General features: G+C 68.6%; 33 protein-coding genes, 1 tRNA gene and 3 pseudogenes. 15 read left to right on the top strand and 22 right to left on the bottom strand.

The genetic code is table 11. From position 1 onward, the window contains the following. Positions 1 to 879: 879 nt before the first annotated feature. Positions 880 to 1098 (bottom strand): annotated as a pseudogene (locus tag CRP56_RS49500) (hypothetical protein); the annotation flags it as partial. Beyond that, the gene (locus tag CRP56_RS46430; RefSeq protein ID WP_097276322.1) at positions 1095 to 2603 is read right to left on the bottom strand and encodes a hypothetical protein; all 1509 of its coding nucleotides are present in this window, start codon (positions 2601 to 2603) and stop codon (positions 1095 to 1097) included. The gene CRP56_RS46430 and the pseudogene CRP56_RS49500, both read right to left, overlap by 4 nt. 355 nt (positions 2604 to 2958) lie before the next feature. Here CRP56_RS46430 and CRP56_RS46425 point away from each other — a divergent pair, with 355 nt between their 5' ends. The 6 genes from CRP56_RS46425 (at position 2959) to CRP56_RS46400 (ending at position 11691) form a co-directional block, all read left to right on the top strand. Further along, on the top strand, positions 2959 to 3396 hold the full coding sequence (locus CRP56_RS46425; protein ID WP_097276326.1) for a hypothetical protein: 438 nt from the start codon (positions 2959 to 2961) through the stop codon (positions 3394 to 3396). A 148-nt stretch (positions 3397 to 3544) separates the two neighbouring features. Next, the gene (locus tag CRP56_RS46420) at positions 3545 to 4882 is read left to right on the top strand and encodes a hypothetical protein (protein ID WP_097276319.1); all 1338 of its coding nucleotides are present in this window, start codon (positions 3545 to 3547) and stop codon (positions 4880 to 4882) included. Positions 4883 to 5212: 330 nt separating this feature from the next. Next, a complete protein-coding gene (locus CRP56_RS46415; RefSeq protein ID WP_097276317.1) occupies positions 5213 to 5527 on the top strand; it encodes a CU044_2847 family protein in 315 nt (104 codons plus the stop codon). 31 nt (positions 5528 to 5558) lie between these two features. Beyond that, positions 5559 to 9992, top strand: coding sequence for an nSTAND1 domain-containing NTPase (locus CRP56_RS46410; RefSeq protein WP_179851432.1), 4434 nt, complete (start codon positions 5559 to 5561; stop codon positions 9990 to 9992). A gap of 393 nt (positions 9993 to 10385) precedes the next feature. After that, complete coding sequence (locus CRP56_RS46405; protein ID WP_306459490.1) at positions 10386 to 11342, top strand: ATP-dependent DNA ligase; 957 nt, start codon at positions 10386 to 10388, stop codon at positions 11340 to 11342. Positions 11343 to 11487: 145 nt separating this feature from the next. After that, positions 11488 to 11691 carry a cold-shock protein gene (locus CRP56_RS46400; RefSeq protein WP_097276311.1) on the top strand — a complete coding sequence of 68 codons (204 nt, stop codon included), beginning with the start codon at positions 11488 to 11490 and terminating at the stop codon, positions 11689 to 11691. Positions 11692 to 12124: 433 nt separating this feature from the next. Here CRP56_RS46400 and ku read toward each other — a convergent pair whose 3' ends face one another. Further along, positions 12125 to 13027 carry a non-homologous end joining protein Ku gene (ku, locus tag CRP56_RS46395; RefSeq protein ID WP_097276309.1) on the bottom strand — a complete coding sequence of 301 codons (903 nt, stop codon included), beginning with the start codon at positions 13025 to 13027 and terminating at the stop codon, positions 12125 to 12127. 277 nt (positions 13028 to 13304) lie between these two features. On the opposite strand from ku, the gene CRP56_RS46390 reads away from it, so the two are divergent. The 4 genes from CRP56_RS46390 (at position 13305) to CRP56_RS46375 (ending at position 20146) form a co-directional block, all read left to right on the top strand. Further along, the gene (locus CRP56_RS46390; protein WP_143665043.1) at positions 13305 to 14009 is read left to right on the top strand and encodes a hypothetical protein; all 705 of its coding nucleotides are present in this window, start codon (positions 13305 to 13307) and stop codon (positions 14007 to 14009) included. A gap of 126 nt (positions 14010 to 14135) precedes the next feature. After that, positions 14136 to 17588 (top strand): DNA polymerase III subunit alpha, encoded by a 3453-nt coding sequence (locus tag CRP56_RS46385; protein WP_097276303.1) that lies wholly within the window; start codon positions 14136 to 14138, stop codon positions 17586 to 17588. Positions 17589 to 17593: 5 nt separating this feature from the next. Next, complete coding sequence (locus tag CRP56_RS46380; protein ID WP_097276301.1) at positions 17594 to 18652, top strand: DNA polymerase Y family protein; 1059 nt, start codon at positions 17594 to 17596, stop codon at positions 18650 to 18652. Between the two features lie 84 nt (positions 18653 to 18736). Then, the gene (locus CRP56_RS46375) at positions 18737 to 20146 is read left to right on the top strand and encodes a hypothetical protein (protein ID WP_097276324.1); all 1410 of its coding nucleotides are present in this window, start codon (positions 18737 to 18739) and stop codon (positions 20144 to 20146) included. 22 nt (positions 20147 to 20168) lie between these two features. Here CRP56_RS46375 and CRP56_RS46370 read toward each other — a convergent pair whose 3' ends face one another. Continuing rightward, complete coding sequence (locus CRP56_RS46370) at positions 20169 to 20528, bottom strand: hypothetical protein (protein ID WP_143665042.1); 360 nt, start codon at positions 20526 to 20528, stop codon at positions 20169 to 20171. Between the two features lie 41 nt (positions 20529 to 20569). Here CRP56_RS46370 and CRP56_RS49210 point away from each other — a divergent pair. Next, positions 20570 to 20716: pseudogene (locus CRP56_RS49210) on the top strand (DUF6207 family protein); the annotation flags it as partial. 279 nt (positions 20717 to 20995) lie between these two features. On the opposite strand, the gene CRP56_RS46360 reads toward CRP56_RS49210, so the two are convergent. From CRP56_RS46360 to lexA, 5 genes are all read right to left on the bottom strand, one after another. Beyond that, positions 20996 to 21739, bottom strand: a complete 744-nt coding sequence (locus tag CRP56_RS46360) for an SOS response-associated peptidase (RefSeq protein ID WP_097276297.1) — start codon at positions 21737 to 21739, stop codon at positions 20996 to 20998. 174 nt (positions 21740 to 21913) lie between these two features. Continuing rightward, positions 21914 to 22477 carry a hypothetical protein gene (locus tag CRP56_RS46355; RefSeq protein WP_097276294.1) on the bottom strand — a complete coding sequence of 188 codons (564 nt, stop codon included), beginning with the start codon at positions 22475 to 22477 and terminating at the stop codon, positions 21914 to 21916. A gap of 122 nt (positions 22478 to 22599) precedes the next feature. After that, positions 22600 to 22785: a hypothetical protein gene (locus CRP56_RS46350; RefSeq protein WP_097276292.1), complete on the bottom strand. Its 186-nt coding sequence runs from the start codon at positions 22783 to 22785 to the stop codon at positions 22600 to 22602. A gap of 122 nt (positions 22786 to 22907) precedes the next feature. Continuing rightward, positions 22908 to 22984: transfer RNA gene (locus CRP56_RS46345), tRNA-Trp, on the bottom strand. 54 nt (positions 22985 to 23038) lie between these two features. Next, positions 23039 to 23704: a transcriptional repressor LexA gene (lexA, locus tag CRP56_RS46340; protein WP_179851431.1), complete on the bottom strand. Its 666-nt coding sequence runs from the start codon at positions 23702 to 23704 to the stop codon at positions 23039 to 23041. A gap of 626 nt (positions 23705 to 24330) precedes the next feature. On the opposite strand from lexA, the gene CRP56_RS46335 reads away from it, so the two are divergent. Then, a complete protein-coding gene (locus CRP56_RS46335) occupies positions 24331 to 25620 on the top strand; it encodes an MFS transporter (protein WP_097276288.1) in 1290 nt (429 codons plus the stop codon). Here CRP56_RS46335 and istB read toward each other — a convergent pair whose 3' ends face one another. After that, the gene (istB, locus tag CRP56_RS46330) at positions 25621 to 26418 is read right to left on the bottom strand and encodes an IS21-like element helper ATPase IstB (RefSeq protein ID WP_097276286.1); all 798 of its coding nucleotides are present in this window, start codon (positions 26416 to 26418) and stop codon (positions 25621 to 25623) included. It abuts the gene before it with no gap. After that, positions 26415 to 28053 (bottom strand): annotated as a pseudogene (gene istA / locus CRP56_RS46325) (IS21 family transposase). Before istA ends, istB begins: the two are co-directional and overlap by 4 nt. Before the next feature lie 198 nt (positions 28054 to 28251). On the opposite strand from istA, the gene CRP56_RS46320 reads away from it, so the two are divergent. Together CRP56_RS46320 and CRP56_RS46315 are read left to right on the top strand one after the other, a co-directional pair. Beyond that, on the top strand, positions 28252 to 28488 hold the full coding sequence (locus CRP56_RS46320; RefSeq protein WP_097276284.1) for a hypothetical protein: 237 nt from the start codon (positions 28252 to 28254) through the stop codon (positions 28486 to 28488). Positions 28489 to 28590: 102 nt separating this feature from the next. Beyond that, complete coding sequence (locus CRP56_RS46315; protein ID WP_257042474.1) at positions 28591 to 28902, top strand: hypothetical protein; 312 nt, start codon at positions 28591 to 28593, stop codon at positions 28900 to 28902. A 130-nt stretch (positions 28903 to 29032) separates the two neighbouring features. Here the strand turns inward: CRP56_RS46315 and CRP56_RS46310 are convergent, their stop codons facing one another. From CRP56_RS46310 to CRP56_RS46300, 3 genes are all read right to left on the bottom strand, one after another. Next, the gene (locus CRP56_RS46310) at positions 29033 to 29302 is read right to left on the bottom strand and encodes a hypothetical protein (protein ID WP_097276283.1); all 270 of its coding nucleotides are present in this window, start codon (positions 29300 to 29302) and stop codon (positions 29033 to 29035) included. Continuing rightward, positions 29289 to 36353, bottom strand: coding sequence for a polymorphic toxin-type HINT domain-containing protein (locus tag CRP56_RS46305; RefSeq protein ID WP_097276281.1), 7065 nt, complete (start codon positions 36351 to 36353; stop codon positions 29289 to 29291). Before CRP56_RS46305 ends, CRP56_RS46310 begins: the two co-directional genes overlap by 14 nt. A 520-nt stretch (positions 36354 to 36873) precedes the next feature. Next, complete coding sequence (locus CRP56_RS46300) at positions 36874 to 37617, bottom strand: hypothetical protein (protein WP_143665040.1); 744 nt, start codon at positions 37615 to 37617, stop codon at positions 36874 to 36876. Between the two features lie 289 nt (positions 37618 to 37906). Here CRP56_RS46300 and CRP56_RS46295 point away from each other — a divergent pair, with 289 nt between their 5' ends. Next, entirely contained in the window at positions 37907 to 38896 is a 990-nt protein-coding gene (locus tag CRP56_RS46295) for a helicase associated domain-containing protein (protein WP_097276277.1), read from the top strand. A 29-nt stretch (positions 38897 to 38925) separates the two neighbouring features. On the opposite strand, the gene fxsT is transcribed toward CRP56_RS46295, so the two are convergent. From fxsT to CRP56_RS48115, 8 genes are all read right to left on the bottom strand, one after another. Beyond that, positions 38926 to 41259, bottom strand: a complete 2334-nt coding sequence (gene fxsT / locus CRP56_RS46290; RefSeq protein ID WP_097276274.1) for an FxSxx-COOH system tetratricopeptide repeat protein — start codon at positions 41257 to 41259, stop codon at positions 38926 to 38928. A gap of 214 nt (positions 41260 to 41473) precedes the next feature. Next, the gene (locus CRP56_RS46285) at positions 41474 to 41989 is read right to left on the bottom strand and encodes a hypothetical protein (protein WP_097276272.1); all 516 of its coding nucleotides are present in this window, start codon (positions 41987 to 41989) and stop codon (positions 41474 to 41476) included. Between the two features lie 148 nt (positions 41990 to 42137). Further along, positions 42138 to 42878, bottom strand: a complete 741-nt coding sequence (locus tag CRP56_RS46280) for a Crp/Fnr family transcriptional regulator (RefSeq protein WP_097276270.1) — start codon at positions 42876 to 42878, stop codon at positions 42138 to 42140. Beyond that, positions 42875 to 43021, bottom strand: coding sequence for a hypothetical protein (locus CRP56_RS47975; RefSeq protein ID WP_179851429.1), 147 nt, complete (start codon positions 43019 to 43021; stop codon positions 42875 to 42877). Before CRP56_RS47975 ends, CRP56_RS46280 begins: the two co-directional genes overlap by 4 nt. 1419 nt (positions 43022 to 44440) lie before the next feature. Beyond that, a complete protein-coding gene (locus CRP56_RS46275) occupies positions 44441 to 45472 on the bottom strand; it encodes a tetratricopeptide repeat protein (RefSeq protein WP_373559798.1) in 1032 nt (343 codons plus the stop codon). A 1-nt stretch (position 45473) separates the two neighbouring features. Further along, positions 45474 to 46238: a tetratricopeptide repeat protein gene (locus CRP56_RS46270; RefSeq protein WP_097276266.1), complete on the bottom strand. Its 765-nt coding sequence runs from the start codon at positions 46236 to 46238 to the stop codon at positions 45474 to 45476. Positions 46239 to 46436: 198 nt separating this feature from the next. Continuing rightward, a complete protein-coding gene (locus CRP56_RS46265; RefSeq protein ID WP_097276265.1) occupies positions 46437 to 46763 on the bottom strand; it encodes a hypothetical protein in 327 nt (108 codons plus the stop codon). A gap of 99 nt (positions 46764 to 46862) precedes the next feature. Further along, on the bottom strand, positions 46863 to 47105 hold a 243-nt coding region (locus CRP56_RS48115), incomplete at its 5' end, for a hypothetical protein (RefSeq protein WP_218878166.1).

Here is a 47105-nt window from a genome sequence, read left to right as displayed (position 1 = left end):
TTCTGGCGCCAATTTAGGCTAGCATCTGACTGGCTCGCCCACTTTTGCTAACCGAAAGATGAGGCTTGCAGTGCCCGGTTGCGGCATGTCAGTGAACTGGATCGGCCACATATTCGATTCGGCGTGAAGGTTGATCTTGGCTCGGCCGAGTTCATCGCGGAGGCCGAACGGTCCCCCGGCAGAGAAGTAGCCGCCTGCTGGCAGGGCTAGTCGAGCACGGACACCCCGACGCCCGGGGGCGCGCATCCGATGGATGCGCGGCCCCGGGCGTTTTCTGCGTTGTGTGTGGCGAGGACTTCGTCGGCGCGATCGAACTGCAGCCGTGCTTCGCGCTCAGCATGTCTCGTGAAACATACTGAGCGAGCCTTCTGTAGAGATTGCCAGCCCGTTTCAGCGAGGCCCGCCTCCACCAGGGCGGAAAAGGCCCCCCAGATCTTCGACGGTGACGGGCCGACAGTCGTTCGGGGTCTGGGGGATGTGACGTCGCCACAGGAGATGAACCGAGTCCTGGGAGAGGTAGCCCACGGCCTCGTCAGGTCCAGATGCTGCGCGGAGCCACCCGGAGGGATTCGTACGTCATCGGTCCGTCTCCTCGGTGGTGTGGGGTCGTCTGTCGTCGAGGCCGTGCTGATGGAGAAGCGCCGCCGTTCAGTCCAGGTGAGCTTGAGATAGCGCAGGCTGGGCGAGGCCGCATGGCTGATGGTAACGCCCGCCTGCCGGACGCCGAACGGCTCGTACCCGGGGACATCGGCCCGCTCGATGTCGGCGGTGGGCCACGGCACCGCGGCGTCGACGGGGATGAACCCGCCGAGCTCCTCGAACTCCCTGCTCCAGTCGGTGGCCGGGACGCAGACGGGGGAGAGCAGTTGCACCGTCGTGCCGCCAACGAAGCGGCTGGCCGGCGAGCTTGTCGTGGGCGCGCAGCCAGTCCTCGGCGGCCGCGTACCGGAAGGTGGGGCTGGTCTCGGTTCCGCCGACCGGCTCCGGGAAGTCGGCGTGCTTCCTGCGCCAGGTGGCGACGCAGGCGCGGCCCACCCCGGCCATCCGCCCGATCGTGGAGAGGGTTACCTCGTAGTCGTTCATGGAGGCCCCCGTCATAGGAAGGAGACGCGGGCGACGACGGCCAGGAGCCCGCCCGCGTCTGCCGCGGCCCGAAGAGCTCCCGGGTCCTCGGGCTTCTTGACCGGCCCGGCGATCACCATGTGTTGGGCGCGGTCGATCAGGTCCCAGGCTGCTGGCGGCAGGCTGACGGTCTCGGCGGCTCGCCACAGCTCGATGTCGTCCTCGCGGTCCGGCCCGACGTGCACCAGGCCCTGCAAGGAGCGGTCAGCGATCCGGGCGCGCACCCGCCAGCGCGGGTCCGCGTCCGGCATCACATGCAGACCCCAGTGCTGCCAGTCGGTACGCCGCTCCAGGTCCTCGATCCCGGCGTCCTCGGTCTCCGGGTACAGCACGAGCATCGGCATCGGCATCGGCCGCCCGTCGGGCGTGTTCGTCTGCATCAGCGTGACGCCGTAGTTCGGGGCCAGGTGGTAGGGGTCAACGTCGTCGGGCAGGTCGAGGTCGTCGAGCGTGACGACCTCGATCCCGGCCTCACGGAAAGCGTTCATCGGGTCGGCAGGCCGCTGGCGCGGCGGTGCCTCCGGGAGGCTGCCGAGCCCGACACCGGCCGTCGCCGCCCCGGAGCTGGCCCAGACGCCGAGCGCCTCACCCAACAGGTCTGCGGCGGCTTCCTCGCTCAGCTCGCCGACGGCACGCAGGAGGGCCTCGGCTTCGCTGGTGAACGCCTTGCCGTGCGCCTGCTCGATCCACTCCCGGGCGGCCGGACCGGCGGCGGGTGTCTCCCGGAGGGGCGTGTGCGACGGAGTCAGGAAGACCGCGCCGGCGAGCCCGGCCAGGGTGGGCCGGTTGGCGACGACCGCGGGGGCGAGCCTGCTATGGCACGACTCGCACCCGGCCCACACCGCGCTGACCACCGTGGTGGCCACCTCGTAGTCGATCTCCCAGCCCGGCACGTACGGCAGCATCCCCTCCAGCAACCCCGTGTCGGGCTGGGGGTGGACGTGCGCGGACCCGGACGATCCCATGGCCTTGAGGACGTCGGCGACCTGCGACGGAGTGACTCCGCCCGCAGCCCAGTGGTTGAGCGCGTCGTCCAAGAGCTCGGCCGCCTGCATCTCGTCCATCTCCGCCACCGCCGCGAACGCCGCCGCGCCGTCGCCGGATTCGGCGGCCGCCCGGGCGAGCGGAGACCACGACCTGGTCGCGGCCAACACCTTGGACGAGTGCTGAGCACCGGCGTTCAGTGCCAGCCCGTAGACGGCGCCGGCGAGCGCCGCGAGGGTCGGCCGGTGCTGCTCCACGATTTTCCGCAAGAGCGAGGTCTGGCACGGCTCGCACCCGGCGCGGGCTGCGGCCACCAGGCGCCCGGCGAAGTCCAAGTTGAGCGTGCCTCCCGCCGCCTGCGGCAGGTCCTGAAGCATCGGCATGTCCGGGACGGGATCGTGCCGGTGGACGTTCCCCGTCGCGGCGGACGCCCGGGAGGCCCCGGTGTTCGCGGCGCGTGCCTTGTCCCGGCTCTTCTTGCGCTGGTTCCTGACCATCACAGTCCTCGACTGGCGTGCACGGACCCATGACCCGAACACGCGCATGAGAGATGACTGCGGTGATCGGTACTGCGCCAAACAGCGATGTATTCGCACTGATGCGCCCGGACCCGTTGATCCCGCGTACCTTCGCCCCAGGGCTCCCAGTCATGGGCAAGGGGCCAGCTTGGGCCGGTGCGCGGCCCGTGCTCAGTACGGTACAGCCCGCCACTGACACAGCGCGGACACTCGCGGAACCGCATCACCGGACGGACGTCCAAGCGACCGCGGATCACCGTGACCCGTTGGACGAGTGCGTCACAGAGACCTTGGGTGCGCCGTGTTGTCGGTGATTCGAACTAGCATCCAGGCCATGAGTACTCCCGCCCCAGCCGCTGAGGACCAGCCGTTCGATCCGAAGGCCTTCCCGAAGGACCTGATTGCCGCGCAGCTCAAGCTCGCTGAGCTGTACGCGGCGCTGAACGCCCACCAGGCGAAGCTTCCGTGGTCCCGGGACGCACACGCCGGATGGCTGGCAGAGCCGGAGCGGTGGTATCGCCCAGGGCGCCCCGAGACGGACGGATGGGAGGCGTCCGCCGCCGAGACGTATGACGGGCTGTGGAAAGCCCTCCGCAAGGCGGCCGCGGCCGTGCAGGGACACGACCACTGGAGCCGCTGCAAGCAGCACGGAGTCACGGGCGCCGACCTGGTCGCCACCCGGCAGGCCCTCAAGAACGCTGATGGCGCCGTCCCCGCGGGTAAGGAGGATGTGCCCGCCCTCGACCAAGAGGACGTCGAGCGGGCCGCCTGACAATCCCCGGAGCGATCGGGCTTGCCGGGCGCCGCGGGGCAGGCGGCGGGGTTGGGATTCGCACGCTCACCAAGTGCGGCAAAAGCACTGGCACGGGGCGAAATCGTCGTGCATTCTGCCAGGTTGCCCACCTAGGAGGTCGTATCCCGTGGCAGAGATCCTTTCGCTGGAAGAGCTGCAGACGCCGGACAGCACCGCGCTCATCTTCACCCCGCTCGGGCTGGGCGGCCCGATGCCTGCCGAGCGGTCGGCCGAGTTCTTACAGCGGCTGGTCGCGGACTGCGATCTTGCTTCGGACGTGGCGGAGGGAACGCGCCGGGAGTTCGATCGGCTTCAGCGCGTCTTCGCTTACGGTCTGCTCGAGTACGACATCTTCACGGTGGTCGACGACCGCGCCCTGCTGGTGATGGAGCAAGCGCTGCGAGAGCGGTTCGTCCAGTGGTGTGCCGGTACGGTCACCTTCGAAGACGCCAACGGCTGCGAGCCTGCGGTTACCGAGGAGGTGCGCGCCTACGATGACGTGCTCGTCGCGGTGAAGAAGGTGGGCAGGAGGAGACGGCGGAGCGCGCAGCGGCAGCCGTCGCCGCGGTGGCAGTTGAAGGTCGGCAGCACGCTGATCGACTTCAACGGGATGCTGGGCTGGCTGCGGGCCTGGGCGCGGGCGGCCGGTCTGCTGCGTGGCCAGCGTACGCGTGGCATCGAGCATGCGATGTCGAATCTGCGTAACGCTGTCGCGCACCCGACGGGATACCACGGCACGACGCCTGTGGAGGCGGCGCGGACGCTGCGCGACCTGACGGAGTTCATCAACCAGTTGTGGGGGCACCCGACGCCTGGCGGGCGCCTGTATCCCGCCCCGGTGGAACGCGACATCGTCGTCATGGCCTGGAACGACGAGGGAAGTGTCCACATGGCTCAGGCGGATGCCCTGCGCGAGGACACCGGTGCCGACGGATACCTCTACCTCCTGATCCGCAGCGCTTGCCGCCCCGGAAGCCGGTACGAGGACGCGTACTGGTCAGCGTTCGACGCCCGGTTCGAGACCACGCAGTTCCCCTCGGACTACCTCTGGGGGCCCGGAAGCCGCAGCGACGCCCTGGCCTGGCTGGATTCCCAGCAGCCGAAAGGAGACAGCGTCGACTACGTCGACCGCGTCTTCATGCTCCGCGAGCTCGACGGCCAGGTGTACGCGCCGATGCGCCCGGAAGTGGCCGCGGGCCTCACCGAAGAGGAGCAACGCGGCACTTGGCACACGGTGCAAGCCGACTTCCCCGAACACGCCTTCGCCCATGTACGGGGCCTCAACGGCGCCCCCGATGCGCACGCCCGGACCGGCGACTGCGCAAGCTGCGCTGCTCATCACCTCGCCAGCGGCAGCCACGACCAGGCCTTGCAGGCCGCCGAAGACGCCATCGGCCCCGTCACCCCCCGAAGGCCACCTGCCGTACGCATCCCAGGCTCGTTCTTCTGGCCACATCGATTCTGATCGCACGAAAGACGATGGGAGGGTTCATCGAGAGGCGCCTCGGCCAGGGTCGCCCATCCCCCCGCTGGTCAACAGCGCGGCGTTGCCCACAGCATGACGGAACTTCTGACAGCCACGGATGAGCATCACGCCATGAACAAGGGCGTGGCGGCCAAATGCAGATCAGTGCGGGGCCGCCCTCATGCAGATCTTGCTCAGAGCAGCAACGACGCGGTATCGCCACTGCTTCGCAACCGTCAGAATCCGGGACGTCGACAGATCCGGTCCGCTACTTTGGCGGCAGATGTCATGGATGCTGCGATGTGACGGGGTTCTAACGAGGAGGGGTTGATGCGTAGTTTCGCGCGTCTTCCTATGGAGGGCGGGGGCTCGATCCTCTTCGAGGCGCCGGAGCTCTCCGAGGGGCCGGTGAAGGCCGGGCGGATCGGCGAGGCCGTCCGTGAGCTGCCATCGAGTGTGCGGGAGGCACTCGGCCCGGTCACCGATCTGGCCCGGGAGGCCCTGGAGCAAGTGCGGCGTGCAGGCCCGGACGAGGTGGAGATCGAGTTCGGGGTCGATCTCGCCGTCGAGGCCGGCGCAGTGATCACCCGGACGGGGGCGGGCTGCCATCTGAAGGTCACCGTGAGGTGGAGCGGGACATCATGAAGCCGCCCCTATGCGGATCCGAAGAGATCCCATGATGCCGACAACCGGGGATGTCGCCGGTGACGACCGCGGTCCCGCGTTTCGGATCCAGGCAGCGGTAGCGCAGATCCTGTCAGCCGGCGGCGCGGTGGCCGGAGCGGGCTTCCTGATCGGTGCAGACGTCGTGATCACCTGTGCGCACGTGGTGCGGGCCGCCGGGTACGGCCCTGGATCGAACGTGAGCCTCACCTTTCCGCATGCAGCGGGGGTGTCTAGCGTCGAGGGTCAGGTGCTGGTCGAGCCGTGGCGGGCCCCAGATGCGAACGACGTGGCGGTGCTCCGTCTCCGTGCCCCGGTGGGGGTATCGCCACTGCCGCTGGGGTCGTCGGCCGGCTGCCGCGGGCACCGGGTGCGCTCCTTCGGGTTCCCGGATCAGGCTCCGCCGGGTGGTCACTTCGGCTACGGAATGGGCGGTGACCTGCTTCCGGCTCCTGGCGCGGACAACGGTGGCGGCGGGCTGTTGCAGCTGACCGAGGCCAACGACTTGACGCAAGGCTTCAGCGGCGGTCCGGTCGTCGACGAGGTCACCGGCCTGGCGGTCGGCATGGTCACGGCCATTACGGCACCGGACGGCTACCAGCGAGGCCAAGGCATCGCCTACGCCACGCCCGCCAACGTTTTACGCGAGGCGTGGCCGGCGTTGGTCGAGCACGATAGGAGCCCCTACAGGGGGCTGGAGCCTTTCACCGCCGAGCACGCCGCAGAGTTCCACGGCCGGGATAGGGCAGTGGAGGCGGTCCTGTCGGCTCTGGCTGGGCACGGGCGGGCCCTGTTGCTGCTCGGGCCCTCTGGGTCGGGCAAGTCCTCTCTGGTCCAGGCGGGGGTGCTGCCGGCCCTCAGCGGCGGCCGACTGCCAGGCAGCGACCGATGGACAACCGTGCTGGTGCCGCGCCCTGGGCAGGACCTGGGCGTGGAGTTGGAGCGGCACGGCCTACCCGGGGCAGCGACCGAGGGTTTCGTGGCCGCGGTGCGGCGACTGTCCACGGCCCGTCCGGGAGGCGGCAGCGAGCGCATCGTGCTGGTGATCGACCAGTTCGAGGAAGCGTTGACCCGGCCCTCGGCCTCGGCGCTGGACGAGGTCAGGGAACTGATCGACTGCGATGTGCCGGTCAGCGTGATGCTGGTGATGCGGGACGACTTCTACTCTCAGCTAGCCGCCCGGTCCCCTCAGCTGCTGGAGGTCCTGACCCCTGGCCTGGTCAACATCCCGGCTACCTTGAGCCCGCAGGACCTGCAGGCCATCGTTGTTCGCCCCGCCCATGAGGCCGGGGCAAGCTTCGAGGCGGGGCTGGCGGAGCGCATCATCGCCGATGTTCTGGCCGCCGACCCGCAGGGCACGGCCGCCCGACGAGCCTCCGTCACCCTTCTCGCGCCCCTGGAACTCGCCCTGGACCGGCTGTGGGAGCGCCGCGTAGACGGCCGCCTCACCCACACCGCGTATGAGCGGATCGGCGAGATCACCGGATCCCTGGCCACCTGGTGCAACGCCGCGATCACCCAGCTGCCCGAGAGCCACCGCGCCACCGCCCGGCGCATACTGACCGCACTCGTACGCCCTGCCGACCCCGACCGCCACATCCCCGCCACCCGCCAGCAGGTGCCCCTCAACGTCCTACGAGAGCTCGCGGCGGACACCTCCGGCACGGCCCCCGACATCCCGTCCGCGGAAGAAATCACCGACGCGGTGCTGGCATCCCTCACCCGCCACCGCATCGTCACCACCGCTGCCCGCGACCCCGGCCCGCCACCCACCGAAGTGGTCGCCGAACTCGTCCACGACACGCTCGCACGCGACTGGGCTGAATTGCGCGACTGGGTGGAACAGGACAGGCGCTTCCAGACCTGGCTGCACCGCGCCGAAGAACAGCGGACCCGATGGACGGACCGACAGCACTCCGACGACCTGCTCCACGGCACCGATCTGGCCGAGGGCCTGGACTGGTCCCGGCAGCGCCGCATTCCCAGCGCCACCGCGGCCTTCCTCGCCGCGAGCCGCCGCCGGCAACAGGCCGCCGTGCGCCGCACCCGGCGCCTGAACGCCGTCCTGGCCGGGCTGCTGGTGGCGGCCCTGGCTCTGACCGGGTTCGCATTCGTCCAGCGACGCTCGGCGCAGGTACAGCAAGAGGTCGCGACCGCCCGCCTGCTCGTGTCGCAGGCCGAGGCAGCACGCGCCAGCGATCCACGGCTCGCACTGCAACTCGGCATCGCCGCCGAGCGTATTCACTCCGATTCCCAGACACGGGCCAGTCTGGTCGAGACCCTGACCGGCACCCGGTATGCCGGAACCGCCTCTGGATTCAGCGACGATGTCGGCGCGGTGGCGTTCTCGAGGAACGGCATCCTGGCCACGGCCAGTTCGGTTCGGACGACGGAGACGGCGTCACCCCACGTATCGACGGGACCGAACAACAATCAGGGCAGCGATGGATCTTCCGGGAGGGATGAATCTTCCGAGACCCCTTCCGTTACGACCGTGACGACTACCGTGATCACGTTGTGGTCCTTGTCGGACACAGCACCGCCGCGTCGGCTGAGTTCGCGTGTGCACGTGGACAACATCAACTCCCATCTGATGGTCTTCTCGCCGGATGGACGTTTTCTGCTCACGGCCTACGACAATGGTTCGCAGGTCGCCGTGTGGGACGTGTCCGATCCGGCCAAGCCGACGCTTCACACATCGTGGGAGGCGATCAAGGGCGACGACGCCCGTTCGCTGGCCTACTCCCCCGACGGCAAGATCCTGGCAGTCGGTTCGGACTCCCACGACCGCATCGCCCTGTGGGACGTCTCCGATCCGGACCGGATCCGCCCGATCAGCGCGCCGTTCGGCGCTGGGACCCGCCAGATGGACTCCATGGCCTTCTCCTCCAACGGCGTTCTCGCCACGGGCAGTGACAACTCCGTGGTGCTCTGGGACGTCACCGCCCCCGCCCGGCCGCACCGTCTTGGCTCCCCCCTCACCGGGAGATCACCGGTCGTGTTTGCACCCGGCCGCCAGCTCCTGGCCACCCGCGACAAAGACCCCAAGTCCAAGAACCAGAACGCCTTCGTGCTGTGGGATGTCAGCCGCCCGGCCGCGCCCAAGCGGCTCGCGGAACGGATGACCGGAAACAATGCCGCGCTGGCGTTCTCCCCCAAGGGGGATCTCGCGGCCACCGCCAGGTTCGATGGCACTACGGTGCTGTGGGACCTCACCCACCCGGCTCGTCCCGTTACTTCGGGATCCCCGCTGACCGGGCACACCGACTTCGTGCTGTCGGTGGCGTTCTCCCCGGACGGGCGCACTCTGGCAACGGGCAGCACCGATCGCACCGCCATGCTGTGGAATCTCGCTGACCCAGGGCAGCCCCTCCCGCGCGGCAAGACCGTCGCCGGCGCGCAATCGCTGGCATTCCGCGCAGGGGCGAGGGCACTGGCCAGTGGCGCCGAGGACGGCTCCGTTGTCCTGTGGGACATGTCCGATCCAGCCCGGCCGGTCAAAGAGCGCACCAGCGTGCCCGGGCAGGCCAGCACACTCTCGCCGGACGGGCAGAGCCTCGCCGTCTACGACCACGGCACGACCACGGTGTGGGACATCTCGGACGCCGACCATCCCGTGCGACGCGGACCGGCTCTTCCAGGCAGCGGCAGCCCAGCCCTGTTCTCGCCGGACAGCCGAATGCTCATCACCGGAAACAAGGACAAATCGATGCTCTGGGATCTGTCCAAGCCGGCTCACCCGGCCCTGCGGAGCAAGGACCTGCCCGCCATCATCGTCCTTGTCGCGACGTTCAGCCCGGACAGTCACACCCTCGCGATCAGCAGCATCTACGACCCCGACGCCGAGGTGGCGCTCTGGAACGTCTCCGACCCCGCCCATCCCGCAGCGCGGCCACGACCCCTTCCGGCCGGTGACGCCGCCGACGTCACGGCGGCGGCATTCTCCCCGGACGGCCGCACACTGGCCGTCGGCCGCTCCGACGGCACGATCATCCTGGCGGACGTGTCCCAGCCGGACAAGCCGGTACGGGTCGGTCAACCAATGGCTGGTCCGAGCGACCCGAACGGCAACGCGGCTGCCCTGAGCGTGACGGTCGCGGTGATCGGCATGGCCTTCTCCGGCGACGGCCGCACCCTGGCGACCACGAACCTGACGAAGACACTCCTCCTCTGGGACGTAACCGACGCCTCCAATCCGCACCAACTCGCCGCTCCACTGCCGATGCCCGGCCAACAGGTCTCCGGGGTCGAGTTCTCCCCGGACGGAAAGGGCCTCGCCACCATCAGCTTCGAGGGGCGTGCCGCACTGTGGGACCTCACCGGCGGCACCGACCTCCTGGACCACGCGGCCGCACACGCCTGTGCGATCACTGGATCCGGCCTCGACCATGCAGCCTGGTCGCGCTATGTCCACGCCCTTTCCTATCGGCCAACCTGCGCGTCCTAACAGGTTCCTCAGCAACTGATCAATGGCTGCACCATGGACTGCGCACGGAACGGCGGGAGCCTGGAATGCCGGTCACGGCCCTGCGTCCCCATGACGGTGGGCGACCCGCCACCACCCTCCTCGCGGCGGTAGACCTGCGTCACCTGGAGCGCGCATTTCGTGGGCGCTCCGTGGACGACACGGACGTGCGCTCGCTCGCTGCTGACTGCCGAGGCCCTCCTCGCCTTCGGCCCCGATACCGAAGTCCGCACCCCCGACGACCTCCGCCAGAACACCTGCCCCCGTGAGCACTCACACCCACGCCCATCCGTGCTGTTCGTCTGCGCCATCGGTTTGCGGACGAACAGACCAGGTGGAAGGCATGGGGCTGTGCCGTGGACGTTGCCGGAACCCATGCTCGCAGCCCCTGTGTCCGACCCAGCTCTGCTGCCCGGGTGGGCGGCAGAGCCCAAATTCGACGGATTCCGGGCCCTGCTTTCCGTCGATGCGGGCAAGGTAGTGCTGCGCTCCAGACGCGGCACCGAGATGCTTCCGGCGTTTCCGGAGATCGGGGCCGGGGCCGTGCAGTTGCCAGACACCACCGCGCTGGACGGCGAGCTGGTCGCATGGGATGCCGCAGGACGGCTCGCCTTCGAGCAACTGCAGAACCGGCTTCGGCGGCGCGGTGCCGGGGCGGCCCGGGCGGCGGAGGAGTGGCCGGCCCACTTCGTCGCGTTCGATCTGCTGCGACTGTCCGGGACCGACACGACCAGATGGCCGTATCGGCGGCGCAGGGCCGCACTCGAGTCCGTGTTCGCCGCCCGTCACCTGTCCGCCCCGTGGGTGCTGTGCCCGTCGACCACCGATCCGGGCACGGTGCGCGAGTGGCTGACGTGGTCGTCGGTCGGGATGGAAGGTGTGATCTTCAAGCGGCTGGACGGCGTGTACGAGCCGTCGGTCAGAGGCTGGCAGAAATATAAGGTCCTCGAGACGGCCGAGGCGATCGTCGGCGCGGTCACCGGCTCCCTGGCCGCCCCCAGCAGCCTGCTGCTCGGCAGGTACGACGATGACGGCAGCCTGCAGTACACCGGCCGCACCACCACCCTCACCCGGGCGGCGAGCAGCATGGTCGCCGCCCTCCTCGCTCCGGGCCGGCGCCGCCACCCCTGGACAGGCTGGTCGTTCTCCGCCGGGTGGGGCAGCCGGGAAACGCTGAACGTCACGCTGGTGGAACCCGAGCTGGTGGTGGAAGTCGGGGTCGACGTCGCCCGCGACGCCTCCGGCCGGTGGCGCCACCCCGCACGCTGGCACCGCGCGCGCCCCGACCTCTCCCCCGCCGACGTCCCCCGCCCGACGTCACCGCCGCACTGACGGCGGCGCAGCGCGGAGGGGTCTGTGGTGTGGGTCGGATAAGCGGTGTGATCGGGGGTACAACGGGGGCAGGCTCGTGCGGTTGCACGGCCGGAGCATGCCCGGTTTGACGGCTGCTCCCAGGTATGAACGAAGGATCGACGGCATGGCCAGCGGCACCGTGAAGTGGTTCAACTCCGAGAAGGGCTTCGGCTTCATCGAGCAGGACGGCGGGGGCCCGGACGTCTTCGCGCACTACTCCGAGATCGCGGGCAACGGGTACCGCGAGCTGACCGAGGGCGAGCACGTGACCTTCGACATCGGCCAGGGGCAGAAGGGGCCGCAGGCGCAGAACATCGTCCGGGGCTGACCGGGTTCGCCAGCGCCTTACTCATGCAACGCCGTAAGGCGTGAGGCGATCCATCCCGGCACGTTGCCTTACAGGTGCCGTCTCTGCAGCCAATGTTCGGGCCGGGGCTGCCCAGCACGTCCGGACCCGCATCTTGCGCGCTGCCTTCAGCAGGCTGGTCTCGTGCCACAGCCCAGGGCACGCGCTTGGGGGCGTAGGCATATGGCTCTGACCAGAATTCCGGTCAGGGCCACAGTCGTACTTGTGGGGGTGAAGGGCGGTCGCCTACGCGGCGAAAGGCTCTGCAGGGCTTCAGCCGGACGATCGTCCCCGCAGGCTATAGGTGAGGCCCGGGGACACTATCCCCTTCACTCCCACGCTCTCCACAACAGCCTTGGCCAGGCGGACATTCCCTCTGCATCGGCTTCTCCTCTGCACGGCCGGACACGTGCAGTCAGGCGCTGCGTGAGCGGCGTGCTGGCGTCTTCTTCGTGGTTTTCTTCGCCGCCGTCTTCTTGGCTGACTGCTTCTTCGCGGTCTTCTTCTTCGGCATCTCGTGGACGTCGGCGTCCTCGCCGCGGGAGGCCTTGGCCTGCTGGACGGACTCGGTCAGGGCGGCCATGAGATCGAGGACCTTGCCCGGCTGCTCGGGCTCCGGGGCGTCGGGAAGCGGCTTGTCTTCCCGCTTCGACTCAATGATCTTCGCCAGGGCATCGGTGTAGGCGTCCTCGAACTCCGGCCCGTCGAGGTCGTCGCGGGACATCGACTCCATCAGGGCGAGTGCACCCTTGATCTCCTCCTCCGAGACCGTCTCGTGCGGCGGGTCGACGGCGGCCGGGTCACGGACTTCGTCAGGCCAGCGCATCGCGTGCAGCACGATCGCATCGTCACGCAGGCGCAGCAGGCCCAGGCGCTCCCGGCCCGACCAGGCGTATTTGGCGATCGCGACCTTCGACGACCGGTTAAGGGCCTGGCGCAGTAGCTTGTACGGCTTGGCCGCGACCTGCCCGTCGGGCACCAGGTAGTAGCCCTCCGCGATGCGGATCGGATCGATCGACTCCAGTGGCACGAAGGCCTGGATCTCAATCGCCTTCGCCGTGGGCAGCGGCAACTCCCGCAACTCCTCGTCCGAGATCGCCACCACTTGGTCCTTGGCGTACTCGTAGCCTTTGCCGATCTCGGACTGGGGGATCTCACGATCCTCCAAGTCGCAGATCTTTCGCACCCGCACACGACCCATGTCTTCCAGGTGGTACTGGTGGAACTGGATCGAGTGGTTCTCCGTTGCGGACGCAACGTGGATAGGGATGGTCACTAGGCCGAAGCTGATCGCACCTGACCAGATCGTTCGGGGCACGGCACACCTCCAGTACGCCCCGAGCCCTCTCAGCCTAAAAGCACCACTCTCCCCAGGCATCTGAGCAGCAAGTACTGGCCCACTGGGGCGCTCGACTGGCTCGGGCTGACCTGGGCTGGCGAGCTTCTGTCTGGCCGCGCATACGGAAGGCACTCCAAGCTGGTGTCCGAGGACCCCTGGCGTTGCCAGTCGCGGCCGCCGGGGCCCTCCGCCTGGGGGTGGAGGAATCCCCAGGTACGCCCACTCGGGGTCATGGGTGCACGGCATGATCCCCTTCATGGATCCAGCAGTCGCAGCCGCGCTCGTCGCCACCCCCAGCGCTCTCCTCGCCGCATTGGCCGCTTACACCGCTGGACGTGCGCAGGCGCGCAGCGCACAGCGTGCCCCGATCGACGCGGTGCGCCGTCAGCACCAGCGAGACGCGTACGCCGAACTCATCCGCGCCGCCTGGGCCTACGCGGGAAGAACTGAGAAGGTGGTGCACCTGGTTCATCAACTGCATGGTTGCCGCGTCTCCAACGACGGGGACGTCCTGTTCCGGATGGCTCAGATGATGCGGAACCTGTCTGGCCGGTGCCCTGGCAGAGCCGATCTGGCTGCCGTCTTCGCTCCCGCCGAGGTTCCGCGGTCCATCGAACGCACCTTGGACACACTCGAACGCCTCTCGCCGACATGGCACCAGGACATCAGCGACGCGGCAGAGCGCCGCCACCTCGACGGTCTGGCGCTCGCCGAAACCGTGGTGGCGCTCGAAGGCCCTGACCATCTCGCAGAGCTGGCTGAGCAGCTAAGCCGTCAAGCCGCCTCTGTTCAGCGCTGTTGGCGCCAGGTGACAGTGGCCCCTTTCTTCCGATTCGGGCCCCTCGACAGTGACAGGGTGGACCCGGAGCAGGAGATCACCCCAGCTGATCTGCACAGGCACCTGAAGGAAGCAGTCCAGGGGTTCACCCGGGCTGCCCGCCTCCATCTCAACGCGCATTAGTCACACGTCCCCGGGTGGCACAAGAGAGCGCCACACCACGACGACGTCGAACAAATTTTCGGTTTTCGGTTATGGTGGAGACCTGGAGGGACACCGGTCAGGGGAGGGGCGAACGAGAGGCAGGAGGTGCGCAGCGGTGGATTTACTCATCTGCACGTCGCCTCCGGCTATTCGGCCCGCTACGGCGCCTCGCTCCCCGGTGCTCTCATGCAACGTGCTGCCGAGCGCGGGATGACGACGCTCGCGCTGACGGACCGAGACACCGTCGCGGGCACGGTCCGCTTCGCCACCGCCGCTGCGGCCGCCGGTATCCGCCCCGTCTTCGGCGTGGACGTCGCTGTCGCTTCTCTCAGCTCGCCCGACCCGGCCGCCGCACGGTCGCCTACGCCGGTGCGCGGCGGCGCGCACGTGATCGAGCCGCCGCTGCGGATCACCCTGCTGGCGCAGAACGCGGCCGGGTGGGCCCGGTTGTGCCGCCTGGTGTCCGCCGCACACGCCGTGGCCGACGGAACGTCGCCGGTCGTGTCGTGGGCGACCTTGCGCGCCTACGCCGATGACGACCTGGCGGTGCTGCTCGGCCCGGCCTCCGAGCCGGTGCGGGCCCTGTCCGCCGGCCGCCCGGATGTGGCCGAGCAGCTGCTGGTGCCGTGGCGGGAGCTGGCCGGAGAGCGGCTGCGGCTGGAGGCCGTGTATCTGGGCCGGCAGGGCACGGGAGCGGGCTCCCTGCGGCTGGCCGCGCGCACCGTGGGTCTGGCCGACCAGATCGGCGTCCGCGCCGTCCTGTCGAATGCGGTCCGCTACGCCGATCCCGGCCAGCACCGGCTCGCGGACGTGCTCGACGCGGCCCGGCTGCTGCGGCCCGTCGACCGCCGGCACCTGGACAGCGGCGAACGCTGGCTGAAGGGTCCCGAGATCATGGCGGCGGCCGCCGAGCGGATCGCCCAGGCCGTCGGCGACGCCCCCGCGCGCGCCGTCCGTCTGCTGGCCGAGACCGAAGCCACCGGCCAGTCCTGCACCCTCACTCCGGCCGATCTCGGGCTCGGCCGTCCCCACTTCCCCGAACCGGCCGTGGTGGGAGCAGGCCCGGAGCCGGGTTCCGCGATGCGGCTGCTGCGGCAGCGCTGCGAGGCCGGCATGGTCGCCCGCGGCCTGGACCGCGACGAGCGCGCCGTACGGCAGCTCCGATACGAGCTGGACGTCATCGGCCGCTTGGGCTTTGAGGGGTACTTCCTCGCCGTCGCCCAGGTCGTCGCGGACACCAGGGCGCTGGGGATCCGGGTCGCCGCGCGCGGCTCCGGCGCCGGCTCCATGGTCAATCACGCGCTGTTCGTCGCCACCGCCAACCCTCTGGAGCATCGGCTCCTTTTCGAGCGCTTCCTCAGCGAGCGGCGTACGTCGTTGCCGGACATCGACCTCGACGTAGAGTCCGAGCGGCGCCTGGAGGTGTACGACGCGATCATCAAGCGGTTCGGGAAGGAGCGGACCGCGGTCACCGGCATGCCCGAGACCTACCGGGCCCGTCACGCCCTGCGGGACACCGGCCTCGCCCTCGGGATCCCGCCCCAGGTCATTGGCGAGATCGCCAAGAGCTTCCCGCACATCCGGGCCCGGGACATCCGCGGCGCCCTGGCCGAACTGCCGGAACTACGCCAACTTGCCTCTGAGGCGGGGAAGTTCGGGCCGCTGTGGGAGCTCGCCGAAGGCCTGGACGCGCTGCCGCGCGGCTACGCGATGCACCCGTGTGGAGTGATCCTTTCGAATGCGTCGCTGCTCGAGAGGCTTCCTGTGCAGCCGACCCCGGCCGGCTACCCGATGGTGCAAGCGGACAAGGAGGACGTGGAAGATCTCGGGCTCTTGAAACTCGACGTCCTGGGCGTGCGCATGCAGTCCGCGATGGCGTACGCGGTCTCCGAGATCCGCCGCACGACCGGACGCCTGCTCGATCTCGATAACCCCGACCACGTCGACCTGAACGACCAGAAGGCCTTCGAGATGATCCGGGCCTCTGACACCGTCGGCCTCTTCCAGCTCGAAAGCCCTGGCCAGCAGGACCTGGTGGGCCGACTGCAGCCGCGCCATATGCAGGACGTCATCGCGGACATCAGCCTGTTTCGGCCCGGACCTGTCAGCGGGGGCATGCCCGCTCTCTTCATCGCTGCCCGCCATGGCGCTGAACCGGTGTATGCGCACCGGGACCTTGAGCCGATCTTGTCCGATACGTACGGCGTGGTGATCTGGCATGAGCAGATCATCGCCATCCTGTCCCGGATGACCGGGTGCGACCGGGCCGCCGGCGATGTCGCCCGCCGCGCGCTGGCCGACCCTGACCGTCTCCCCCGGGTCGAGCAGTGGTTCCGCCGGACCGCGGGCGAGCTCGGCTACACCAAGGACGTGCTGGACGAGGTGTGGGAGACCGTCTCCTCCTTCGGCGCCTACGGCTTCTGCCGCGCGCACGCGGTCGCCTTCGCCGTCCCCGCCCTCCAGTCCGCCTATCTCAAGGCGCACTTCCCGGCGCATCTGTACGCGGGCCTGCTGGAGCACGATCCGGGCATGTGGCCGCGCCGGGTCATCGTCGCCGACGCCCGCCGCCACGGCATCCCCGTGCTGCCCGTCGACGTCAACCACTCCCGAGGGCAGCACAGCGTGGAGCAGACCGGACAGGGCTTCGGGGTGCGCCTGGCGTTCTCCACGGTCAAAGGGATCAGCGAGGCGGAGTCCGCCCGCCTGGTGGCCGGCCAGCCCTACACCGGGCTGCAGGATCTGTGGCTGCGTGCCCGCCCGTCCCTGCCGCTCGCCCAGCGCCTGATCCGTATCGGTGCCCTCGCTGCCCTCTCCCCCGGCCTGACCCGGCGCGATCTGTTGCTGCAGGCCACCGAACTGCACCGGCAGTCCCGCAACCGCACCGCCACCGACGGGCAGCTGCCGCTGGGCGGCGAGCTCGCGGCCGCGGCCCCGAGCGGCCTGCCGGAGATGACCAGCCGCGACCAGCTCGGCGCCGAACTCGAGGTCCTCTCCATCGATGTGAGCCGGCACCTGATGGAGCACCACCACCGGCTGCTGCGCGAGCTCGGCGCGACCGACGCCGCGCACCTGCGCGGCATGGTGCCCGGTCAGACGGTGCTGGTCGCCGGAGTGCGGGCCTCCACGCAGACGCCGCCCATCCCGTCCGGCAAGCGGGTCATCTTCTGCACCCTGGAGGACGGCTCCGGCCTGGTGGACATCGCCTTCTTCGAGGACTCCCACGAAGCCTGCGCGCACACCGTCTTCCACTCCGGGCTGCTGCTGGTCCGCGGCACGGTGGAGGCCCGCGGCCCGCGCCGCACCGTGGTCGGCGAGATGGCCTGGGATCTGGACGAGGTGGCCGCCGCACGCCGCGACCACGGGCCCCAGGCCGCCCTCGACCTTCTCGGCCGCACCGCCCCCTCCCCCACCCCCGCAGGCTCGGCCACCCCGCAGCGCACTCTCGCCGACGGCACCGCCGGGGCCCGCCTGCACCCGTACGCCGACCTCCAGCCCGCCGGCACCCGCTCCGCAGACCTGCGCCGGCTCGGCCACCGGAGCCAGGGAAGCGCGGGGTGATCACTATGGGCCGTCACATCCTCCACCTGCGTTTCGATCTCCCGGCCGAACCCGACGCCGAACTTGCCGAGCGGCTGCGACACCTGCTCGAAGGCATCACGCCCCGCGTGCAGATGATCGAGCCGGACATGGCCGTCCTCGACCTCACCGGCGCACTCCCCTACTGGCAGCGAGACGCCCGGGCCCTGATCGAAGTGGTCCAGCTGCGTGTCCTCGCCGTTTTCGGGCTGCCTAGTTTTGCGGGCTGTGCGGGCAACCGGATGCTCGCCGCCATGGCCTGCGCCCTCACCCCACCGGGCCGACGCACCATCATCGACGACCGTCCCGAGGCCATCGCCGCCTTCCTGCGGCCCCGGCCGGTACGGGAGCTGCCCGGCGTGGGCGCGAAGACAGCGGCAACGCTCGCCGAGTACGGCCTGCACACCGTCGGCGACGTCGCCGACGTCCCCCAGGGCACACTGCAGCGCCTGCTCGGCGCCCGCACCGGACGCGCCCTCCATGAGCACGCCCACGGCCGCGACACCACCATCGTCGACCCCACACCGGCCCCGGCGAGTCTCAGCGCGGAGCACCGCTTTACCCGCGATGAACTCGACCCGGCCGCCCACCGGCGCGTCCTGCTCGCCCTCGCCGACGACCTCGGGGCCCGCCTGCGCACCTCCAACCAGATCGCCACGGGCGTGACCGTGACGGTCCGCTACGCCGATCTCAGTGCCACCCGACGCAGCAGGACCCTGCCCGAAGCCACCCAGCACACCGTCCTCCTGGCCCGCGCGGCGTACGCCGTGTACGACTCCTTCGGTCTCCAGCGCGCCCGGGTCCGCAGCATCGCGCTGCGTGCCGATGCCCTTCAGCCCGCCGACCGGGCCACGCGGCAGCTCACCCTCGACGCCGGCGACGACAAACCCCTTGCGATCGAAGCCGTCGCCGATCGCGCCCGAGCCCGCTACGGGCACCAGGTGATCTACCCCGCCGCCCTCGCTATCAACTCCCATCCGCCGTCAGCCCGGCAGCAGGACACAGGCGGTCGTCCAGAGGTTACGCGTGGACGTCGTGCGACATAGATGCTCCACACACTTCAGGCGTGTCTCATGGACTGCGTCAGGGTGCCTCTGCCGGATCCTCGTGGTCTCTGCGACCATCTGGGCATGGCTGACAACCGGGATCGCTCAGCGCTTCGCTCACTGGTCGGCGAGGTTATCGGTGGCCTTGGAAGCCTGACGCACCGCGAGCTGAACCCGGCCTTCGAGCAGCTGGGAATGCCACCGGTCCCTGACGATGCCGGAAGCAAGCGCGACCGGATTGAGCTGAGTTTCAGCCAGGTGCCCGATGATGAGCTACCGCAGGTCACGCGGCGCATCCTGGAACAGAGCCAGGTCCACGTGAGTCCGTCGCTCCGCTACCGGCTCGAGGACCTGTTGTGGGAGGAGGACGCACCGCCGGAGATACCCAAGAAGGCCCGCCGTGAGCTTGCGCGCGCCTTGGACTTGTCGGAGTTGGCCCGGCACCATGATCGCTTCCTGCGGCTACTTGAACGACTCTGGATAGCCGAAGATTCGGGCCTCTCCTTCGAGGAGTTGGAGGGCCTGGTGTTGAACGGTATGCGTCCAGTGACGGTGAGAGACCGCATCGAACGGCACGTCTTCCGCAACTCTGGGGACTGGTCGGCAGAAGATCTCTTCGACAACCTCGGGGTGTTCGAGGCCGGGGACGCCAGGTGCGCCCGCTTCCTGGAGGGCCTGGTATCAGCGGACGTCCTTCTCGATGAGCAGCTCCAGGAGAAAACCGCTGACACGATCAACGGTCATCTCCGGGCTACCGGGGTCGAGTTGAGAGTGACCGGCAACGATGGCGGCTATCCCGTGTTCACCGTGGTGTCGACGCGACTGCCCGGCAGCCGGCGGCCGAAGAACATCATTTTTGCCTCGTCCACCAAGCCGGACATCCGCTTCCGGTCCTCGGTGGACAACGACATCGAGATCGTTGGAGGGAACCCGGACGACACCCTCGTCTATGACCGTGAGATCCCTATCGAGGGCCTGCGCTGGCGTGATCTGCATGCCTGGTGGCAGGACACCCGCGAGATCGAAAGTGAGACCGAGGCCAGAGGGGACCTCTACCAACGACTGCTCAAGAGCCTGCCGGACAACTCGGAGGGCCAGAAGAACCTCTTCGTCGCCTACCACCAGATCCTCGGGCCTTCCCCCGCCGATCCCGCTCTCCTGCCAGAAGTGTGGCTGCACTGGGACCACAGGACCGTTCGGGAACGCGGCCCTCAGGCGCTGCTGCGTTCCCGCATGGACTTCCTCCTGCTTCTGCCGCACGGACAGCGCGTCGTCCTGGAGGTCGACGGATCACAGCACTACACCCGCGACCGCGGTCGCACTCCGGATACAGGCAAGTACGCGGCCATGGTCGCCGCTGACCGAGATCTCAAGCTCAGGGGGTACGACGTATTCCGCTTCGGGCACGACGAACTTCAGCGTCTCGATGCCGCCCAGGCCCTTCTGCAGCAGTTCCTCCCGGACGTGTTCCGCCGCTTCAGAGTGAGCGGCTGACGCTCTCGGAGGCAGTGGAGGATCAGGCCATAGGTAACTGACCGAGCGGTCGCCCTTGGCCGGCTTGTGCTTCCAGCAGGGCGGCCACGTCCGGCCCCCTCGTGAGGACGGGGCCGTCCCAGAATTCCGGAACGGGCGCGGGTTCCAGACGCACCCGGGTGCCATGGGCGCTGGCAGCGTCAAGGAGGGCCTGCAACACGTTCAGACCCTCCAGATCGAGCGCGCCAAGGCGGGTCTGCCACGTCTTGGTGGTGTCGTCGAACGATGCGAGAGGGCGGAGCCGGTTCAGCTGCGCCTTCCATTGCAGATCGGCGGCCGGCGCCGCCCAGATGGTGACCTTCAACACCCACGCTTGGTCAGGGGAGTTCGGCGAACTGGTCATGCCCTGACGGTAGATGCCGCCACTGACAGTGCCCCGGTCGGGTGAATCCGCGGTTGGCGCAGAACCTGCGCCGTGCCGAGCACGTACTGACAGACGTGGACCCGATCCAAGAAACTCACCTGTCCGAACCGGGCCTGCTCGTCATCGACGTGGCAGGCATCGACGATGCCACCGTGCTCGCCTTCCATGCGGCGATCGCCCGCCTCTGGGCAACGACGCCCGCCGAGCCCACCACCCGGGATGCGGACAGCCAGGTGTGCGGCTACGGATGTATGCCGACCTGCGCCAGGTATCCGACGAACGCTTCGCAACGGAGCGGGCGCGCGGGAGCACAGAGTGAGGCTGGCTCCGTCGCTACGGGGGAAAGCGACGGAGCCAGCCTGAGTCCACCGTGCCACACCCGGCCCCAACGCGCTCGTTATCGACGCGAACTCGTCTGCACCGCGCAACGCAAGGACAGGCAGGCGTCAGGTGGCGAGTGCGTCGAGGAGGTGGGGACCGTTGTTGCGGACGTTGTTGACGGCGGTGGAGACGGGCCGGGCATGAAGGTGGCCTTCGGCCGGCTGGCCGAGCAGGGCCCGCAGCTCGTCGGGATCCTGGTGGCCGGGGTCGAGCCAGTCGTCGTAGTGGTCGGGCGTGAGAGCGAGCGGCATGCGGGGATGGACGCGGCCGGCCGCGTCGGTGGCCTCGGTGGTGATGATGGTGCAGGTCATCAGCCAGGCGGCCGGGTCGTCATCCTGCTGGACGGCCGGGTCGCGCCAGTACTCGTACAGCCCTGCGAGCGCCATCACCTGCTCGTCCTCGGGGTGAATGAAGTACGGCTGCTTGCGGGCCTTGCCGGTGGCCGGGTCCTTGATCTGCTCCCACTCGAAGAATCCGTCGGCAGGCAGCAGACAGCGGCGCCGGGTGAAGGCGCGGCGGTAGGCGGGCTTCTCGTGCACCGTCTCCACCCGCGCGTTGATCATCCGTGCGCCGACCTTCACGTCCTTCGCCCACGACGGCACCAGCCCCCAGCGCAGCGGCCGCAACTCCCGCCGCACCGCATCGGTGTCTTCTTCGCCGCGGGGTGCGCGCTCGAGGACCGCCCACACGTCGTTGGTCGGGGCGACATTCCAGTTCGGCGCGAGGGTCTCCTTCGCTGGGACGTCGGGCACCTGAAAGAGCGGGGCCAGCTCTTGTGGGCTGCGAGTGGAGGCGTATCGACCGCACATATCACCACTCTTGCACTAGCAGGGTGTGGTCTGGCGTCGAACGTGACCAAACAGGCTGCTGCCCTCAGACGTCATCGACGTCGTCCAGGCCCGCGAGACGCAAAGACGCCTCGATGTCCAGCTGTCCGACCATCAGCCCCACGAACCGATCGTCCAGCCGTATCGCGCCGAGGGTCAGACCCGCTTGCGCGAGACCAGGCCCTGGTGGCCGTCCTCGTCGTCGGCCAGTTCGCCGAAGTGGGCGGTGTCCCAGTGGAGCAGGCTGGAGCAGAGCTTCTGGAAGCGCTCGGCGAGCTCCCACACTTCGCTGCTGTCGGTGAAGGTGATCTCGGGACGCTGACTGTGGTGGGCTCCCTTCAAGGTGAGCCACTGGTAGGACTCGTCGTCGTAGATCCAGTAGCCGTGCAGGTAGCGGTTCCGTAGGCGGAACCCTTCCTCCGCAGCGTCCAGGTCTTTGGTGAGCGACGTCTTACACGAGTCGGCAAGGGTGGCCTCGCCCAGCTTCTTTCGGCATTGCCGGACGAGCGCGCCGCCAGTATCGACTGCCCGTTCGCTGTAGGCCTTCTCCGCCTTGACGAGGTGTACGTAGATCCCGTGCAGGATGTACTCAGCCTCCGAGGCCTTTCGGGCGACGAGTCCCAGCCCCAGGTTGATTGTGAGTTCCTCTTCGTCCGCGCCGTCTATGAGATGGGGGATGGGCGGCTCTATGCCGAGGGGGTGGGCGTTGCTTTCACTCATGCGGTCTCCGCGAGGTCTGAGGGTGCGGTCCGCCTTGTGGGAACCGCCTACCGATCATCCAGTCTGTGGTTGCTTTCGATCGGACGGCCGCCCAGGGAGCCGTGGGGGCGGCCAGTTGCATGTCATGCCTTGGGTTCGGGCAGTTCGCCGGGCTTGATCGGCAGGATCTCGATGTCGGTGGCGTGGGCCTTCTCGAGTTCGGATTTGCGGTGTTCGGCGGATTTCTGGTCGTAGGAGACGGCGGATGCGCGGGGTACGCCGTCGGCGTCGGTCCAGGTGAGGGCGTAGCTCTGCATGGTGATCGTCATGGGGCATCTTCGCTGCTAGGTCTGACAGTGGCCCGCGGCGGGAGCTGTCGATGAGTCGCTCGGCGCGGGGTCGGTGTGCCGCCGGCGTGTGGAGTCCTCGGCTCGTTCTAGCCGACGTCTTCTGGCAGGGGCGGCAGGACTCGAACCTGCGGCATCCGGTTTTGGAGACCGGCGCTCTGGCCAGCTGAGCTACGCCCCTTCGATGGGAGTCAGCGTGGCATGGTCGAACGGCTCTTATCCAAGGGTTTTCTGTTCAGAGCAGCCGCAGGACACCGACGACCTTGCCGAGGATGCGCGCAGTCTCGCCGGGGATCGGTGCGAAGGACGGGTTGCGGGGCATCAGCCAAACCCGTCCGTTCTGGCGCCTAAGGACCTTCACTGTGGCCTCGTCGTCTAGGAGTGCGGCGACGATGTCGCCGTGGTCGGCGCTGTCCTGACGCCGTACGGTCACGACGTCGCCGTCGCAGATCGCGGCATCGATCATGGAGTCGCCGGAGACGGTGAGTGCGAACAGATCGCCTTCGCCGACGACTTGGCGGGGCAGGGAGTAGACGTCCTCGACCATCTCGGCGGCGAGCAGGGGTGCGCCGGCGGCGATCCGGCCGACGAGCGGCACGTCGACGGGGGCTTCGCCCCGCCCTCCGAGGTCGGGTGCCCACGACGGTCGTACGCGGTAGGCACGGGGGCGGTGCGGGTCACGGTAGAGGACGCCCTTGCGTTCGAGAGCCATCAGTTGGTAGGCGACCGAGGAGGTGCTGGCGAGCTCCACGGCCTGCCCGATCTCTCGCATCGACGGTGGGTAGCCCTGCCGGAGGACAGCCTCGGTGATGCAACGGACGATTGCCGCCTGGCGGTCTGTCAACTCCCCCTCGGCAGTCCGAACGCCCGGGGGACGGCCTCGGCGTGCAGGGTTCTCCATCCGGGGCACCTCCGTACAAGATCTCTCAGAACGCGACGATATCCCGGCACCCTTCATAAATGGAACACTGTTTCGACTCTAGGGCGAACTCAGGGCATCTGTGTGTGATGCGTGTCCAGAGGTACAGGCTGCACGGCAAGCGGGCCCCGACGGGGGGATCGTCGGGGCCCGTCGCCAGCGGTCCGGGCCCTCGCCAGAGTCAGGTTCTGCGAGGGCAGGGCGGCCGCGGCGCTCTTGGGGCCCTTCTGCGCGTCACTGCGGGGCGTTGACCTGCCGGGTTCGCTCAGCTCCTGCCGACCAGGGGGCAGCTGAGTAGGTCCGGGTTCAGCGCCACGCGTTCGGCGGTCATGGGATGTGGGATGTCACGACGCGCCGGCAGTGGTGGTACGCAGGAGCTGGTTCATGTCGTTGCCCGAGTTCCAGAACTCGTACTTGGTCCTCTCGCCGAGGTTCTTTGGTTTTGTAAGCGAAGCTGGGCAACGTTTATCGCTGGTTTTGGGCAGCACTTAACGATCAGATCGCTCGGAAATGTCGATGAGAGCCGACAACGCTGGCGCATGTCTGCCGTCGTTGGGTGACTTGTTCCGCCGTCGTCCGGCGGTGATCTTCGCTGATACGGTCCGATCATGCCGCGCCTGGTGGAAGTCCCTGGGTACGTACGTTTCTTGACCGCCTCGGCTGTGTCTGCGTTCGGTTCTCAGGTCACGGGGCTGGCGTTGCAGATCCTTACGGCCGTCGTGCTGAGCGCGTCGGCCACGGAGGTGGGCATCGTCAATGCCGCCCGCTGGGTTCCGTATCTGCTGTTCGGGCTCATAGCCGGGGTCGTGGTGGACCGGTGGCGGCGCAAGCCGATGATGGTCGCCACGGACCTTGGCAGGGCAGTCCTGCTCGGTGCGATACCGGTGCTGTATGCGCTGGATCGGCTCAACGTCCCCGCGCTGTGCATGTTCGTCTTCGTGTTCGGGGTGTTGTCCTTGCTGTTCGAGGCGGCGAACCAGTCGTATGTGCCCCAGTTGGTACCAAAAGAGCTGCTCAATGCGGGATACGCGCGTGTGCAACAGGCCGACGCGGTGGCCGGCTCGACCGGCCCTTTGCTCGCCGGGGTACTGATCAAGATCATGGGAGCGCCGCTTGCCGTGCTGGTGGACGCCCTCACCTATCTGATGTCCGGCCTGCTGCTCGCCTCGGTGAAGGCACCCGACCCCGTCCCTGATCGAGGCGCGCGGCGCAGTCTGGGCAGCGAGTTGCGTGAGGGGGTGGCATGGGTCTACCGGCATCGCACGCTGGCGTCCATCGCCCTGACCTCGCACGCGATGCTCCTCTTCAACAGCATGGTGAGCACGGTCTTCGTGGTCTTCGCCCTGCACAGCCTCAAGATCGGGGAATTCGGTCTGGGGGTCACCTACGCCTTCGCGAGTGTCGGCGTGATACTCGGCGGTGCGCTCTCCGGTCGCGTGGTCAGAAGACTGGACGTCGGCGCCACTCTGGTCGCCTTCCGCCTGCTCGCCGCCGTCGGCTGGCTGCCTCTGGTCCTGGCCGAGCGTGGACCGTGGGCGCTCGCCTCCGTGTCGCTTGGCTTCTTCCTCGTGTCCCTGGCCATCGGCGTCGAAAGTCCGGTGGAGATGAGCTACCGCCAGGCGGTGACACCCGATCGGCTGCGCGGGCGGATGAACGCGACGATCCGCTCGATGAACTGGGGAATGGTAGCGGTGGGTGCACCACTTGGCGGAGTAATCGCCGACCAGGTCAGCTATCGCTTCGCCCTGTGGATCGGGCTGTCCGGAGCAGTCATCCAGGCACTTGTGCTGACGTTTTCTCCCACCCGGAGCGCCCGTACTGCCGACGAACTCGATCCCTCGACAGCTGACCTGACACGGCACGGCGAAGAAGCCGCTGCTGGAGAGAACAAGGACTGATCAGCTCGTGGTGGCTTTTGGGGCCTGGGCGGCCCTGGTGCTGGCGAGGCGGAAGGAGTCGCTGCCGGTCTCGATGATGTTCCCTCCGAAGGTCAAGCGGTCGACGATGGCCGCGCAGAGCCGCGGATCGGTGAAGGTCTTCGTCCACCCTCCGAACGACTCGTTCGAGGCGATGGCGACGCTGTTCTTCTCCTCCCGCTCGGTCAGCACCTGGAACAGCAGCTCAGCGCCGCGGCGGTCCAGTTCCATGTATCCGAGCTCGTCGATCGCGAGGAGGTCAACGCGCCCGTAGCGGGCGATCGTCTTGGTCAGCACCTTCTCGTCCGCGGCCTCGACCAGTTCGTTGACCAGTTTGGTGGCGAGTGTGTAGCGCACCCGGTAGCCGGCCATGGCGGCTTCGGTGCCAAGAGCGATGAGCAGGTGCGACTTGCCGGTGCCGGAGTCGCCGATCAGGCAGAGCGGCAGGCCCTTCTTGACCCAGTCGCAGGTGGCCAGGGTGTGGATGACAGCCGGGTCGATGTGCGGGTTGGCCTCGAAATCGAAGCCCCGCAGCGACTTCTCCCGCGGGAAGGCGGCGGCCTTGATCCGCCGTTCGGAGCGCCGACGGGCCCGGTCGTCACACTCGGCCATCAGCAGCTCGGCGAGGAACCCGCGATAGGACATCTGGTCGCGGGCTGCGGCTTCGGCCAGGTCGGGGAACTGGGCCCGGATGGTCGGCAGCCTGAGCATGCGGCATGCCTGGTCGACGGCGGCGTCGGCGGCCTGTTCGGTCAGCCCGCGGTGGCGTTGGAACGTCACGGCATCTCTCCCTGGATGGCGGGGCGGTCGGCCGGCTGCCGGGTTTTCAGCAGCTGGTCGTAGGCCGCAACCGAGGGCGGCGGCCGGGTGTCGGGCGGCAGGTGGGCCAGTCGCCGCTGGGTCAGGAACGTCACCGTCGCCCGGTCCGACCGGGCGGGGATGGGGGGCTCGTCCACGTCGTCGGCCTCGGCTGCCTTCCGCGCCTCCAGTGCGACCGCGTCCGCGGTCAAAGCGCCGGCCCGCAGGGCGGTGGCGAGTCCGGCGACCAGGTACTCGTGGGTGAGATGGCGGCCCAGCAGCAGGACCTCGATCAGGGCCCGGGTGCCGTCCCGGTCCCCGTGGGCCTTGCAGGCCGCGGCCCACCAGGCGTCATGGACCGGGGTGAACTTGCCCGCGGACTTCGCCTGTTCCAGGGCGGTCGCGCCGGGAAAGGCGCCGGGCTTCTTGACCAGGGCCTCCAGGTAGTGGTCCAGCACGAGTCGGGCCTGACCCTTGGCGATGAGGCGCTCGTGCCGGGCGACTTCCTTCTGCCCGTCGTAGACCACCAGTTCGGACGCGTGCAGCATGACCCGCACCGTCCGGCCGATCAGCCGCACCGGCACCGAGTAGCGGTTGGTGCGGACACTGACCTGGCTGAAACGGTCCACCCGCAGACTGAACAGCCGTCCGGTCTCGAACGGTTCGCCTGGCAACGGGTGCAGCAACGGCCGTTCGACCGTGAAGTACTCGCTCACCGGCCGCGGCCTGGAGCCGATCCGGCGGCGTTCGTCAGCCGCGTCCCACTGCTCGATCATCACGTTCAGCTCGGCCAGGGAGGCGACCTCCGGGACCGGGACCAGGTGGTTACGGCGGAACCAGCCGATCTGCCCCTCCACCCCGCCTTTCTCGTGGGCGCCCTCGATCCCGGGCAGGCAGTACGCGGCCTCGATGGCGTAGTGCGAGCGGAACGCGGTCCATCGCTCGTTCTCCACCCGGGCCCGCGAGCCCAGCACCCGGGCGACCGCGGCCTTGAGGTTGTCGTAGCGGACCTTGCCCGTCGGGACGCCGCCCAGCACGCTGAGAGCGTGGACGTGGCCCTCCAGGAACGCCTCCTGGCCGCAGGAGGCGAAGACGCGGTGCACCGCCTTGCCCGAGTAACACAGCCGCATCGCGAACAGGTAGCAGGTGACCAGCTCACCGGCCAGGCGTACCTTCACGTCCCCGAAGTCGACCTCCGCCTCCGCCCCGGGCCGGTGGGTCTGCGGAATGAACGCGTTCACCGGTCCGCGGCCCGCCTCGACCTTGATCTGCGGGCGCCTCTCGGCGACATAGGCCCGGACCATCGGATAGGTCACCCCCCTCCGCCGCGTGCTCGTCGACCAGCCGGTCGAAGATCCGCTTGACGGTGTGGCGCTGCTTGCGCGGGGCGTCCAGGTCAACCCGCAGCATCTGGTCGATCAACGACTTGTACGCATCCAGCCGTGTTCCCCGGGGGCGTGGTCTCTTCCGGGGCTCCGGCCACACCGACTCCAACGCCGCTTTGACCGTGCGGAATCCGACGCCGTGCTCGCGCATCAAGGCCCGGTAGGACATCCCCGCCCGGGCATCACGGCGGATCGCCGCGTACAGATCGACCTTGGACTTCGGTGGCGCCATCGCACCCTCATCCCGCAGAGCACCCCCAGGCTCCCACCGCAAGCCCCCGGGTGTTGCCAGAACCCAGCAACACTGCCCTCTGGGAAATCCGGGCGTTCCCCGCTCTGAGCGACAAGTGGTGTCCGCTCCCACGTACAAAACCACGGGGGTGAGGGGGCATCAGGCGACGGCCGGCCTCTGCTTGACAAGCCGGGCCAGGTGCTGCTCGCGCAGGTCTTCCCAGGGGGTGCACTGCTCGGGGTCGGGCAGGCCGTTGGTGGCGATGTCCTCCAGGACGGCCGCGAACTCATCGGCCCGGGCGCGAGTTTGCGCGGCGACCTGCTCGCCCGGCTCGGGCGTACGGCGGAGGCGCGCGAGGAGTTCCTACGGACCGCCGGGCTCGCGCGCAACGAGCGGGAGCTGCTGCTGGGGCGAGCGGCCGCATGCGAAACGTGATGCCCTTCCCCCGGAACTCTGTTCCCATGCGTCTCCGTGGCATCTACAGTTACTCCGCCCCTGTGCGGGGCATGTGTTCGTGATCCATGGGGGGTCAACAACTTGAGACAGTTCACGCGCCGCCGTGCCGCGGCGCTCGCGACCGCGGCGGCGCTCGCCGCGGTGGGCACCCTGGCCGGCGCTCCGGGCGCCGCCGCCGACGCCGGGCCCTGGCCGGGCACCGAGGGCAAGATCCTCACCGACGGCCCGACGCTGGTCGATCCGGCCACCGGGACCGCCACCCAGGTGGGCACCCACATGGGAAACTACGCGGCCTGGGCTCCGGACGGCAGCCGGCGGAACCCCCTGCCGAGCCGCCTGCGGCAACGCTCGTCCGCTGACCTTGCCGTCACCGTTGCCGTCAGACCATGCTGAAGCCCCGCCAGGTCTCACCTGGCGGGGCTTCAGATTTACACCCGTGGATTCACTTCAGGTGCCGCTGATTGGGCATCATCACCGCGGCGTCGCAACGCATCCGGAGCGCCCCCTCTCACACGAGAGAGGATCAGAGCGTATCGATTTCGTTCCCCTTTGAGTCAATGATCGCGTAGTCGCCGGGATAGGGGACCCAAACCCCAATACCATTAGGCCACAAGACAATCTCAAGCGAAGCCACGTTTGAGATTGCGGTCCGGAGAAAGACCGCCTCACCGTCGCTCAGGGAGAAGGTGGTTCCTACCGGCTCGAAGCACACCTCGACGATTTCCCCTTGCGCCGCCGCGAATTTCAGGTCTACGACCTGCTCGCCCTTGCCCACCTGTCTATCTCCAAGCATCGATGATCTCCTGAGTCAGCACCACGCGCGCCGGTGCAGTCTTTCCACCCTTCCCTGCAAGCGCTGCACTCTGGTAGAAGTCCTGCAATTTCTCGGCGTCACCCCTGCTCGCCAACCCTCTCAATTCAGCCTGAGAGCGTGTTCCTATGAGGTGAGAGGGATCTCCAGAACCCCAGATACGCCCGCCCACTTCTTGCAGGGTGCCACCTTCAAGTTTCGGAACGCCGACCCTACCGCCAGGATTGGCGAGATCGGTAACCTTCCCCTTGGAGTCCACCGAGAAGCGAGGTTCACAGTTGCTGTTGTGCACGAGGACGGGCGTCTCGCCCGCCAGCACATAGTACGTGTGCAGGTCGTCGACAGTGAGGTTATACGTCTTAGCGCGCTCGGCGTAGGCCCGATTGGCCGTGACGATGACGTCGCCGCCGCTGTCGGTGAGCAGGGTCATACCGGGCTGGAAGTTACCGGCCTCGATCCAGTCGCCCTCGGAGGGCGACCAGAAAGGATGCTCGTATGTGGCCGTAAGCTTTTCAATGCCGTCGCCTGTTGCGATGGATAGCTCGCTGAAGTGCTTGTCGCCCTTAGTGATGATGAGTCGAGTCACTTCCCGGGGGCCTGATTTTCCAGTTTCTGGATCAGTGGCTTGGACCTTGTCCCCGGGCTGGACGTCCTCGATGTCCTTGGTGGTGCCATCGGCCATGAGTACATCTGTTCCGGCCAGGAAGCATTTCGTGCAGCTTGCAAACTTCACGGCTGCCTTGAGTCCCGACTCCGCACTGAGTAGGGGCCCGTAACCGAAAGTGAAAAGCATCGTGAATTCGCTGTAGCCTATTTCATTTGTCCGTTCCCAAATGCGGGCGTCTTTTGCACATTCGGAATAGTGGTTCAGGCAGTAGGTGGCTGCAATTTCCTTGGCTCCCGCAACATCCTCTGGGTGCTCATAGATGTAATTGCGGGCGCGGCTGCAGGCGCGGCGGCCAAAGCAGAGCACTTCTGGTGTACCGAAGGCGTTGGTTTCGGGCAACCAGTAGCCGCCGGTCATGTTTGAAGTTTGGCTGGGGCTTGCAAGGGCCCATTGAGTGCCCAGCCCAGTGCTGTCCTCCGATGACGGAGTTACCGAGTCTTCCCAGCTCTCGCTGTTCTTGCTGTCGTCATAGGGGTCTTCGCCGCCGCTGATACCGATGGGTTCGGTCAGGAGACCGGTGGGGTCGGAGTAGTTGATGGGGTCGTTGGCGCTGTAGCTGTAGGCGGAGAGGTTCTGCGGGTCGTAGGGGGTGTTGAGGGGGTCGGGGCTGAGGAAGCGGCCGAGGAGCGGGTCGTAGGCGCGGGCGCCGAGGAGGGAGAGTCCGGTGCTGGTGTCTTCGGTTTTGCCGAGGAAACCCTTGTCGGTGCCGGTGGGCAGGGTTCCGCCGCGTTCGTCGCCGAAGGGGGTGTAGCGGCGGCGGGTGGTGGTGCCGGTGGTGGCGTCGACGGCGAGTTGGGTGGAGGCCTGGGTGTCGGCCATGAGGTAGGTGACCTTGCCGCCGTTGGCGGTGGTGCCTTCCGTGGTGCGCATGGCGGCGGTTGCTCCGCCGCTGGTGTAGTAGCGGGTCGCGGTCACCGTGTCGTCGGCGATGCGCACTTCCATGCCGCCCAGGGAGAGCACCTTCTCCTGGGGGGTGGTGCGGAGCAGGAGGTTGCCGTCGGCGTCGTAGGCGTAGCGGGTCAGTTTGCTGCCGTCGATGGTGGTGGTTTTGACGGTGGCGAGCTGGCCGAGTTTGGTCCAGTCGTAGTCGGTGGACTTGTCTGCCGCGATGCGCGTGTCCATCTGGCCGGCGTGGTCGTAGGTGAGGGTTTCGGTTCCGGTAGTGGTGCCGGCGCTGATGGTGTTGATCTTGCGGACGCCGTGCAGCCGTGCGGCGTTGGCGGTGGTCCAGGTTCCGGCGTCGTCGTAGCCGGGGTAGAGGTAGTCGCGGGTGGTGGCCGTGCCCGCCTGGTTCGTGTCGGTGACGGACTGCAGGTTGCCCAGGCGGTCGTAGGTGTAGTCCGTCTCGTAGGGGTCGGGGCCGGTGAAGTCGGAGACGCCCAGGGCGCACGCGCTTCCGGTGGAACGGGTGTGGGCGCCGGTCAGGCGGCCCTGACCGTCGTACAGGAAGCACTGCGACTGCGCGGTCTGACCCGTGGCCTGCTCGCGGAGCTGGGTGAGCCTGCCGTCGAAGTCGTAGGTGTAGGTGTCCTGCTGCCGCTCCAGGGTGGTGGGAGTGACGGCGGGGCCGGAGGCCGTGGTCGTGATGATGCTCTGCAGACGGCGGGTGCCGTTGTCGTCGTAGTAGCCGTAGGTGCGCTGGGCCTTGGCTGCGGTGCTGCTGGTGAGGTCGGGGCCGTAGGAGCGTGAGGTCAGGCGTCCGTAGGCGTCGTAATCCGTGGCCCGGACATACGTCTGCAGAGGCGAGATGAGGGTGCGGGGCCGGCCGTAGTCGTCGTAGCCAGCGGTGACGGTCTCCTCGGCGAGCCCGCCCGCCGGAGGGTAGGTGACAGAGGTGAGATGGTCGGCCGCGTCATAGCCGTAACGGGTGGTGTAGTCGCCTGCCAGACCGGTGACTTCGGTGGGGATGGTGACGGTAGTGCTCAGCGGGCGGCCGCGGTCGTCGAAGCTGCCAGTCTTGGTGGTGTAGGTCCTACCTTCGGTGTCCCTGCTGGTCGTAGAGGTGATGTGCCCCTTGCCGCCAGTGACGCCGATTCCATCCCATTGCCAGGAGGCGAGCTTGGTGGTGCCGGTGGCCACAGAAGTTTTGCGACCCAGGTTGTCGTAGTCGTAGGTGAGCACCGTCGACAGGCCCTTGATGGGGTAGTCGTAGTTGCTGGTGACGGTGTCGACGCGGCCGTTGTTGTCGTAGGTGGTGTCGCTCTTACCCGCATCCGGATCGCGGGTGGTGACGCGCTGGCCGGCCCAGTCGTAGGTGTACCCGGTGATGTTGCCGCGGGGGTCGGTGATGGTCTCGAGGTTGCCCTTGGCGTCGTAGCCGTACTGGGTGGTGAACGTCGAGGTGCCGTTGTGCTCGACGACCTTGGAGGTCTGACCGAAGACGTCGGTGTAGGTGTCGGTGGGGTCGGCCACTGCGGGCGTGACGGTGGTGTAGTCGCCGAAGTACCGCGTGACCACCCGTCCGTGCAAAGTGCTCGTAGTGGAAGATCCGTTGCCGACGAGGATCTGCGAGACCGTGGTGCGGCCGGCCCAGTCGAGGGTCAGGTCGGTGTAGGAGGGCAGGTCCTCGACCTTGGGGCTGGCCGGGCCGCCGGAGCCGGCGGTGCCGACGTTGGCGAAGACGGCCGAGGTGCCGGTGACGTTGCCGGCCGTGTCGTAGCGGGTGACCGCCACCTGCCGGTTCGCAGTTCCCATATTGCCGTCGGGCAGGGGCGTTTGTGTTTCGCGGGCGCGGCCGAGGCCGTCGGTGTAGGCGTAGGCCGACAGATATTTGGTGCCGGACTGCAGGGTGTGGGTGGCCACCTTCGGGAAGCCGTTGACCGAGTCGGGGATGCCGTTGCTGGTGGCGGTGGGGATGCTGTAGCTGAACTTCAGCGACGGCGAGGTGCCGGTCTCGGTCGGCTTCCACACCTCGGTCGGACGGCCCGCCGCATCCAGGGTGAGCTTGGTGATCTTCCCGTTCGGGTCCTTGGTCTGGTACACCACGCCCCAGAACCGGGAGGTCCACACCGTGCTGGACAGCGCCGGGCGCAGGTCGGTGGGGTCGCTGCTGGGCTTGGGCGTGGTGGTGGTGACGCCGTTGGTCGGCCAGGTGTTGGCCGGGTTGTAGGTGGTCGTGGTGCGGTTGCGGTCGGCGTCCTCGGTCCAAGTGACGCGGCCCGCGTCGTCGTAGTCGGACCGTGCCTTGATGAAGTCGGTCGTGCCGGCGCTGGCGTACTTGCGGGTCTCGGTGGCGTTACCATCGACCGGCTTGTTGCTCGCTACGTCGGCCGCGTTGTCGTACAGGGAGACCGTGTAGGCGTCCTGGTTGGCTGCGGCGCGGTCGGTGCAGCCGGCGGCGTAGTGGCGGGTCTCGTCGGTCAGGATCATCCAGCGCTGGATTTTGCTGCCGTCGTAGTAGTCGGTGTTGTAGGCGCGGCCGTAGGTCGTGCACTGGTTGTCGGAGACGCCGGCCTCGCCCTGGTCGTCGGTGCGCAAGGCCAGGCCGTAGGTGCCGGAAGCCGGTTCGGCGGCGTCGTATTCGTTCTCGACGACGTGGGTGCGCCAGCCGGTGGAGATCTTGCTGAGGGTGGTGGTCTCGTCCTCGCGAACGAAGCGGGCGTCGGGCAGGCCCTTGTAGGTGGAGGTGACGTGGTCCCAGTAGTGGTGGAAGACCCGCTCCTGGGAGCTGCCGGTGTCGTCCCTCTTGGAGGTTTCGATGGTCTTGCCCTGCAGCCAGGGCGAGTCGGTGTAGGCGGTGCCTTCGCCGTCGTAGACCTTCACCGAACGGGTGGCGGACGCGTCGGTCTTGGACGTGCGGTCGCCGTCCAGGCCGCGGTACAGCCAGTGGAACGTGGAGTGCTTGACCGCGCCGGTGCCAGAGGTGACCTCGACCTTCTGATAGCCGCGCCAGTCCGTCCAGGACTCGTCAGCATCCTTGGTCAGAGGGTCATTGCCAAAGCGCCAGCCGGCGCCGCCCTGGTAGTCGTAGCTGGTGGTCATCTTCGGGGCGCCGTCCTGGCTGTCGGTGACCGTCGGGTCGACGGTCACCGACATGACCAGAAACTTCTTGAACCAGCCGGTCTTCGCCTCGGTCTCGCCCTCCGCAGTCCACTTCTGCCTGAAGCAGTCCTTGGCGTTGGAGGCCTCGCTCGGCAGGGCGTCGATGCTGCACGGGTTGGGTGAGCCGTAGTCGACGGTCGTGGTGGCGCCCAGATCGCCGTGGATCTCGTTCACGCGGCGGAAGTTGAGCTCGGTGGACCCGACCTTGTTGTCCAGGTCGACGCCATTGAAGTTGATCACCGGCAGCACGATGTCCGTGCCGCTGCCATAGGTCTTGCGCTGGACGTAGTCCAGCCACAGCGTCTTGCCGATCGAGCCGTCAGGGTTGGGCAGGCCGTGCTTGGTCTGGTACTGCTGCACCAGATCCCAGCCGCTCATGTCCGTGTTCAGCACGAACGTCTTGATGTCCCACAGCATGTCCTTGCTGAAGAACGTCGGATAGTAGGTTTTGCCCGCGCAGTAGTAGTCGGCCGAGGTGCCGTCACACATCAAGTCGACCGGCACGTCCGGGTACGAGGTCGGCTTGGAGGCAATCGAGGGGCAGGCGCCCGGCTCGGTGCGCAGCGGATCGGCGTCTGACATGCGCTCCACGCACCGGCCCACATGGGTCAGCTCGACCCGGCCGGTCGGCTTGGCACCGGTGATCTGGGCCGGCCAACCGTACTCGATCGCGCTCAGGTAGCCGCCCGCGGTGTAGGAGCGGGCTTTGTCAGTGTTGGCGACCGAGCGGTAGTAGTTGCTCTCCTTGTCGTAGAAGTAGGCCGACTCGACCTCGTTGGCGTCCACGGTGCGGTCCAGGCTCCACCGCCAGGCCTGCGTGCACGGCTCGGGGAACTTGTCGTGGCAGGGCTCACCCGCATCGTTGCCGACCACCGGCACCGTGAACACCGAGCTGGTGGCAGCACCGGTGCGCTCGGAGCGGCCCCAGCCGAAGTAGTAGTGCTTGCCGTCCGGGGTGGAGATCACCCAGTACTCGTCGTCCGCGCCGTGCCCGCCGTCCAGGTGCTGCACCCGCCAGCCCGGATCGTCGCGCAGGTGGTAGGAGCCGGTGCCGGTGTTGTCCTGCACCAGCGTCGAGGACACACCGTTGAGGTTGATGACATAGACCGCGCCGTCCGGCTCGTCCGTGGTGTTGGGCGAGTCCCAGCACAGGTCACCGATCGTGGGCAGGCCGTCCTGGCTGCAGTTGCGGTACTGACGCTCGATGAAACCGACGCTCAGGTCCCAGCCCATCCCGACCCAGGACGCCTGGTTGTTCGTGGCCGAGGTACGGCCGTCCACCGACTGCGAGTTGTACGTCATCGCCAGCGACGGCGCCTCGCCCATGGCCGGCTTAGGCAGACTGACCGGAAGGTTGTAGGTGAAGGCTCCCGACCCGGTGGCCACCTCCCACGAGCCGGTCGGCGACAGGGTGGAGGCGCGGTAGTCGCCCTTGTCCGACGAGGAGCCCGTGTTCAGCAGGAATGTGGAGCCGGAGGCGGTGCCCAGTTGCGTGGACAGGCCGTCACTGTCTGGCTCGGCCGTCACCGTCGCGGTCAGGGTGCCCGTGGCGGTGTCGTTGTCAACGGGGACGAACTCCCGCTCGGTGCAGCCTTCCGCGTCCGGTGTCTGCAGTGCGCAGTCCGGGACCTTCACCAGGCGGAGCCGGGAGGCGAAATCACCGCCGTAGGCGTACTTGAAGCCCGAGTAGTCGATGGCGATCTGCACCTGGCCGGCCGCGGACACGCCGTCGGTGCGGGTGACCTGCACACCAAGCCCGACACCGCCGGCCGGAGCGACCTCCTGGCGGTCCAGCACCCGCACATCGACCTGCTCCGGCGACACCGCATCCCCGGCAGGCTCACCCGCACCATCCGACGCTGACGGCGACGGCTGCGACGACGGATCAGTGCTGGCGTTGCCGCTGGCAGGAGCAGCCGTCACATCAGCGCTCTCCGCCGCGCTGGGCTCCGCGGCGGCAGACGGTGTATCCTCCGCGGCAAGCCTCGACTTGGCGAACTGGGTGGTGGCTTGGTCACCTTCCGGGAGTGGGGCCACCTCGACCACGTCGGCGACCTCGGTGGCGACATCCTGGCTGGGTGTGGCGGAGGCGGACGGCTCCGGTGTGACCGTGCCCGGCTCCCCGGGCTGGGCCTGCGACAGATCCACCGTCGCCTGCGCCGCATCCGGCCAGCTCGGCTCCGGCAGCGCCTTACCCGCCTCCTCGACCTCCTGCGCTGGTACCGCTCCCAGCGACTGCGACGGCACCAGGGGCGTGGAGCTCCCCGAGTCCGCGGCCGCCGACGGTGAGGACAGCACCGTCCCGGTCGACAACAGGCCCGCCATCACAGCGCCCGCAATCGTCACGGACAACCAACGCGCACGCCGAGCAGCCACTCGAACCCCCGCCCCCGCGCGACCCGCACACGCGTGCACAGGCCGCAGACCAATGAGAAACACCCGACCACCGGCTCCGGACGGCCGTGCTCCCCAGCACGCTCACGCCGCCCCGACCCGAAAGTTGATCAGTGAAGCGAGACAGTAACTGCCTTGAACATCCTGTGAACAGAGGACCAAACGGACGGTTCCACCCCCCGCCCGTGACCCTTATCACAGCCATACAATCCCAGGTCACAGGCCCACGCCGAAATCCAGCCGGGAGGTTTCCGGCGAAAACGCCGCCCGCTACACGCCTCCCGCAACCGGCCCTGACGGCGCCTGCACCTCGCGGCCCGACGCCATCAATCGACATCCGCTGCCTGACGCACACGAAACGCCCGGCGCATCGCCATGTCGCTTCAGGAGGCAACGGGGGCTGGGCCCTGACCAGGGCTCAGTCCCCGTTACCCTTCCTGCTCACACCAGGTCAGGCGAGCTTCTTCAGCTGTGCATCCAGGACGTCCTGGGGGATGGCCGGCGGCTGGACAGGATTGAGGGACATGAAAGTGGCAATCGTGGCGTCCTGGCGAACGACCAGGACGGTCACAGGAATTGCGGGCCCGGCACCGCTGCCGACAATCACCTGGGTCGCCTCAAAAGCCACAGCCTCATCGCCGTAGCCAGAAACCGGGCGGGGCTGGGCACCGGTAAATCCCAGCCCGGCATCAGGATGTGCCGGGGAGGGGCGCATGTCGGCGGTCGTGCACTGCGCGAGCGCCGCCCGCAACTCGCTCATCACCGACCGGGCGTCGGCACGGGTATAGGACGCCAGGCTCACACTCGCATGCTCCCCCAGGCCGTCGGAGTCGGACACCACGTCCTGGACGACCTGCGCCGTGAAATCGTGCAGACTGCCCAGCTGCGCGGCCGCGTAGACGGGCCGGCACGGTGCGGGCGTGGCGGCACGGTAGGCCGTCACACTGCCGCGGTCCACGCTGCTGCCCTTGCCCGAGACCGCGGTGACGCCATAACCAGGGACGTCCTGCCCGCTCAGCGCCAGACGGTCAAGGGTCTTCTGGCTGAGCCCCTTTCCACCCTCAGAAGCCGGCTCCCCCGAAGCCCCCTGTGAGGCCGCACCCGCGGACACGCCGGACCCGGCCTTCGCCCCTCCCCCATCGTCGTCCCCGCCGGCCTTGCCGCACGCGCCGGCCAGCGCCAGCAGCGCCGCCACACCCGTCACCGCAATGACCCGTCTTCTGGCCGCAGAACCCCGCATCATCCACCCCTCCCCCAGGTGCCGCCTCTGGGCGCACCTGCATCAGCAGCCCTGGCATATGCCGGGGCTCGAGTTCGCAGGGAGCCTAGCGGGACACCGGGGAACCCCCGCCACCTGATCCGACGCCAATGCCAGCACTGCACGTCCAGGCCGGCGGCAGCCTGCCCGGCACGCAGGTGAACCGATTGAACCGAAGCACGACGGTTCTCACACCGACAGGCTCGTTGTCACTTCGCATCCGTGACTGCCCCGGTGCGACGTCCGCGGTGGATGGCATCAGGCCGATCGAACTAGCAACGGACCTGGGTCCGCGGCGCGGGATCCCGTCAGCCGGTGGCTGCGGGAAACCGGCAACACCGAGCTGCGCGTGCCCTACACCTACCAGACGCCTGAGGCTTGGGAAGCCCTCGGCAACCATCCGCTGGGGGTGTGGGTGGCGGACCAGCGCCACTACTACGCGGCCGGGACCCTGGACGCCAAGCGCGTCACCGAGCTGCAGAACTTGGGCATGGTGTGGTCCGTGCATGCGTCCGCGTGGGAGGCCGGCCTCGCCGTCGTCCGCGACTACGCCGCCGTCCACGGCCACCTCCTGCCGCCGGCGTCCACGGTGTGGGGCGGGGACGGGTTTGCCCTGGGGGGCTTCCTCAAAAACGCTCGCCAAGCGGCCAAGAAGGCCCGGGAGAACGCCGTACGCCGCGCGAACGGGGAGACCGGCATCTCGTATGCCGGGGAGCTGCCGGAGAGCCGTATGGAGGCGTTGAACGAGATCGACCCCGGATGGGCACCCGAGGGATGGGAGATCGGATGGCAGCGCTGCTACAGGCTGCTGCTTGCGCACGTGCAGGCGGGCGGAGAGCTCCCGGCCGGGCCGGGTGACGTCGTCGTCCAGGGCGAAGACCTTGCCGTGTGGATCGCGGGGCAGGTGGCGGTGTGGGAGCGGCTGGTGCCCGCGCAGCAGTACCTCCTGGAAACGCTCGGAGTACACCCCGAGAACGAGGGGGTGCCGCGGGTGCCGGCACGCCGGTCCCAGGATGAACTGTGGGAACGCAACATGACCGCAGCCCGCCAGTACCACGCCCGCGAAGGACACCTTCGGGTGCCTCGACAACACCGCGAGGATGTCGACGGGGAGCTTGTGGGGCTGGGGTCATTCATCTCCAACACCCGAAGGCGCGCCGACAAACTCAGCCCCCAACGACGCGACGCCCTCACCGCGTTGGGGATGCGCTGGTAGACGATGCGGAGGCTGCCACTGGCGGGGCGCTACCTGGCCCCAGGACTCTCCAGTTCTCCGCCCAACGACTCCAACCATCCGGCAGTCCTCTGAGTATCGGGGTGCTCCTCACCCAACACCCGCCGCCGCGCCTCCAACGTCTCCTCCCCCAGAACACGCGCCTCCTCCACCCGACCCGCATCCCGTAGATGCACGGCCAGATTGTTGGCGGTGCGCAGCGTGTCCGGGTGATCCACACCCAGCACCCGACGCTGACCCGCCAGTGTCTCCTCCCCCAACACCACCGCCTCCCCCACCCGACCCACATCCGACAGAGTGCCGGCCAGGTTCGACGCCGTAAGCAGGGCGTCGGGGTGCTCCACACCCTGCACCCTCCGCTGGCCCGCCAGCGCTTCCTCGCGCAAGGCCAGGGCTTCCTCGTGCCGCCCCAGCGACCTGAGCCGGTTGGCGAGGTGGTCGGCGCTGGCCAGGGTGTCGGGGTGGTCGTCGCCGTAGAGGCGTCGGCTGCGTTGGAGGGTGTCTTCGTCTAGGGCGCGGGCGCGTTCATGGTCCTGGGTGTGGTCGTAGGCGCGGGCCAGGTCGGTGGCGGCCCACAGGGTGGCGTCGTGGTCGGGGCCCAGCTGCTGCAACCAGGTGTCGTACAGACGCTGCAGACGCGCGCGGGCGGTGCGGGCCTGGCCGCGGTCCATCAGGTACCAGCACCCGCCGTGTAGCGCATTCCGTCCGTCTGTGGTGGTGAGGGAGGCCGGGTCCACGGCCAGCAGGTGCGGCAGCAGCACCTGCCACACCGGCCACCCCACCGGATCAGACGTGCCTTCGGGGGCCGCCGCGGTCAGGAGGGCTTCCGCATCCCGTGCCGCTTCCTTGCGCTGGGACGGGGTGAGCTGGTCGGCCAGGACCGCCTGGGTCAGGCGGTGCAGCTGGACGGTGCCGTTCTGGGTACGGGCCAGACTGTGCCGGGCGATCGCCTCCACCACACCCCCCGCACGCAGCCGCGACACCAAAGCCTCGCTCAGGACGGGAGAGGTCTGATCGGGCAGGTGGCCGACGCAGGCGGTCAGGGGAAAGGGTTCGGGAGCCAGCAGCGCGAGGGCGGCCAATACGGCGGCAGCACCCGGGTGGTCGACTGCCAGGCGGGAGCTGGTCAGCCGGACCTGCGCGGCCAGGGACACCGGATAGTCATCCGGGCAGCCCTCGTCCAGCACCTCATGCATGCTGCGGGCCAGTTCGGCCTGCAGATCGGCCGCCGACACGCGGGTGAGTAGAGCCGCAGCCTGTGTCAGCGCGAGCGGCAGGTCGTCCAGGGTGTCGGCGAGGCGGTCGGCGTCCGCGTCGGACAGTGCAGCACCTTGGGCGCGTAGCAGGGCGATGGATTCGGTGCGGGGCAGGGTGTCGACGTCCAGGGGGACGGCGTAGGTGCGCCAGTGGAGGTTACGGGAAGTGACCAGGACATGCCCGGAGCCGCCGGGCAGGAACGGGGCCAGGGCGCTGGGGTCTTCGGCGTTGTCGAAGACCAGCAGCCAGCGCGACATCGCTCCCAGCTCGCCGAGCAGCAGCTCGACCGCGGTAGCGGGCGGTGTACCGGTGGGCGCGGCGCCGATCCGGGCAGCGAGCGCCGCGAGCTGGCCGGGGATCAGAGACGGGTCATCCGCCGCGATCCACCAGACCAGTTCGTATTCGCCGGCGAAGCGGTAGGCGTACTCGAGCGCGAGCTGGGTCTTGCCGACCCCTCCCCGGCCGTGCAAGGCCTGCACCGCCACCCGCTGCCCGGACGCGAACGCCTCCCGCAGATGCACCAGCATTCTGTCGCGGCCGGTGAACGCCGCATTTCGAGCCGGGAGGTTCCGCACCCGCGGCAGGCTCCCCGGCGGCCGCGGCCCGGTACCACCGATCCGCGACAGCATCCCCGGCGGCCGACCCGGCGCCCGGCCGGGACGGGACGGGCCGTTCACCGCCCGCAGCAGCGCCTCACGGGCGGCGTGGTCATCCAGCCCGAACAGCTCCGTCGCGCCCAACGCACTCAGCACAGGCGGGGGTGTCGTCTCCGCGATACGCACCGGAACCAACCGCTCCCCCAACGCCAGCATGTTCGACCACTCCAGTGTGGTGAGCGGCCCGGCGTCGAAGTAGGCCGGGGAGAACAAGGCCACCATCCGCCCCCGTTCCAAAGCGGCGTTCAGCTTCGCGATGAGACTGTCCCCCACCTCCCAGTCCCAGCCCGCCAGCTCGACCTCATGCCCGGCATCGATCAGCTGCCAGGCGATCCACTCCGCCCAGGCGCGATCCGCATCCGCATGGCTGATGAACCAGACTCCATCCGACGCTCCGTCAGACGCGCTGCCAGATGCCTCTATCGCGCCCATCGTGTCCCCCCGAAACCACGCGTTCGTACTGGTGCAAGCGTAGAGGTCGAGCCGCCTGCCGGGCCCTGGTCTTCACCAGACCGCAGGGCGCTCGCTGCTGCGCATGCCACCCCACGGCACCGGATCCGGAAGCCGGCCTGTGGCCGGTTCGTGGCGGCGGATCCGGTGCCGCTGCGGGGTTGGTCTGATGGCGGCTTCCGCCTGGTGATGTGGGTCAGCCGCGCTTGAGGTGGGTGATCTTCTGCTGGGCGGCCACCACGGCCCGGGCCAGATCGCTGCGGGCGCTCTCCTGCTTCATCGCCTTCACCAACTGCGTCCGGTGCTCCAGGACGGGGATCTTCACCGCGGCGGGTCCGGGCTCGGGCAGAGCGGTATCGGTGTACTCCTCGATGCGCTCGAGGACCCGGGCCAGCTCGGGGGCGATCGCGGGGGTGTGGTCGGCGACGCCCCGGAGCATGGTGCCGATCTGGGTGATGTCCTCGAAGTCCTCGGCGCGGCAGGGCTTGTGGGCGAGGCGGCACTGGGCCTTGTAGAGGTCGGCGAGCCACTGGTCGGGCTTGTCGAGTTCGGCGTTTGTCTGGTCTTTGCGGCGGATGCTGCGCATCCAGGCGAAGACCTGCTGGTGGTGCAGCAGGGTGTAGGCGCCCAGAGCACCGGTGGCGAGCGCGGAGACGATCGCCACCGCGAGGGTGCCGCCGCTCGTGCCCAGCGCCAGCGTGTTGGTCATCATCGTGTCGAAGGTCCGTTCCAAGAAAAGGGGGACGCCGAACCCAGGTGGGGGTGCGCGGGGTGTGCGACGTCTAGGGGAGGGGGGTGGGTCCGGGCGGGCCGGCACCGGTGGGGCGGGCCTGCGCGGGAAAGCACTGTCGGGGGTGGTGTCAGGCCCCGACGAAGTGGCGCAGCGCGTCGACGTCGCGGACGACGAACTGCCGGTAGCGGGCTTCGATCACGCCGTGGTGGCGCAGGGTGCGCAGGGCGTTCTCGGTGGTGGAGACGGCGAGTTGGAGGGCGGCGGCGATGTCTTTTTGGCCGGGGCCGGTGATGACGATGTGCTCGGTGGTGTCGGGGTCGGGGATGCCGGCGGTGTCGGCGAGGTGCGCCAGCAGGCGCGAGACGCGCTCCAGCGGGGGGCGGATGGCCATGGCGTAGACGGCCTCGTCGCTGCGGTTGCGGTCCTCGAGGCTGCACAGCAGGGCGTGGCGCACCTGGGGCAGTCGGCGCTCGATGAGGGCGGCAAAGTAGCGGGCGGCGCAGGGGATGGCGACCGTGCGGGTCAGGCAGCGAGTGTCGACCGTGGCGGCCTGGGAGAGAAGGGCGGCTTCGCCGACCAGCTGGCCCGGGCCGCGGAACCGGGTGATGGTGGGAATGCCCGCGCCGTGGCCCAGGGGGTAGCGGTCCTGGCGGACCACGCCCTCCCAGAGGATGTAGACGTACGGGGCCTTAGGTCCCATCGGCAGGACGTCGTCGCGCTCGAAGGTGCGGCCGCGCAGGCCGGTCTGGAGCAGACGGTGCCAGACCTCGGCGGGCAGACGCTCAACGAAGCTGCCGTGGGGCTTGTCCTCGTGGCCTTGGTAGAGGTCGGTGGTGCGGGCGATGTCGAGGGCGGGAGGCATCCTCATACCCCCCTCGTCGCCGGGGCGGGGGCGTACAGGGCGGGGCGCGCGCCCCGCGGGGTGTCGTGGTGACGGTCTGTCACGGGAGCGGGGGCGCGGTGTCCGCACAGGCGGGACATCCGGGTGCCGGCAGCGATGGCGGTGCTCATGGGATGGGTCCTCGTTCGGTAGATCTGCCTGGGACCCCGCACGGGTGCGGGGTCCCAGGTGGTGGGTCCGTCGCCCTCTCCGGGAGGTGGTGCGCGCCTGGTGGTGAGCCGGGCAAGGCCTGGAGATGACGTTCGGCGGGAATACGCTACAGCCCGCCGTGAGTCCCAAGCTAGCCGCCTTTTTCACTAGTTACTTGGCAAACTTTGATCACTCCGGAAACCCCTACCGGTAGGGCTTTGTTACGCGCCGAATGCAGGATTTCAGGCGATCACCCGCCAATGAATATCCTGAATATGCCGCATTGATTTCCGGATAGGACTGCGATTAGGCCGAGGGTTTTTTCCCAGATGAGCGGCAGACGGCTCGCATGTAAACGGGAGGAAAAGAACGGGAGGCCTCCGGGGCACCACCCCCAAAGACCTCCCGGAAAGGGGTCCGGACCCACCAGGATCAGACCGGTGTCCAGTAAACACCACGGGCCCTGTTAAGGTCACTCCCCATCGGCCGCTCATGAGGATTTACCACCCGATGGCCGCCTGAAACCCCCCGGACGTAGGGGATTGCCGGGCGCAGCGGGGAGCACAGGCCACGTCAAGACGGCGCGCCACACGCCCCGCATTTTGCCCGCTTTGCGCCCGCCGGAACGGCACGCTCCCCACCGCGAGGGCCCTTGAGAGCGCTATCAGACGATAATCATCGTTCAAAAATCAACAGACCCGGTCAACCCAGGTTTACCCCAGCGACGAGCCCTGACCACAAACCGGTTGCTCAACCCGCACCCCGAACCACCCGCAGGACACGGCCCGAATATGCCTCCGCCAGCAGCTCGACTTCGGATGCAAAGAACACAAACCTCACCCCGAATGCAATACCACTGCATCAATCCGGGATATCGAACGGGAATCGAAGCCCGGCACCCAAGTAAATCCCGAATGTCGACTAGTGCACAATGCCGCGACGCTCCCCCGCCTCACCCCGCACCCCCGGCGCGCGACGCGGCGCTCGCACACACGCCGCACATCATTCACCCTGTCAGTTTTGTTACACCACCGACGAGTTGAGGCATCACACTGTGCGAGACCGATCAAGAAGTACAGAAAATGACCGAACCGGCACGTAGAGTAACGTGCATCACATTCCGCGCCGCCCACACCCACCGGCGCACGCCCCACCCCCACCCAAGCGCCCCACGCCTCACCTCACGACCGCCCGGTCCACACCGGCGCACCCCCTACGCCTCCAGCACCTCCCGGACGGAACGGCGCCGGGACGCCCCCCAACGCCCGCAGCGAGCACGCCCGATCCACTGCCACCGAACGACCTGCCCTCCCGCGGTAGCCCGGGCAGCGGACACAAGCACGGACCCGTCTCGGTTCAGGCCCTTCGTGCAGGCCGTGCGAGGGCCTGCCCTGAAGTGCTCACTCTGCAGCTTTCTGCTGCCTCACCCACTCCAGCACCTCCACGGAATGCACGGTGTCGGGGTGCTCCTCACCCAGCACCCGCCGCTGCTGGGCCAGCGTCTCCTCACCCAACGCCACCGCCTCCTCCACCCGACCCACCGCAGCCAACTGGATCGCTAGGTTGGACGCCGTACGCAAGGTGTCGGGATGCTCCTCGCCCAGCACGCGCCGCTGTCGGGCCAGCGTCTCCTCACCCAACGCCACCGCCTCCTCCACCCGACCCGCATCCGCCAACCAGACCGCCAGGTTGGACGCCGTACGCAAGGTGTCGGGATGCTCCTCGCCCAGCACGCGCCGCTGTCGGGCCAGCGTCTCCTCACCCAACGCCACCGCCTCCTCCACCCGACCCACATCCGCCAACCAGATCGCCAGGTTGGACGCCGTACGCAAGGTGTCGGGATGCTCCTCACCCAGCACCCGCCGCTGTCGGGCCAGCGTCTCCTCACCCAACGCCACCGCCTCCTCCACCCGACCCACATCCGCCAACCAAGCCGCCAAGTTGGACGCCGCGGCCAGGGTGTCGGGATGCTCCTCACCCAACACCCGCCGCTGCCGCACCAGCGTCTCCTCACCCAACACCAGCGCCTCCCCCACCCGACCCACCGCCGCCAACCGGATCGCCAGGTTGGACGCCGTATGCAAGGTGCGGGGATGCTCCTCGCCCAGCACGCGCCGCTGCCGCACCAGCGTCTCCTCGGCCAACACCACCGCCTCCTCAACCCGACCCGCATCCGCCAGATCAGTGGCCAGGTTGGACGCCGCGGCCAGGGTGTCGGGATGCTCCTCACCCAACACCCGCCGCCACCGCACCAGCGTCTCCTCAGCCAACGCCAACGCCTCCTCCACCCGACCCGCCGCCGCCAACCAAGCCGCCAAGTTGGACGCCGCGGCCAGGGTGTCGGGATGCTCCTCACCCAACACCCGCCGCTGCCGCACCAGCGTCTCCTCGGCCAACGCCAGCGCCTCCCCCACCCGACCCGCCGCCGCCAGATCAGTGGCCAGGTTGGACGCCCGCGGCCAGGGTGTCGGGGTGTTCTTCTCCTAGGAGCCGGCGACGCCGCTCGAGGGTGTCCGCGTCCAAGGCGCGCGCCCCGCTCGTACTCCTGAGTGTCGCTGTAAGCGCGCGCGAGGGAATGCGCGGTCCACAGGGTGCCTTCGTGGTCCGGGCCCAGCTGCCGTACCCAGGTGTCATACAGCTCTTCCAGGCGTTGTCGGGCGGTGCGGGCTGGCCGCGGTCCATCAGGTACCAGCAGGCGTTGCGTACCGCGTCGCGCCCCTGTTCGGTGGTGATCGTGGCGGGGTCTGCGGCGAGGAGGTGGGGCAGCATCTGCCGCCAGCCGGGCCACGACACGGGCTGCGCAACATCGCCGGGATTGGCCGCGGTAAGGAGTGCTTCGGCATCCTGGGCGGCCTGCCGTTGCTGGTGTTCGGTGAGGTGGTCGGCGAGCACCATCTGGGTCAGCCGGTGCAGCTGCACGCTGCCGTCCTGCACCCGGCCCAGACTGTGCCGGCCGATCGCCCGCAGCACCGGGCCAGCCACCAGGCGCGATGCCAGGGCCTGGGCCAGCGGCTTGGAGGCCTGGTCGGGCAGGCGGCCGGCGCAGACGGTGACGGGGAAGGGCTCGGGTGCCAGCAGCGACAGTGCCGACAGCAACAGCAGTGCGCCCGGGTGCTCCGCTGCCAGGCGGTCGGCGGTCAGGCGGATCTGCGCGGCCAGCGACACCGGATACCCGGCCGGGCGGCCCTCGGCCAGCACCGCCGCGGTGTTTCGCGACGAGTTCGCCCCTCAGATCCGCAGCCGACAGGCCGCCACTGAGCAGCGAGCCGGCCTGGGTGAGGGCGAGAGGGAGATCATCCAAAGCCTGGGCGAGGGCGTCGGCGTCCGCATCAGTGAGGACGTGGTGGTGTGTGCCCAGCAGGGCGCGGGACTCAGTGCGGGAGAAGACATCCACACTCAGCGGGGTGGCGTAGGCTGCCAGTTCGGGTTGCGGGAGGTGATCACCACATGGCCGGTGCCGCCGGGCAGGAAACCCGCAAGAGCTTCGGGCTCTTCGGCGTTGTCGAAAACCAGCAGCCACCTCGAGCGCGTCCGCAACTCCTCCAGCAGCAGCTGCACGGCCTCCGCCACCGGCGTGCCGGCCGGCGCGGCCCCGGTCCGGGCGGCGAGGGCAGCGAGCTGGTCGGGAATCAGGGCCGCATCCTCCGCCGCGATCCACCACACCAGCTCGTACTCACCCGCGAACCGGTAGGCGTACTCGATCGCCAGCTGCGTCTTGCCCACCCCACCCCGGCCATGCAACGCCCGCACCGCCACCGACTGCCCACGGCCAAAGCCTGCCGTAACTCGATGAGGAGGCCGTCGCGGCCGGTGAAGGCAGCATTACGGGTCGGGAGATTCCACACCCGCGGCAGACTGCCCGGCAGACGCGGACCACTCGCACCCACCTGCCGCAACATCGCCACCGCCAGGGAAGGCCGGCTCCGTCTGGGGCCGGGACGGACCGTTGACCGCCGCCAGCAACACCCGACGCGCCTCACCCTGCTCAATGCCGAACAGCGCCGGAGCGATCAGCGGACGCAGGACGGGCGGTGGCGTGGTGTCGGCGATACGCACCGGGGTGAT

Source organism: Streptomyces sp. TLI_55 (assembly GCF_900206255.1).
GTDB classification, from domain to species: Bacteria; Actinomycetota; Actinomycetes; order Streptomycetales; family Streptomycetaceae; genus Streptomyces; species Streptomyces aquilus.
The sequence above is the reverse complement of the archived record's forward strand: the minus strand, read 5'-3'. Positions and strand labels throughout refer to the sequence as shown.

Excerpts from the sequence above, each read along its gene's own strand:
- CRP56_RS46430 (WP_097276322.1), bottom strand. The coding sequence starts at position 2,603 with ATGGTCAGGAACCAGCGCAAGAAGAGCCGGGACAAGGCACGCGCCGCG.
- CRP56_RS46425 (WP_097276326.1), top strand. The coding sequence starts at position 2,959 with ATGAGTACTCCCGCCCCAGCCGCTGAGGACCAGCCGTTCGATCCGAAG.
- CRP56_RS46415 (WP_097276317.1), top strand. The coding sequence starts at position 5,213 with ATGCGTAGTTTCGCGCGTCTTCCTATGGAGGGCGGGGGCTCGATCCTC.
- CRP56_RS46410 (WP_179851432.1), top strand. The coding sequence starts at position 5,559 with ATGATGCCGACAACCGGGGATGTCGCCGGTGACGACCGCGGTCCCGCG.
- CRP56_RS46405 (WP_306459490.1), top strand. The coding sequence starts at position 10,386 with ATGCTCGCAGCCCCTGTGTCCGACCCAGCTCTGCTGCCCGGGTGGGCG.
- CRP56_RS46400 (WP_097276311.1), top strand. The coding sequence starts at position 11,488 with ATGGCCAGCGGCACCGTGAAGTGGTTCAACTCCGAGAAGGGCTTCGGC.
- CRP56_RS46390 (WP_143665043.1), top strand. The coding sequence starts at position 13,305 with ATGGATCCAGCAGTCGCAGCCGCGCTCGTCGCCACCCCCAGCGCTCTC.
- CRP56_RS46380 (WP_097276301.1), top strand. The coding sequence starts at position 17,594 with ATGGGCCGTCACATCCTCCACCTGCGTTTCGATCTCCCGGCCGAACCC.
- CRP56_RS46375 (WP_097276324.1), top strand. The coding sequence starts at position 18,737 with ATGGCTGACAACCGGGATCGCTCAGCGCTTCGCTCACTGGTCGGCGAG.
- CRP56_RS46370 (WP_143665042.1), bottom strand. The coding sequence starts at position 20,528 with ATGACCAGTTCGCCGAACTCCCCTGACCAAGCGTGGGTGTTGAAGGTC.
- CRP56_RS46360 (WP_097276297.1), bottom strand. The coding sequence starts at position 21,739 with ATGTGCGGTCGATACGCCTCCACTCGCAGCCCACAAGAGCTGGCCCCG.
- CRP56_RS46355 (WP_097276294.1), bottom strand. The coding sequence starts at position 22,477 with ATGAGTGAAAGCAACGCCCACCCCCTCGGCATAGAGCCGCCCATCCCC.
- CRP56_RS46350 (WP_097276292.1), bottom strand. The coding sequence starts at position 22,785 with ATGACGATCACCATGCAGAGCTACGCCCTCACCTGGACCGACGCCGAC.
- lexA (WP_179851431.1), bottom strand. The coding sequence starts at position 23,704 with ATGGAGAACCCTGCACGCCGAGGCCGTCCCCCGGGCGTTCGGACTGCC.
- CRP56_RS46335 (WP_097276288.1), top strand. The coding sequence starts at position 24,331 with ATGCCGCGCCTGGTGGAAGTCCCTGGGTACGTACGTTTCTTGACCGCC.
- CRP56_RS46310 (WP_097276283.1), bottom strand. The coding sequence starts at position 29,302 with ATGCTTGGAGATAGACAGGTGGGCAAGGGCGAGCAGGTCGTAGACCTG.
- CRP56_RS46305 (WP_097276281.1), bottom strand. The coding sequence starts at position 36,353 with ATGGCGGGCCTGTTGTCGACCGGGACGGTGCTGTCCTCACCGTCGGCG.
- fxsT (WP_097276274.1), bottom strand. The coding sequence starts at position 41,259 with ATGGGCGCGATAGAGGCATCTGGCAGCGCGTCTGACGGAGCGTCGGAT.
- CRP56_RS46285 (WP_097276272.1), bottom strand. The coding sequence starts at position 41,989 with ATGATGACCAACACGCTGGCGCTGGGCACGAGCGGCGGCACCCTCGCG.
- CRP56_RS46280 (WP_097276270.1), bottom strand. The coding sequence starts at position 42,878 with ATGAGGATGCCTCCCGCCCTCGACATCGCCCGCACCACCGACCTCTAC.
- CRP56_RS47975 (WP_179851429.1), bottom strand. The coding sequence starts at position 43,021 with ATGAGCACCGCCATCGCTGCCGGCACCCGGATGTCCCGCCTGTGCGGA.